Source organism: Nonomuraea sp. NPDC023979 (assembly GCF_040639085.1).
In the GTDB taxonomy this organism is placed as follows: Bacteria; Actinomycetota; Actinomycetes; order Streptosporangiales; family Streptosporangiaceae; genus Nonomuraea; species Nonomuraea ceibae.
The window spans coordinates 115,343-155,825 of sequence record NZ_JBEZZG010000025.1 but is presented as its reverse complement, the minus strand read 5'-3'; the positions used below and the strand labels follow the sequence as shown (position 1 = coordinate 155,825).

The 40,483-nt window shown below is 72.0% G+C and carries 38 protein-coding genes (1 of these 38 only partly in view); 24 read left to right on the top strand and 14 right to left on the bottom strand.

Annotated features, from left to right (window positions below; all coding sequences use genetic code 11):
* Positions 1 to 865: 865 nt before the first annotated feature.
* From tgmC to AB0G11_RS34180, 5 genes are all read right to left on the bottom strand, one after another.
* The gene (gene tgmC / locus AB0G11_RS34200; RefSeq protein WP_357590851.1) at positions 866 to 1,996 is read right to left on the bottom strand and encodes an ATP-grasp peptide maturase system methyltransferase; all 1,131 of its coding nucleotides are present in this window, start codon (positions 1,994 to 1,996) and stop codon (positions 866 to 868) included.
* A gap of 11 nt (positions 1,997 to 2,007) precedes the next feature.
* The gene (gene tgmB / locus AB0G11_RS34195) at positions 2,008 to 2,970 is read right to left on the bottom strand and encodes an ATP-grasp ribosomal peptide maturase (RefSeq protein ID WP_357590849.1); all 963 of its coding nucleotides are present in this window, start codon (positions 2,968 to 2,970) and stop codon (positions 2,008 to 2,010) included.
* 30 nt (positions 2,971 to 3,000) lie between these two features.
* Positions 3,001 to 3,249, bottom strand: coding sequence for a putative ATP-grasp-modified RiPP (tgmA, locus tag AB0G11_RS34190; protein ID WP_357590847.1), 249 nt, complete (start codon positions 3,247 to 3,249; stop codon positions 3,001 to 3,003).
* 332 nt (positions 3,250 to 3,581) lie between these two features.
* On the bottom strand, positions 3,582 to 3,797 hold the full coding sequence (locus tag AB0G11_RS34185; RefSeq protein ID WP_357590845.1) for a hypothetical protein: 216 nt from the start codon (positions 3,795 to 3,797) through the stop codon (positions 3,582 to 3,584).
* Positions 3,798 to 3,870: 73 nt separating this feature from the next.
* On the bottom strand, positions 3,871 to 4,296 hold the full coding sequence (locus tag AB0G11_RS34180) for an ATP-binding protein (RefSeq protein WP_357590857.1): 426 nt from the start codon (positions 4,294 to 4,296) through the stop codon (positions 3,871 to 3,873).
* A gap of 530 nt (positions 4,297 to 4,826) precedes the next feature.
* On the opposite strand from AB0G11_RS34180, the gene AB0G11_RS34175 reads away from it, so the two are divergent.
* Both AB0G11_RS34175 and AB0G11_RS34170 read left to right on the top strand, forming a co-directional pair.
* Complete coding sequence (locus AB0G11_RS34175; protein ID WP_357590843.1) at positions 4,827 to 5,645, top strand: helix-turn-helix transcriptional regulator; 819 nt, start codon at positions 4,827 to 4,829, stop codon at positions 5,643 to 5,645.
* On the top strand, positions 5,642 to 5,848 hold the full coding sequence (locus AB0G11_RS34170; protein WP_357590841.1) for a DUF397 domain-containing protein: 207 nt from the start codon (positions 5,642 to 5,644) through the stop codon (positions 5,846 to 5,848). Before AB0G11_RS34175 ends, AB0G11_RS34170 begins: the two co-directional genes overlap by 4 nt.
* 411 nt (positions 5,849 to 6,259) lie before the next feature.
* On the opposite strand, the gene AB0G11_RS34165 is transcribed toward AB0G11_RS34170, so the two are convergent.
* Positions 6,260 to 6,406, bottom strand: a complete 147-nt coding sequence (locus tag AB0G11_RS34165; RefSeq protein ID WP_357590858.1) for a hypothetical protein — start codon at positions 6,404 to 6,406, stop codon at positions 6,260 to 6,262.
* A gap of 348 nt (positions 6,407 to 6,754) precedes the next feature.
* On the opposite strand from AB0G11_RS34165, the gene AB0G11_RS34160 reads away from it, so the two are divergent.
* Complete coding sequence (locus AB0G11_RS34160) at positions 6,755 to 8,362, top strand: FAD-binding protein (RefSeq protein ID WP_219511331.1); 1,608 nt, start codon at positions 6,755 to 6,757, stop codon at positions 8,360 to 8,362.
* Here AB0G11_RS34160 and AB0G11_RS34155 read toward each other — a convergent pair.
* Positions 8,352 to 9,341 (bottom strand): LLM class flavin-dependent oxidoreductase, encoded by a 990-nt coding sequence (locus tag AB0G11_RS34155; protein WP_357590839.1) that lies wholly within the window; start codon positions 9,339 to 9,341, stop codon positions 8,352 to 8,354. The two genes, AB0G11_RS34160 and AB0G11_RS34155, sit on opposite strands and share 11 nt — an antisense overlap.
* A gap of 121 nt (positions 9,342 to 9,462) precedes the next feature.
* Here AB0G11_RS34155 and AB0G11_RS34150 point away from each other — a divergent pair, with 121 nt between their 5' ends.
* From AB0G11_RS34150 to AB0G11_RS34140, 3 genes are all read left to right on the top strand, one after another.
* Complete coding sequence (locus tag AB0G11_RS34150) at positions 9,463 to 10,356, top strand: sulfotransferase (RefSeq protein WP_357590838.1); 894 nt, start codon at positions 9,463 to 9,465, stop codon at positions 10,354 to 10,356.
* 94 nt (positions 10,357 to 10,450) lie between these two features.
* A complete protein-coding gene (locus AB0G11_RS34145; protein ID WP_219511325.1) occupies positions 10,451 to 12,061 on the top strand; it encodes an arylsulfatase in 1,611 nt (536 codons plus the stop codon).
* 25 nt (positions 12,062 to 12,086) lie between these two features.
* Positions 12,087 to 12,572, top strand: a complete 486-nt coding sequence (locus AB0G11_RS34140; RefSeq protein ID WP_219511322.1) for a MarR family transcriptional regulator — start codon at positions 12,087 to 12,089, stop codon at positions 12,570 to 12,572.
* A 3-nt stretch (positions 12,573 to 12,575) separates the two neighbouring features.
* On the opposite strand, the gene AB0G11_RS34135 is transcribed toward AB0G11_RS34140, so the two are convergent.
* Positions 12,576 to 12,941 carry an STAS domain-containing protein gene (locus AB0G11_RS34135; protein WP_219511320.1) on the bottom strand — a complete coding sequence of 122 codons (366 nt, stop codon included), beginning with the start codon at positions 12,939 to 12,941 and terminating at the stop codon, positions 12,576 to 12,578.
* Between the two features lie 147 nt (positions 12,942 to 13,088).
* Between AB0G11_RS34135 and AB0G11_RS34130 the strand changes: the two genes are divergently transcribed.
* A complete protein-coding gene (locus tag AB0G11_RS34130; RefSeq protein WP_357590836.1) occupies positions 13,089 to 14,561 on the top strand; it encodes a fatty acid--CoA ligase family protein in 1,473 nt (490 codons plus the stop codon).
* Here the strand turns inward: AB0G11_RS34130 and AB0G11_RS34125 are convergent.
* A complete protein-coding gene (locus AB0G11_RS34125) occupies positions 14,548 to 15,765 on the bottom strand; it encodes a hypothetical protein (protein ID WP_357590834.1) in 1,218 nt (405 codons plus the stop codon). The genes AB0G11_RS34130 and AB0G11_RS34125 overlap by 14 nt on opposite strands.
* A 112-nt stretch (positions 15,766 to 15,877) precedes the next feature.
* On the opposite strand from AB0G11_RS34125, the gene AB0G11_RS34120 reads away from it, so the two are divergent.
* Entirely contained in the window at positions 15,878 to 16,909 is a 1,032-nt protein-coding gene (locus AB0G11_RS34120; RefSeq protein WP_219511314.1) for an alpha-hydroxy acid oxidase, read from the top strand.
* Positions 16,906 to 17,562, top strand: a complete 657-nt coding sequence (locus AB0G11_RS34115; protein WP_357590832.1) for a sulfotransferase family protein — start codon at positions 16,906 to 16,908, stop codon at positions 17,560 to 17,562. The genes AB0G11_RS34120 and AB0G11_RS34115 overlap by 4 nt, the downstream gene beginning before the upstream one ends.
* A 17-nt stretch (positions 17,563 to 17,579) precedes the next feature.
* Here the strand turns inward: AB0G11_RS34115 and AB0G11_RS34110 are convergent, their stop codons facing one another.
* Both AB0G11_RS34110 and AB0G11_RS34105 read right to left on the bottom strand, forming a co-directional pair.
* Positions 17,580 to 18,125: a sigma-70 family RNA polymerase sigma factor gene (locus AB0G11_RS34110; protein ID WP_357590830.1), complete on the bottom strand. Its 546-nt coding sequence runs from the start codon at positions 18,123 to 18,125 to the stop codon at positions 17,580 to 17,582.
* Positions 18,126 to 18,311: 186 nt separating this feature from the next.
* Entirely contained in the window at positions 18,312 to 18,857 is a 546-nt protein-coding gene (locus AB0G11_RS34105; protein WP_357590828.1) for a cupin domain-containing protein, read from the bottom strand.
* Positions 18,858 to 18,973: 116 nt separating this feature from the next.
* Here AB0G11_RS34105 and AB0G11_RS34100 point away from each other — a divergent pair, with 116 nt between their 5' ends.
* The 7 genes from AB0G11_RS34100 to AB0G11_RS34070 all read left to right on the top strand — a co-directional run bounded on the left by AB0G11_RS34100 (position 18,974) and on the right by AB0G11_RS34070 (position 29,309).
* A complete protein-coding gene (locus AB0G11_RS34100) occupies positions 18,974 to 20,386 on the top strand; it encodes an SWIM zinc finger family protein (protein WP_357590826.1) in 1,413 nt (470 codons plus the stop codon).
* Complete coding sequence (locus AB0G11_RS34095; protein WP_357590825.1) at positions 20,383 to 21,936, top strand: DUF5691 domain-containing protein; 1,554 nt, start codon at positions 20,383 to 20,385, stop codon at positions 21,934 to 21,936. Before AB0G11_RS34100 ends, AB0G11_RS34095 begins: the two co-directional genes overlap by 4 nt.
* Positions 21,933 to 22,997, top strand: coding sequence for an AAA family ATPase (locus AB0G11_RS34090; protein WP_219517345.1), 1,065 nt, complete (start codon positions 21,933 to 21,935; stop codon positions 22,995 to 22,997). The genes AB0G11_RS34095 and AB0G11_RS34090 overlap by 4 nt, the downstream gene beginning before the upstream one ends.
* A 397-nt stretch (positions 22,998 to 23,394) precedes the next feature.
* Complete coding sequence (locus AB0G11_RS34085) at positions 23,395 to 25,638, top strand: DUF5682 family protein (protein WP_357590823.1); 2,244 nt, start codon at positions 23,395 to 23,397, stop codon at positions 25,636 to 25,638.
* Positions 25,631 to 26,791, top strand: a complete 1,161-nt coding sequence (locus AB0G11_RS34080) for a VWA domain-containing protein (RefSeq protein ID WP_357590821.1) — start codon at positions 25,631 to 25,633, stop codon at positions 26,789 to 26,791. Before AB0G11_RS34085 ends, AB0G11_RS34080 begins: the two co-directional genes overlap by 8 nt.
* Positions 26,792 to 26,935: 144 nt before the next feature.
* Positions 26,936 to 28,294 carry an MFS transporter gene (locus tag AB0G11_RS34075; protein ID WP_308126169.1) on the top strand — a complete coding sequence of 453 codons (1,359 nt, stop codon included), beginning with the start codon at positions 26,936 to 26,938 and terminating at the stop codon, positions 28,292 to 28,294.
* Positions 28,295 to 28,304: 10 nt separating this feature from the next.
* Positions 28,305 to 29,309, top strand: coding sequence for an enolase C-terminal domain-like protein (locus AB0G11_RS34070; RefSeq protein ID WP_219517349.1), 1,005 nt, complete (start codon positions 28,305 to 28,307; stop codon positions 29,307 to 29,309).
* Between the two features lie 11 nt (positions 29,310 to 29,320).
* Here the strand turns inward: AB0G11_RS34070 and AB0G11_RS34065 are convergent, their stop codons facing one another.
* On the bottom strand, positions 29,321 to 30,460 hold the full coding sequence (locus AB0G11_RS34065; protein ID WP_357590819.1) for an ROK family transcriptional regulator: 1,140 nt from the start codon (positions 30,458 to 30,460) through the stop codon (positions 29,321 to 29,323).
* A 116-nt stretch (positions 30,461 to 30,576) separates the two neighbouring features.
* Between AB0G11_RS34065 and AB0G11_RS34060 the strand changes: the two genes are divergently transcribed.
* Genes AB0G11_RS34060 through AB0G11_RS34045 form a run of 4 tightly spaced genes read left to right on the top strand, consistent with a single transcriptional unit; the run spans position 30,577 to position 33,893 of the window.
* Positions 30,577 to 31,479, top strand: a complete 903-nt coding sequence (locus AB0G11_RS34060) for a glutamate ABC transporter substrate-binding protein (protein ID WP_357590818.1) — start codon at positions 30,577 to 30,579, stop codon at positions 31,477 to 31,479.
* Positions 31,479 to 32,123, top strand: a complete 645-nt coding sequence (locus AB0G11_RS34055; protein WP_219517356.1) for an amino acid ABC transporter permease — start codon at positions 31,479 to 31,481, stop codon at positions 32,121 to 32,123. Before AB0G11_RS34060 ends, AB0G11_RS34055 begins: the two co-directional genes overlap by 1 nt.
* Complete coding sequence (locus AB0G11_RS34050) at positions 32,120 to 32,944, top strand: amino acid ABC transporter permease (RefSeq protein WP_219517358.1); 825 nt, start codon at positions 32,120 to 32,122, stop codon at positions 32,942 to 32,944. The genes AB0G11_RS34055 and AB0G11_RS34050 overlap by 4 nt, the downstream gene beginning before the upstream one ends.
* Positions 32,937 to 33,893, top strand: coding sequence for an asparaginase (locus AB0G11_RS34045; protein ID WP_357590816.1), 957 nt, complete (start codon positions 32,937 to 32,939; stop codon positions 33,891 to 33,893). Before AB0G11_RS34050 ends, AB0G11_RS34045 begins: the two co-directional genes overlap by 8 nt.
* On the opposite strand, the gene AB0G11_RS34040 is transcribed toward AB0G11_RS34045, so the two are convergent.
* On the bottom strand, positions 33,868 to 35,292 hold the full coding sequence (locus AB0G11_RS34040) for an LCP family protein (protein WP_308126170.1): 1,425 nt from the start codon (positions 35,290 to 35,292) through the stop codon (positions 33,868 to 33,870). The genes AB0G11_RS34045 and AB0G11_RS34040 overlap by 26 nt on opposite strands.
* Before the next feature lie 141 nt (positions 35,293 to 35,433).
* Here AB0G11_RS34040 and AB0G11_RS34035 point away from each other — a divergent pair, with 141 nt between their 5' ends.
* A complete protein-coding gene (locus AB0G11_RS34035) occupies positions 35,434 to 36,288 on the top strand; it encodes a crotonase/enoyl-CoA hydratase family protein (protein ID WP_357590814.1) in 855 nt (284 codons plus the stop codon).
* A 10-nt stretch (positions 36,289 to 36,298) separates the two neighbouring features.
* Entirely contained in the window at positions 36,299 to 37,240 is a 942-nt protein-coding gene (locus AB0G11_RS34030; protein WP_357590812.1) for an alpha/beta hydrolase, read from the top strand.
* Here AB0G11_RS34030 and AB0G11_RS34025 read toward each other — a convergent pair.
* Positions 37,213 to 38,655: a prolyl oligopeptidase family serine peptidase gene (locus AB0G11_RS34025; RefSeq protein WP_308126171.1), complete on the bottom strand. Its 1,443-nt coding sequence runs from the start codon at positions 38,653 to 38,655 to the stop codon at positions 37,213 to 37,215. The two genes, AB0G11_RS34030 and AB0G11_RS34025, sit on opposite strands and share 28 nt — an antisense overlap.
* A gap of 145 nt (positions 38,656 to 38,800) precedes the next feature.
* Between AB0G11_RS34025 and AB0G11_RS34020 the strand changes: the two genes are divergently transcribed.
* Entirely contained in the window at positions 38,801 to 39,922 is a 1,122-nt protein-coding gene (locus AB0G11_RS34020; protein WP_357590810.1) for an exonuclease SbcCD subunit D, read from the top strand.
* On the top strand, positions 39,923 to 40,483 hold the 5' end (the start) of the coding sequence (locus AB0G11_RS34015; RefSeq protein ID WP_357590808.1) for an SMC family ATPase. It continues 3,198 nt past the right edge of the window; only the first 561 of its 3,759 coding nucleotides appear in the window; it begins with the start codon at positions 39,923 to 39,925; its stop codon lies beyond the right edge, outside the window. It abuts the gene before it with no gap.

Genomic DNA, 40,483 nt, shown 5'->3' with positions numbered 1-40,483 from the left:
CATGCGGCCTGGAGGCCGGTCCCGGCCCGCGCCGACCGGCGCGGCGGGCGCAACCCGCCGCCCGCCGACCCGGCGAGCCGCCGGACTCATGGAACCCGCCGACCGCCAGCCGCGCCGCCGCCCTACGCGCGGATCTTCCGTGCCTACTTGACGTATCGTCACAACTACTTAAAGTAGTCACTCCGGTTTTCCAAAGAGACGGAGGAGTGCATGACCTCACGAGCAAGCATCACGCTCGCAGCTCTGGCCGCAGGTACGGCCATCTGTGCCGGAACGCCTGCAACAGCCCAGACGGCAGCCGGAGAGGTGGCCAGCGGATCAGCTCTCACCCGCAGCAGCGCATCCGCCACACCGCAGCAGCCTGCGGGCGCTGCCGCGTCCACTTCGGTTTGGGCTTGCCAGAAGATCAAGGTCACCGGTAGTCGCGTTGCCGTTCGCGAGTACCCGTTCACGAACGCGGACATCTTGCACACCGTCCCGCGCGGGACCATTCTCACAAGCTGTGCAGTCGAGCACCCGAGCGGATCCGGCTACACCAAGTGCGGCAAAGGCTCGTATGACTGGCACAAGGTCACCTCTCGCGGGCGAACCGGGTACGTGCCTGCCACCTGCGTGAAGGTGGTCTGATTTACAGGTGAAATGATCGAAATTGTTCGTGGTGCCCAATAGGCGCCAGTGCGAGACGCCGGTATGCCCCTCGGCACGGCTATTGCCGAGGGGCATACCGGGCTTCATGAGACCGCCCTAGCGTGACGCCGCTGTGGCGTGCCTTATCACGCGAGGTGCGTGGTCGCGCCGGCCGAACTCGCTCACGCTCGCCCTACGGGTGGCTTTCAGCCATTCCGCCGGCCCCACCACTTCCGCCCTAAGCGGGCAGTTGCCACCCCGGTCCGCTTGGTTCTCCCAGCCAGACCCGCTGACTGTCGTCACTGATCGTGAGTCCGAATCCGGACTGATGGGGGCTGCCCGCGCCCTGCCAAGTCAAGATGGCCTCTTCCACCGCATCCCACAGCTTCACGGGACCGTGTTGGTGCACCGTCCAACCGCCCCCGGCATCCGGCTTGGTGTCAGCACGTGATCCCGTACTGACATCGATCAGAATCGTCTTGCCTTCTCCCCAGGAACACTGTGCCTGTGGTGCGGCGAGCTGGGCCACCCACAACGCGGTGTCATTGCTCAGGATCGACGGGTCGATCCGGGAGGGGCGGGCTTGCCCGATCCCGGTGATGATCGGCGGGCGTGGTGGTGCCAGGTGGGCGCGGGCCGTCATGAAGCACAGGTCGTCTTTCAGAAAGCGGCCACTGGCGGTACCGTCCTCGGCCACGGTGAGATGAGCGAAGGCGACCCCGCCCATCCATCCCCACATCGGGGTGGTGATGGTCCCGCCGCTCCGTGCCTGCCACAGCCAGGGCAGCGGTATCACTCGGACGGAACAGGTCGAGATCACCTTGTCGTAAGCGGCGTTCTCGGCGTAGCCGTTCAGCCCGTCTCCGATGACGAGCGTGGGGGCGAAGCCAGCATCGGAGATCGCCGCCGCAGCCCTGGCCGCTACGTCAGGGTCATACTCGATCGAGGTCACCGCCTTTTCGCCGAGCCGTGCGCACATCAGGGACGTTGAATAGCCGGTGCCGGTACCAATCTCCAGCACCTTGTCCCCCTCGCTGATCTGGGCCGCCTCAAGCATCGACACGACCAGGCTCGGAAGCGTGGACGACGAACTTGGTGCCCCGGCCACGACATCATGCGCCTCCTCCGCGAGTACGCCGTTGACTTGAGTGACCCATGTCTGATCGGTGTACGCCAGCGCCAGCCAGTCATCCTCGCTCGTCTGCGAGCGCCGGATGGGAACCCATCGATCGATTCGAGGCCCGTCAGTCCGGTACACGGCGTCACCGAGGAAGAGTTCGCGGGGCACTCGCTCTACTGCCGACCTCCATCCCTCAGACCCCAGACGATCGGCCAGGGCGAGCCTTAGTTTGGTGGCTTGGTCGCTCATTGCCGCCATTCTCATCCTTCCATCAGTACGTAGGCGAAAGCGTTGGCTATCGCATCGGAGTTGGGCAACCAGCCCCATTGACCGTTTGGGTTGCACTCGATGAACGTCCATCTCTCGGCGGCACCGCCTGTGCCGACAGCCTCTAGCGCGAAGTCGAAGCACCCGAAGGCCAGCCCGAAGCCGTCGAGATAGGCGAGCAGCGCTCGTTCTATCTCATAAGGAACAGCGATAGGGGCGTGAACCAGTTCGCTCCAGTCTCCGCGCCGCCAGTCGAGTGATCCATCAGGCGTCGTGATCCTGCTTGCAAATACTGACCTCCCGACGACGGTCACTCTGGCGTCTGCCGATTTGTTTACCTCCTGCTGGAACATGTGGGCGGTGACTGAGACAGACTCGTCGAGATCCTTCTCGTTGATCCGCTGTGTCCATATGGCAGCCGTATTTCCATCAGTGGGATGTGGAGCGCCACGGAACGACTTGTATATAACGGATCCATGCTCCTTGGCGAACTCCCGCGCCTTTCCCGTGTCGTTCGTGATTAGAGTCGGTGGGATGGAGAAACCGCACGCTGCGGCCATTTGAAGCTGTGCAGGCTTGAAGTCTGCTCGGGTGACGGCGAGGGGGTGATTGACGTATTTAGCGCTATGAAGATTGCTCAGAATCCCGCCCAGCCCGAAACGGGCCTCGGTGGCGGCGAAGTCGCGCGCCTGAGGGGGAAGGTGGGAAAAGCGTGCGGTGTATGGGGTGGGGCGGCGGTGATACACCGCCCCTATCTCGTCCAGCGCGATATCACGGGTAGGCGTTTGGAGGCGGCCCGTCCATGTGGGCAGGCCATCACCGATGCACGCTCCGAACACCAGGTCATGGCCGATGTCGGCCGGGTCCACCCGTGCAATGTTTGCGCCTCGATCATTCAATGCACTGATGACCAGGTTTGCGGTGACATCCTCCGGCGCTGTGACCACCAAGATCACGCTGGGCGAGTTCCCCATGTTTTCGTCCGATCAGTTGTCGTTCTGGCTGTCGTCGGCGACCTCGGCAGAGCTACCCGAGCCGTCTCCGCCGCCACCCTTGGACACCGTGACAGTCGCCCCCATCTGGATCGGGAGGACTGCGCCACCCGCGTCGTAGAAGTGGGTGATCTGCGTCGAGGGATCGATACACACCCTCTCGTACGCGGGCCTTACTGCCGGACCGCCGACAGTTATGCGCCCCAGCCCCCAGGGCTTGACGAGATCTTCGCACCTGCTCATGCAGCTACCTCCTTGAATGACTCCGTCTGTACTTTGCTGTCGGTGCTTCCTTCTGTCGCACCTTCGCCGACTTCTCGGGTGCGCCAACGAACAATAGCGCTCTAACGATGGCGTCGCTATATGTTCGACACTTTCCACGAAGTGACATGTTCCTGTTAGTCATCTGCCATTGCACAGCAATATTCGCTGCGGGAGAGCGACACTTTTCGCCTACGCCGCAGAGCTATGTATTACCTATTTGTCGATGTCCTCAATTGCAGGCGGAGCTACATCGACATTGTCGTTTTTGGTGATCTCCTCCCTTTGCGTAGAAGGGCATTGAAGTAGGCGCTCTATCTCGCCTCTTCCTCATTTCCGAAACGGGCTTCGAGATAATGCTGAACGCACCTGCGGCCGTCCGGACTTGCCATCACCTGTTCCCAGGTGTCCCAGCGGTCGAGCAAGACTTGGCAGATATAGCCGATCTCTGGCCAGCGTTGAATCCACGCCGTCCGCTCTGGCCATGGCACGTGCGGCATGCCCGTGTCGGCCTGCGCTTGCTCTGGCATCGCCACCACCCTGCCTAGGGGATCCCACGCCGCAAGGCCGTTCGAGGCAGCCGGAACGGCAAGGGTTGAACGATCACAAGTCCAGTGTGTAAGCCGATGCTGACAACGCCCCGGCTTCTGTCGCTTCTTCGGCTGTGGAGACCTCGGCCCACACGATGTTTCCGCCCAAGACGTCACGGCTGACTCCCCAGCGCGCGGACATCTTTTCGACTAGAAGCAGTCCTCGCCCGTGACAGTCGGTCGCGTCCGGATCACGAGGGCGAGGGATGGTCAGCGCCCCTTCGTCGGTCACCTCTATGCGAACTGTCTTGTTGTTGATCTCCCATGCCGCCACGATGACCAGTCCGCCTGGCCGTGCGGAACGGGAGTGAACGACCGCGTTATTGACCAGTTCGGTCAACACCAGGGAACTCCCATAGAGACTCTGGTGATCCGCTAGCGTCAAGGTGGCCTCGATGCAGTGGCGGGCGAGTGGTACCGAGCGCGCTAGCCCAGGCATCACGATCTCGACCAGAAGGCGTGGCGTCACCACGACACCTCCCGGAGGATCTGCGCCACCGCTTCATCGCTCTGTGCATCGACTCGGCACCAGGGCCAGAGCCCCCAGGCGAACACCCATCTCCCTTTGTGGATCTTCACTCTGACGCGGAGCGATGCTGACGGTGTGCTGACTCTTAGGGGAGGTACTGCGCCTCTCGGTGCGGGCTCCAACGTCCGCGACACGCTCAGCCGCTGAAGCTCCAGCATTAGCCGCGCAAGATGGATGAACCCTTCAGACGCCGGTTCACAGGCCACCGATCACTCCTCCGCTTGCGCTTGAACACGGCTAATGCATCGAGATGACGCTCTCGATCGGAGCAGATGAGTCGAGCCCTGTGCCTATCCCCTGCTCACAAGTCATCATGCGGCCACTCTGAGTAGCATGTCAATGCACTGTGCAAGTTAGGGTTGAGCAGAGTAATGATTGGCAGCGATGCGCACTGTTCTGACACACTTGAAGCCATGTCTTCGTCGAACCACAGTCCGACTGTGAGGCTGCGGCGGTTGGCTCGTGAGCTGCGCAAGCTCCGAGAGGACTCCGGCCTTACCCCTGAGGCTGCCGCCGCCCAGTTGGGCTGGAGTCGCAGCAAGGTAAGCCGTATCGAGACCGGACGGACGATGGCGAGCCGCGCCGACGTGGCCGCCGTCTGTGATCTCTACGGGGTCAAGTCATCGGATCGCGCAGGTCTGATCCAGCTCGCAAGTGAGGTTCGTCAGCGTGGGTGGTGGACCTCCTACGCCGATGTATTCACCGGCTCGTACGTTGGCCTTGAAGATGATGCGGCCTTCATCCGGCAGTGGGAGGTGCAGCTTGTGCCCGGGTTGCTCCAGACCGAGGACTACGCCAGAACGGTGATCTCGCAGCATCGACCTTCGGAGGAGGTGCAGCGGCGCGTGATGGCGCGCATGGCGCGTCGAACGTTGCTGAGCCGACCTCAAGCCCCGCAGTTCAGCGCCATCCTGGACGAGGCTGCAATCCGCCGGCCGATCGGTGGAAAACAGATCATGCATGAGCAGCTCGAAGCGCTTCTGATTGCCGCCAGGAGAGCGAACGTTGATGTTAGGGTCCTCCCGTTTGGTGCTGGCGAGCATGCTGGGCTGGAAGGAGCCTTCACGATCCTCAGCTTCGCTGAGGAGATCGATCCTGATGTCGCATACGTAGAGGGTACGGCGGGCGACATTTACGTCGAGAGCTCGGAGCAGGTCGATCGCTGTAAGCTCATATATGAGCGCATTTCGGATGCCGCACTGTCCCCAGAGGATTCTTTGGGGCTGATCTCGAAGGTCAAGGACGAGCTAGCCACATGAACGATCTCTCCAACGCCGAGTTTCGGAAGAGCAGCTATAGCGGTAGCGGGAACAACTGCGTTGAGGTAGCAACAAACCTGCCTGGCGTGGTCGCAGTGCGCGACAGCAAGGATCCGCAGGGTGGAGTCCTGGTGCTCTCGCCTGCTGCCTTCCGTGATCTCACGGCGCGCATCAAGAACGGCGACTTTGACAACCTGCTCTAGTCGCTCCGTCGTCTAGTCCAGCGAGCACCCTGTACATGACTTTGGCAGGGTGCTCACGTGTTTCCAGGGCTAGGTGTGCCAGCCTCCGGCGGGGGGCTCCGCTCCGGAATGATCGCCGCGCGGAAGCGAGCGCCGTACGTGGCTGGGGGCCGTGATCGTTCCGCCTGTTCACCCCGCCCGAGATGACCATGCCGAAACCTCCGACTCAAGCCCGTCTGTAACCCTTGGCATCCAATGATCGTGGAATAGCGGCGCGTCAACGTACACGCGAAGACGGGCTTGACTCTCCGGTTGCGGCATGGGGCTCGGGAGCGGGGCGACGCAGACGGAACGATCAGGGCGCGGCGATGAGCGGGCTCCGCCGCTGCTGGACAGCTCGCTATGGCTTGGCGCTGATGGCTATCAGAAGTGTCACAATCCAGTTTCCGGCTTGCCGGAGCCGTTGACGCCCATGAGCCCGGTGCGCCCGGCGCCGAAGGCGACGTCGAGGCCGTCGAGGACGGGGGTGCCGTCGGCGTGCTCGTAGGAGAGGCCGTCACAGACGATGGAGAATGACATAAGGGGTGGCTCCTCACCGTGTCAGGAAATTTCGGGACACGTGGAGACACCGCGGAAAGGCCGCCCGGAAACGCGGAACAGAGGCGTCGAAGGATCACCTGAGGTCGGGCGGGCGCACACCACGGACGTGGGCGCGGCGTCTCGGCCTCAGAGCTTCAACAGATCACCTCGGATGTCGGCGGCAGGACCCGCACACTGTACGCGACCGAAAAGGTGGGGGCAAGGGGATGCCGGCGGTGCATCTTCCTCCACCCCGGCTGTGCAGCTGGCCTCCTGTCCGCCTCCCGCCCCCGCCCGTAGCGTCGGAGCCGCAGAGCAACGCGCAGGCCATCCGACGAGAGGACGATCATGAGCGAGGTCACGCGCAGGGGCTTCATCGGCGGCACGGCGGCGCTCGGCGGCGGGCTCGCCGCGGGCGGCGGATTACCCGGCGAGCCCGCCGGGCCCGGCGCCCCGCCGCTCGGGCCGGTCGTGGTGCGCCCGTCCGACCCCCGCTACGAGGACCTGGCGGTCCGGCGCACCAACCAGCGCTTCCGCGCCGAGCCCGACTACTTCTACCTGGCCGGGACGACCGAGCAGGTGGTCCAGGCCGTCGGCCGGGCGGTGCGCGAGAACCGGCGGCTGACCGTGCGCAGCGGCGGCCACTGCTACGAGAACTTCGTCGGCGAAGGCGCCGAGGTGGTGCTCGACCTGTGCGAGATGTCGGAGGTCTACTTCGACGAGGAGCGCCGCGCGTTCGCGATCGAGGCGGGGGCCACGCTCATGCAGGCCTACCGGCGGCTCTACCTCGGCTGGGGCGTCACGATCCCCGGCGGCCAGTGCGGGGGCGTGGCCGCCGGAGGGCACATCGCGGGCGGCGGCTACGGGCCGCTGTCACGGCGCGACGGCCTGACCGTCGACCACCTGCACGCCGTCGAGGTCGTGGTCGTCGACCGGCACGGCCGCGCCCGCGCCGTCGTGGCCACCCGCGACCCGCGCGATCCCAACCACGACCTGTGGTGGGCCCACACCGGAGGCGGCGGCGGCAACTTCGGCGTCGTCACCCGCTACTGGATGCGCGATCCGCGGGCGCGCGGCGACGACCCCGGCACCCTGCTGCCCAGGCCGCCCGCCTCCGTCGTGTCGGGCATCGCGATCTGGTCGTGGAAGGACATGACGCGCGAGTCGTTCCAGCGGCTGCTGCGCAACCACGGCGAGTGGCACGAGCGCAACAGCGAGCCCGGCACCCCGTACGCCTCGCTGTGGGGGTCGCTGCTGATCCCCGGCCGCCAGGGCGACGACGCGCCGGGCGACATGATCCTGCCGGCGCAGATCGACGCGGGCGTGCCCGGCGCCGAGAAGCTGCTGGCCGGCTTCCTCGCCGCCGTCGGCGAGGGCGTCACGCCGCCGGCGACGGTGCCGCCGTTCCTGCGCCAGCCGTGGTTCCAGGCCGTGCGGTCGCTCTCGCTCGGCGAGGCGACCGAGGCGGGCCACTACAAGGGCAAGTCCGCCTACCTGCGCAGCCGCTTCACCGACGAGCAGGCGGGCATCGCCTACGACAGCCTGACCGCGGGCGGCCCCGCGCGGACCGGCGTGCTGTGGCTGCTGTCGTACGGGGGCCGCGTCAACACGGTCGCGCCGGAGGCGACCGCCACCGTCGAGCGCCGGTCGATCCTCAAGGTGCTCCACCTGGCCACCTGGGACCCGGCCGGCGACGGCGCGGCCGAGCTGGCCTGGGTGCGCGACCTGCACCGCAGGACGTTCGCGGCGACCGGGGGCGTGCCGGTGCCGGGCGGCAACCTCGGCGGCGCCTACATCAACTACCCCGACACCGACCACGCCGACCCGGCCTGGAACACCTCCGGGGTGCCCTGGCCGGCGCTCTACTACGGGGACAACTACGCGCGCCTGCAGCGGGTCAAGGCGCGCTGGGACCCGCGCGGCGTCTTCGGCCACGCCCTGTCGATCAGGCCGTGACCAGGCCGCTCACCTGGGCCAGCAGCTCCAGCGAGCGCAGCCAGGCCGCCCGCTCCGGCGCCGCAGACACCACGATCAGCTCGTCGGCGTGGGCGTGCCCGGCGAACCTGTCGAGCTCGGCGGCGACGTCTCCCGGCGTGCCGACGGCCGAGTAGCGCGTCATCTGCAGGATCTGCTGCCCGGCGGGGGATTCGAGGACCGCGTCGGCCTCCTCCGGCGTGAACGCGCGGCCCCGGCCGAGCAGCAGGCTCACCCGCTTGCGCTTGGCCGACAGGAACTGCGCCTGCGCCTCCTCGGCCGTGTCGGCGGCGATCACGTTCACGCCCGCGATCACGTACGGCTCCGCGAGCTGGGCCGACGGCCGGAAGTCACGCCGGTAGAGCTCGACCGCCTCCTCCAGCGCGGCTGGCGCGAAGTGGGAGGCGAACGCGTACGGCAGCCCGAGCATGGCGGCGAGCTGAGCGCCGAACAGGGACGAGCCGAGGATGTACAGCGGCACGTCGGTGCCCTTGCCCGGCGTCGCCTCCACGCCGGGGATGCGCGACTCGCCGGTCAGATAGCCCTGCAGCTCCAGCACGTCCTGCGGGAACTCGTCGGCGGCGGCCGGGTTGCGGCGCATCGCCCGCATCGTCTGCTGGTCGCTGCCCGGCGCCCGGCCCAGCCCCAGGTCGATGCGGCCCGGGTGGAGCGTGGCCAGCGTGCCGTACTGCTCGGCAATCGTCAGCGGGGCGTGGTTGGGCAGCATGACGCCGCCCGCGCCGAGGCGGATCGTGCGGGTGTGCGCGGCCACGTGGGCGATCAGCACGCTCGTGGCGGACGAGGCGATCGTGGGCATGTTGTGGTGCTCGGCGTACCAGATACGCCGGTAACCCCACTCCTCGGCGCGCTGGGCCATCGTGACGCTGGCGGCCAGGCTGTCGGCGGCCGTCTCCCCTTCGCCGATGTGCGCCAGATCGAGTATGGAGAGCGGGAGAGCCATGGAGAACATGCCTTTCGCTGTGAAAGATCCGGGAGCACGTGGTGTAACCACCGGGACCGCCGGGTTATTTCACAGGGCCGGTTAACCGTGGGTTCACCGGTGGTGTCTACGTTGACGGGCCATGAGCTGGAAGTACACGGTCAACGCGACGCTCGAAGGACTCACCGGCTACACGCTGACCCGGGCCCGCGCGGCCAGGCCGGCGCCCGCGCCGAAGCCCGTCCCCAAGCCGCCGCTCGAACTGCAGCGGCTGCCCGGCGACGAGGTGCGCCCGCCGGCCGACCCGGCGCACGACCGGCTGCTGCGGGCCCCGGTCTTCCTGCTCTCCTCGGTGCGCTCCGGCTCGACGCTCATGCGCGTCATGCTCAACAGCCACTCCCAGGTGCACTCGCCCATCGAGACGCACTTCCGGCGGATCACCGTCGGGCTGACGACCGAGCCGGTCCGGCAGGCGATGGAGCTGCTCGGCCACACCCACAGCGACATCGAGCACATCGTGTGGGACCGGATGCTCCACCGCGAGCTGGCCCGCAGCGGCAAGCCGGTCCTGGTGGAGAAGACGCCCTCCAACGTGTTCGCCTGGCGGCGGATCGCGGCGTGCTGGCCGGACGCGCGGTTCCTGTTCCTGCTGCGGCACCCGATGTCGATCGTGCAGTCCTGGCACGAGGCCGACCCGGTCAAGCGGCCCATGGAGGAGGCGGTGCCGCGCACGCTCAGCTACATGACCTACCTCCAGGAGGCCCGCACCCACCTGGAGGGGCTGACCGTCCGCTACGAGGACGTGGTCGCCGATCCGGAGGCCGAGCTGCGGCGGGTGTGCGCCTTCCTCGGGGTGGAGTGGGAGCCGTCGATGCTGAACTACGGCGAGCGCGACCACGGCGGTTTCGTGAAAGGCGTCGGCGACTGGCGCGACAAGATCCGTAGCGGTACGGTCGTCGCTGGCCGCCCGTTGCCGACAGACGACGAGCTGCCGCCCGAGCTCAGGGAGATCTGCGGGCTGTGGGACTACTGCTGAGCTCGGCGCTTGCGAACCAAGGCTCCGGCAGAGTTCGCCTGCCGTTCTCCGGTGGTTCTCCTGCCGATCTTTCGTTGCCTTGAAGGTGTCCTGCATGATCGCCGCGCCGTCGCGCCGCACCCTGCTCACGGGTGCCCTGGCCAGCTTGACCGTCTCCGCCTCGGCGTCCCCGGCGCGGGCCGCGTTCCCCCGGCGGCCCAACTTCGTCGTCATCCTGGCCGACGACCTGGGCTGGGGGGAGATCGGCAGCCAGGGGCAGCGGCTGATCGCGACACCGCACCTGGACCGGATGGCGCGTGAGGGGGTGCGGTTCGAGACCGCCTACTCGGGGGCGCCGCTGTGCGCCCCGTCGAGGTGCTCGCTGCTGACCGGCATGCACGCGGGGCACGGCACCGTACGGGAGAACCCGGAGGGCGGGCCGCAGCGGTCGCTGAGCGAGGCCGACCTGACCTTCGGCGAGTTACTCCAGCTTGCGGGCTATCGCACGGCGTGCATCGGCAAGTGGGGGTTCGGCCCCGAGCAGGCCGGTCAGCCGTCGCACCCGAACGAGCGCGGGTTCGGCGAGTTCTTCGGCTACATCGGCCACCGCCACGCCCACCAGTACTACCCGGAGTATCTGTGGCACAACGGCGGCCGGGTGGCGCTCGGCCGCAAGGCGTACGCGCCCGACCTGCTCCTGCGGCGGGCCGTCGACTTCGTCCGGCAGCCGTCGGACGACCCGTTCCTGCTGTACTTCGCCACGAACCTGCCGCACGCCCCCAGCGTCGTCCCGGGCGACGCCGGCCGCTACGAGGACAAGCCCTGGACCAGGGCGAACCGGCGGCACGCCGCGCAGGTCGGGCGGCTGGACGCGCACGTGGCCACGCTGCTGCGCGCGCTGCGCGAGGCGGGTGTGGCCGACGACACGGTGGTGCTGTTCACCAGCGACAACGGGCCGCACCGGGAGAAGGGCGTGACGCCCTGGCTGTTCGACTCCAACGGCCCCTACCGGGCCGACAAGCGCGACCTGTACGAGGGCGGCATCCGCGTGCCGCTGATCGCCTGGTCGCCGAAGATGCGCGGCCGGGTGGTGCGCGAGCCGGTCACGCTCTACGACGTGCTGCCGACGCTGGCCGACCTGGCCGAGGTGCCCGCGCCGGCCGCGCTCGACGGCAAGTCGTTCAGGAAGCTGCTCAACGGCGGCCGCCGCGAGGGCCACAGCCACCTGGTCTGGAACCGGCCGCGCAAGGCGCAGGCGATCCGCCGGGGCCGCTGGAAGGCCATCAGGTTCGAGCCCGGCATCGCGGGCGCGGGCCCCGAAGGGCGCGTCGAACTGTACGACCTGGCCACGGACCTCGGGGAGACCCGCGACCTGGCGTCACGCAGGCCGGAGCTGGCGGCCGAGCTGATGGAGCTGCTCGACCAGTCGATCGGCCCCGACCCGCGCACCCCGTACGGGCTGCGCGTGCGGAGCGCGGGCGAGCAGGTCACGGTGGCGCTGGTGAACGGCTCGAAGGTGCCGTGGCGGCGGGTCACGCTGGCGCTGACGACGGCCGGGGGCAGGCGGATGGCCGGGCGGCGGGAGGTGACGCTGCTGCCGGGCGAGGAGGTCTCCGAGGTGTTCACGGTCGGGGGGCGGGGTCCGGTCACCGCCTCGGCGGGCTTCGGCGCGGGCGGCAGGCGGCACACCTTCCGGCGCGCGCACCGGCTCCGTACACTGACGTGAGGCTTTCTCGGAAACCGGGTCGTGTATGTCAGAGTGCCACGACGATCTCTCGGCGGCCGTCTCGGCCGTGCTGACCGGGACGCGGCTGCTCGCCGGCATCGCGGCCCGCTCCCTGGGCTCGGTCAAGGACCGGGTGACGCTGCCGCAGTTCCGGATGCTCGTGGCGCTGGCCGGGCACGGCGAGACCAAGCTCGTCACGCTGGCCGTGATGCTCGGCGTCAACTCCTCCACCGCGCTGCGGATGGCCGACCGGCTGGCGGCGGCGGAGCTGATCGTGCGCGAGGTCAACCCGCACAACCGCAGGGAGAGCCTGATCCGCCTGACCGGCGAGGGACGCCGGATCGTCGAGGAGGTCTCCGCGCGCCGCCGCGCGGAGATCGGCGCGATCGTCGAGCGGCTGTCGCCGGCGCAGCGTCACGCGCTGGTCGAGGCGATGACCGCCTTCACCGAGGCGGGCGGCGAGCCGCCGCCGGAGCACGCCGCGCACCCGCTCGGCTGGCCGGGGGCCTGACCGTCAGGAGGCCACCGTGCGGGGCAGCGCCGCCACCGCCTCGGTCACCGTGTCGTAGGTCTGGAAGCGCCGGTGCAGCCCGGTGACGTTGAGCACCCGCTTGAGCCGCTGGTGCAGCTCGCACAGCACGAGTACGCCGCCCGCGGCCTCGGCCTCGCTCAGCCCGGACAGCAGGACGCTCAGCCCCGAGGAGTCGCAGAAGTTCACGCCCTTGAGGTCGACCACCACCCGGGGCGGCTCCGCGCTCGCGATCGCCTCCGCCATGCACTGCCGCAGCTCGGCCGCCACAGCGATGTCGAGCTCGCCGGACAGGCTGAGGACCGCTGCGCCGTTGTGCGGGGTGATGATCCAGGAGAAGCCCGCCTGCACGTTTCCGCCCTCCAGCGGTGAAAGTGTGCCATTTCACCTATGACCATCATTGCATAGTGCAATGAACTGGTGCAGTACCCAGCAATCAGCTGATACATGCGCCGAGTTCCGCGAATCTCTCCACCGCGCGGCACCCGTACTACTGTCGTGAACCTGTTCCCCCGGCCGGTGCTCGACGCCCTGGCCGCCGACCCCGGCCGGACCGCCTTCCAGCACGGCACGCGGGCCGTCAGCGCGGACGAGCTGCTCGGCCTCACCGGCCGCGTCGAGCGGCGCCTGCGCGAGGCCGGGCTCGGCCCCGGCAGCGGCGTGGCCGTCGCCGCAGCCACCTCGCCCGAGACGTACGCCGCCCACCTCGCCGCGCACGCGCTCGGCTGCCGGGTGGCGGCGCTGCGGCCCGGCTGGAGCGCCGCCCAGCTCGCGCACGTGCTGCGCGAGCCCGTGGACGCGCTGATCGCCGACGCCGCGACGATGACGCCCGAGCTCGCCGGGGCGGGCGCCCGGCTGCTGTCGCTCGGGCCGCTGCCCGGCGCGGCCGACCTGCTGCGCCCCGGCCCCGCCGCGCCGCCCGAGGTGCTGGCCCGGCCGGACGACGTCGCCAGGCTCACCTTCACCAGCGGCAGCACCGGCCTGCCGAAGGCGTGCGCGCAGACCTACCGCGCCCACAGCCTCGCCTACCAGGACTGGCCGCCGGTCCTGGCCGAGCTGATGACCCGCTTCGAACGCTGCCTCGTGCACGGGACCCTGGCCAGCCCGGTGATGATGACGTACGCGGGCCGCTGCCTGGTGGCGGGCGGCACCGTCGTCGTGCCGGGGCCCGGCGAGGACCTGGCCGCCGCGCTCGGCCGCCACGCCGTCACCGCGGCCATGATGCCGCCGCCCCGGCTGGGCGCCCTGCTCCTCGCCCTCGGCGTCGGCGGGCCGCCCGGGCTGCGGGCGCTCGTCCTCGGCGGCGCCCCGGCGGGCCCGAGCCTGCTCGCCGCCGCCGCGGAACGCCTCGGCCCGGTGATCTGGCAGGGGTACGGCCAGGCCGAGGCGGGCGTGATCACCATGCTCACGCCCGCCGACGTGGCCGCCGGGCGGCTGACGTCCGTCGGCAGGCCGCTGCCGGGCGTCCGGCTCAGCCTGCGCGACCGCGACGAGCGCCCCGTGGGCCCCGGCGAGGTCGGCGAGGTGTGGGTACGCAGCCCGCACCGGATGGCCGGCTACTGGCGCGACCCCGAAGGGACCCGCGAGGTGCTGCGCGACGACGGCTGGCTGCGCACCCGCGACCTGGGCCGGCTGGACGGCGACGGGATGCTGCACCTGACCGGCCGCACCCGGGACGTGATCATCGTCAACGCCGAGGTCTGCTACGCCGGGGCCGTGGAGGCCGTGCTCGCCGGGCATCCGGCCGTCGAGCAGGCGTTCGTCGTCGGCGCGCCCGACCCGGTGACCGGCGAGGCCGTGCACGCCTACGTCGTCCCCGCCGGGCGCGCCCGGGTCTCCCGCGACGACCTGGCCGCGCTCGTACGTGACGCGCTGGGCGAGGCGGCCGTCCCCAGGACGGTCACCACGCTGGCCGAGGCGCCGGTCAACGAGGCCGGCAAACCGGACAAGTCCCGGCTCAAGCCCGGTTGAAGTGGTTCTCGCACAGGCGCAGGCGGCGGGCCTGCCACACCATGTAGGTGCCGAGCACGAGCTGCACCAGGCTGCGCCACACGTCCTCCCACAGGTCGCGCACCCGCAGGAACGCCAGCACCGCCCCCGGCAGGCGCGGCTCGCGCCCGCGCGGCGTCATCAGGCAGGGGCCCCGGTTCGGCAGCGCCCGCTCGTGCCCGGCAGAGGTGCGGAACGTGTAGCCCGCGTCCAGCTCCCCGACCACGGCCCGGATGGTGACCGGGGCCAGCCGCCAGGCCGGGCACGGCCGGTTCGCGGCCACCCCGAACGGGATCCGCCCCCCGGACCGGTGGAATTCCGGATAGCTGAAGCAGAGCACCGATCCCGCCGGGATCGTCGCCCCGCTCCGCAGCTCGATCTCGCCGGAGGTGATCCGGTGCGCGATCCCGAACAGCGGATAGCGGCGCAACGTCTCCGCGATCACCTCGTCCAGCGGCCCCCGCGCGCCCTCGGCGAGCGCCATGAGCACGTGCGCCGTCGCCTCCGAGCTCTGCACGATCGCCGTGTTGAAGAACGCCCCCTGAAGATAGAGCGCCCGCTCCCGCGGCCCCAGCGACTCCGGCAGCGGATGCGCCACCCGGTCCTGCACGCTCTCCAGGTACGCGGTCAGCCGCAGCCGCCGGTCCAGGTGCCGCAGCCCGCAGCACTTCAGCGCCGTCACCACGTCGTCGGCGCTGGCCACGATCAGCTCCCGCACCCCCGGCGGGCACGGCGTCCCGAACACCAGCCGGTGGTAGAACTCCGCCCATACCGGCATCGCCAGATCGCGCAGCCGCACCAGCCCCCGCCCGGCCGGCAGCGCGTCGCGCAGGCTCTCCACCGCCAGCAGCTCCGCCTCCCGCGTGCTGGTCGTCAGGATGCGCCGGGTGCACCGGGCCACCTCCGTGTGGAGCGGCCCCGGCTCCAGATGCTCCTGGTGCAGCTCCGGGCCGGGGGACAGCCAGTACCAGAACAGGTCCGACAGCGCCGCGCCCCGGCTGCGCCCGTCGGCCGCCGGATGCCCGTACACCTCCAGGAACTCGGGGACGCCGACCAGCTCGCCCGGCACCGCGACGCCCTCCGCGCCGTTGATCCGCGCGAACAGCCACATCCGCAGCCCCGTCACCGCCCGGGGCAGCCAGAACGGCAGCGAGAGCACGAACAGCACCAGCAACAGGACAGTCATGACGGTTGTACGAAATTGAACACACCTCTGGATTCACCGGAATCCATGAGAGAGATTCGGTTCGTACGACCTCGTGATCGTTGCCCGCCCGCCGACAGCCCGGGGAGACGTCGTGAACCTCTTCAACGTGCGTGACTTCGAGGACGTGGCCAGGGAGAAGCTCGACCCGGTCTACTACGACTACTTCGCCGGCGGCGCCCAGGACGAGGTCACCGTCCGCGCCAACGAGGCGGCCTTCCGGCGGCTCTGCCTGGTGCCCCGGGTGCTGCGGGGCGTCGAACGGCCCACGCTCGAGGTGAACCTGCTCGGCCAGCCCGCCTCCATGCCCGTGCTGCTCGCCCCCACCGCCTTCCACCGGCTGGCGCACCCCGCCGGGGAGGCCGAGACCGGGCGGGCCGCCGCCCAGGCCGGCGTGATCATGATGGCGGCCATGCTGTCCACCGTGCCCGTCGAGGAGGTCGCCGCCACCGGGGCCACGCTCTGGTTCCAGCTCTACATCCAGCCCGACCTGGGGTTCACCGCCTCGCTCGTGCGCCGGGCCGAGGCGGCCGGGTGCAAGGCCATCGTCGTCACCGTCGACTCGCCCGCGCTGGGCAGGGGCGAGCGCGGCGACCGCAACAACTTCCACGACCTGCCGCCCGGCCTGCACTGCGCGAACCTGCGCGGCGACGGCAACGTCCGCCAGGTCGTGCTGTCCCCCGAGATCTCCTGGAAGCACGTCGACTGGTTACGGTCGATCACCTCGCTGCCGATCGTCCTCAAGGGCATCCTGCACCCCGCCGACGCCGTGCTCGCCGTCGAGCACGGCGCCGCCGCGATCATCGTGTCCAACCACGGCGGCCGCCAGCTCGACACCAGCCCGGCCAGCATCGACCGCCTCCCGCTGATCGCCGACGCCGTCGACGGCAGGGTGCCGCTGCTGCTCGACGGCGGTGTACGGCGCGGCACCGACGTGATCAAGGCCCTGGCGCTCGGCGCGCGGGCGGTGGCGATCGGCCGGCCCGTCATGTGGGGCCTGTCCGTGGCCGGGGCCGAAGGCGTCGCCAAGGTGCTGACGCTGCTGCGCACCGAGCTGCTCAACGCGCTCACCCTGTGCGGCGTCGCCGGGCCCGGCGAGCTGACCAGGGAACTGGTGGTCGCGTGAAGGTCATCGGAGCGGGCGTCGGCCGCACCGGCACGCTGTCGCTCAAGGCCGCGCTCGAACGGCTCGGCTACGGGCCGTGCTTCCACGGCCGCCACGTGCTCGACCACCCCGACCGGCTGCCGCTGTGGCGCGACGCCGCCGCCGGGCGGCCCGTCCCCTGGGAGACCGTCTTCGACGGCTACGCCGCCAGCGTCGACTGGCCCGGCGCGGCCTTCTGGCGCGACCTGCTCACCGCCTTCCCGTCCGCCCGGGTGATCCTCACCGTCCGCGACCCCGATTCCTGGTACGAGAGCGTGCGCGCCACCGTCTACCGCATGTTCGGCGACGGGCCCGCCGAGCCCCGGGTGGCCGAGGCGCGGCGCATCGTGCCAGGGCTGGACGTGTTCACCGCCTTCCACCGGCAGATGATCTGGGACGGCTTCTTCGGCGGGCGCTTCGCCGACCGCGACCACGCCATCGCCGTCTACCGGGAGCACAACGACGCCGTCCGCCGCGAGGTCCCGGCCGACAGGCTCCTCGTCGTCGAGCCGGGCGCCGGATGGGGGCCGCTCTGCACCTTCCTGGGGGTGCCGGAGCCGGAGGAGCCGTACCCGCACCTGAACGACCCGGCCAGGTTCTGGGCGCGGGTGGCGGCCCGGGTGGCGGAGTCCTGATCGTGGGCTGACCTCGGCTATGGGACGGCGGCGGCCTGCCGCAGCCGGGCCAGGCCGCGCCGGATCCGCGTCTTGACCGTGCCCAGCGGCAGGCCCTCCCGGCTGGCGATCTCCGCGGCCGTCAGCCCGTAGCAGACCGACAGCAGGATCGGCCGGCTCAGCTCGGCGGGCAGCACCCGCAGCTCGTCGCGGACCCGCTCCACCTCGCCCAGCGCCTCCCGGCCGTCGTCCCCGCCGTCGCCCCGGCCGTCGCGCGGGCTCGGCAGCCAGGCGGGGTCCACCGGCTGGTCACGGCGCAGCCGCAGCGCGTCCACGGCCAGGTTGCGGGTGATCGTCAGCAGCCAGCTCGAGACCCTGCCGCGCCCGGGATCGTAGCGGGCGGCGTGGCGCCAGGCCCGGACGAAGGCGTCCTGCGCCACCTCCTCGGCCAGCCCCGGGTCACCCACCACGCTGAGCGCCAGGCCGTACACCCTCGCCTGGTAGCGCCGTACGAACGCGACCGTCGCCTCGGCCTCGCCGGCGGCGATGGCGGCTATGAGCGACTCGTCCGAGAGAGACCACACCGTCCATCACACGCGCAACCCGGCCCCCACTTCAACAAACCGCGCATTTCGGTCATTTGCGACGGGCATCCGGGCCGGGCCGCTTCCCTCTACGGCGGGCCCACTTCTTTCTACGGCGGGTCCGCTTCCGTGTGCGGCGGGCCGCTCCCGTTCACGGTGGGCCCGCTCCCGGCGGGGCGGCTCCGATCAGGCGGTGAAGTCGGCGAAGTCGAACCCCGGCGAGACGACGCAACTCACCAGCACCTCCCGATCCCCGGCAGGACGCGCCGACTGCCACACCCCGCCCGGCACGACCGCCTGGGGCACCTGCCCCTCCTCCACCAGCGGGCCCAGCACCACGGTCGCGTCGCCGATCGTCAGCTCCAGCGGGCCGCCCCGATGCCACAGCCACACCTCGTCCGAGCGCACCCGGTGCGGCACCGACTCCTCGCCCGGCTGCAGCAGGAAGTAGATGCCGGTCGCGCTGGCCCGCGTCCCGCCGTAGCCCTCCGGCCGGAACTCCACCCCCGACCGCCACGTCTCACGGAACCAGCCGCCCTCGGGATGCGGCAGCAGGTCGAGCGCCCGGGCGATCGGCGGGCGCGCCACGAACCCCACGGGCGCGCCGGTGACGTCACGCCGCAGGAACCGCTCACCGTCGAGCACCAGCTGCCCGTCCAGGTCGCTCGCCAGCGCCTCGGCCTCGTCGGCGACCTCGACGACCGGGCCATCGGGATAGATCTTCAATTCCACCCGCCCGATCTTACGTACCCCGCTCTGCCGGCCGCCCGGGACCACCCTCACCACCGGAGTGGATCACGTCCCCGACCGGGGCGGAAATGTCGGTGCGAGTGGCTAGTGTGCTTCAGGTGATCGAACGGTGGAGCCGTGATCAGGTGCTCGCCCTCGCCCCCGACGCGCCCTCCCGCAAGGCCGCCCAAGAGGTCGCCGCACCCGGCTCGTGGACGTCCCGCGGCGTGGCGGGCGACGTGCTGTTCGGAGCCTGCGAGGGCAGCGGCCCCACACCCTACGAGACGCGCGTCGACCTCGCCGAGCCCGCCTACCGCTGCACCTGCCCCAGCCGCAAGCTCCCCTGCAAGCACGTGCTCGGGCTCCTCCTCCTCTGGTCCGCCGGCCACGTCCCCACGACCCCCGCCCTCCCCTCCTGGGCAGCCGACCGGCTGGCCCACCACCCCACACCCCCCACCACCCCACCACAACCCCCGACGACCGCCCCCGAGGCCACGTCAGTGGCGGTGTCTGGAGCTGACTCCGCGCCCGCGCCCGCGCCCGGGGCCGGGACCGCGTCCAGAGCTGGGTCTGGGGCTGCGACTGCGTCCGGGGTCGTGCGGCAGGGGCGGGTGGCGGCCGGGATGGCGGAGCTGGAGCGGTGGCTCGCCGACCAGGTGCGGCAAGGCCTCGCGGGGGCCGGGGAGCACGACTGGGAGGGCGTGGCCAAGCGGCTCGTCGACGCCCAGGCCCCCGGAGCCGCCGGGGCCGTCTCCCGGCTGGCGCGCGTCAGGGCCATGGACGACTGGCCGGGGCGTCTCCTGGAGGAGTACGCCCTGCTCCACCTGCTGGCCGTCGCCTACCGCCGCCGCGCCGAGCTGCCGCCCGACCTGGCCGAGACGGTGATGATGCGCACCGGCTTCCCCGTCACCCGCGAGACGGTCCTGACCAGGCCGCCCGTCCGCGACCTGTGGGACGTGCTCGGCCTGCGTGACGAGACGCAGGACCGGCTCACCGCCCGCCGCGTCTGGCTGCGCGGCCGCGAGACGGGCCGGGCCGCCCTCGTGCTGTCGTTCGCGCCGCCGGGCCGCCCGCTGGACGCCTCCCTGGTCACCGGTTCCACGATCGACGCCGACCTGGCCTTCTACCCGGGCGCCGCCCCCTTGCGCGCCCTGGTCGCCACCCACCACCCGGACGTCGCGGCCCCGGCCGAGCGGGTGCCGCCCGGGCTGACGCCGGACGAGGCGATGGGCGAGGTGGCCGCCGCCCTGGCCGCCGACCCGTGGACCGACTCCTGGCCCCTGGTCCTGGCCGGCGTGGTGCCGTACGCGCCCTCGGCAGGCACGTCGTCAGCAGGCACGTCCTCTGTAGGCGCGTCCGCTGCGGGCGCGGCCTCGGTGGGCGGCTTCCCACTGCGGCGGGTCACGCGTGCCTGGTGGCGGCTGCTCGCCGTCTCCGGTGGCCGGCCGGTGACCGTGGCCGCCGAATGGACCCCGTACGGGCTCAACCTGCTCACCACCTGGGACGACGACGGAATGGCGGTGATCCTGTGACCTCGCCCGCAGATCGGGTGCACTGGGACGCCCTGACCTCCACCGCCCTCGTGGGCACCGACCGCAGGCCGTACCAGGGCGACCTGCTGGCCGACGCGGCCGTCGAGACAGCCCGCCGCCGCGCCGGCCGCCGCCCCGCCCCCGAACCTCACACCCCAGAAACCCCCACCCTCGTACGGCCCGCCCCCGAAGCCCCCACCTCCGGAAGCCTCACCCCCGGACGGTCCGTTCCCGAAGCCCCCGCTGCCGGACGGCCCGCCCCCGCCCACGCCCCTGTACGGCCTGCCACCGAGGAGGAGGGACAGTCTCTCATCGGACGGGCAGCGGACGAGGGCGAGGCGGCCGGCGGGCAGCCCGTCCCTGAGGAGCAGGCTGTCATCGGGCGGGCGGCGGCGGGGCGGTTGGTGCGGATCATGGGAGGTGAGCAGCGCAGGCTGCTGGGCGAATGGCTGGAGGCGGCGGCCGCCACCGGCCGCAGGGTGCCGCCTGCGGTGCTGCCCGAGCTGCTGGAGCACGGACTGTCCGACCGGTCGATCCGCGCGCACATCGGCAGGCTCGCCGGTCGGCGCGGCAGGTGGCTGGCGGAGCGGGCCGAGCGGTGGGCGTACCTGCTGGAGGAGCCCACCGGTGAGACGTGGGAGCTCGGCAGCGCCGCCGACCGGCTCGCCTACCTGCGGCGGCTGCGGGCAGCCGAGCCCGGCGAGGCGCGGCGGCTGCTGGAGAGCACGTGGGAGCGCGAGACGCCGGACGACCGGGCGGCGTTCATGGCGGTGATGGCCGCCGGGCTGTCGATGGACGACGAGCCGTTCCTGGAGGCGGCGCTCGACGACCGCAGGCGCGAGGTGCGCCAGGAGGCGGCCAACCTGCTCACCCGGCTGCCCGGCTCGCGGCTGGCCGGGCGGATGGCCGAACGGGCCCGCCGCTGCCTGACCGTCGGCCCCGCCGTCATCCACGTCGAGGCGCCCGAGGCGTGCGACAAGGCGATGGAACGCGACGGCGTACGCGCCAAGCCGCCGCGCGGCATCGGCGAGCGGGCGTGGTGGCTGCAACAGGTGATCGCCCGGGCGCCGCTGTCGACGTGGGAGCTGCCGCCGCACCGGATGCTGCGCAAGCGCATGCCCGAATGGCACGACGAGGTGCGGGCCGCCTGGGTGCGCGCCGCGGTGCTGCAGCGGGACCCGGAGTGGGCGCGGGCGATGTTCGCCTGGGATCCGATCGCCGACCTGCTCGAGGCGCTGCCGCCGGACGAGCAGCAGGAGCTGGCGGCCGGGTTCGTCAACGACCATGACCCCGACGGCCAGCTGATCATGGTGCTGGGCGGCGTCGCGCCGTGCTGGCGGGAGCGGCTCGCCACCGCCGTCCTCCGCAAGATCGTCAGGGTGGCCGCCACCCAGCCGTGGAACCTCGGCGAGCTGGTCAGGCTCGCCGGCGAACGCATCGACCCCGCGCTCGCCGCCCTGGCCGAAGGGTTCTCGCCGGTGCCGCCCGTCCAGGAGGTCACCGCCCTCCTGCGTTTCCGAGCCGACATGCTGAGGGAGCTCTCCCCATGACCGTCCTGCGCCCGCACGCCGAGGACCAGTACGCCGACGAGCTGGCCCTGCTCGCCAAGGAGGACGACCGGCCCCGGCCGCCCGGCTGGAAGCTGTCGCCGTGGGCCGTCACCGCGTACATCCTCGGCGACGGCGACCGCGTCACGCCCAAGTACGTGGGCGCCCGGCGCATCGTCGAGGTCGCCGTCGCCACCCTCGCCACCGACCGGGCGCTGCTGCTGCTCGGCGTGCCCGGCACCGCCAAGACCTGGCTGTCGGAGCACCTGGCCGCCGCCATCAGCGGCGACTCCACCCTGCTCGTCCAGGGCACCGCCGGCACCGCCGAGGAGGCCATCCGCTACGGCTGGAACTACGCCCGGCTGCTGGCCGAAGGCCCGTCCCTCGACGCCCTCACCCCGTCGCCCGTGATGCGCGCCATGGCCGAGGGGCGGCTCGCCCGCGTCGAGGAGCTCACCCGCATGCCGTCCGACGTGCAGGACGCGCTGATCACCGTGCTGTCGGAGAAGACGCTGCCGATCCCCGAGCTCAACCGCGAGGTCCAGGCCGAACGTGGCTTCAACGTGATCGCCACCGCCAACGACCGCGACCGCGGCGTCAACGAGCTGTCCAGCGCGCTGCGCCGCCGCTTCAACACCGTCGTGCTGCCGGTCCCCGCCACCGCCGAGGAGGAGGTCGACATCGTCACCCGCCGCGTCGCCCAGCTCGGGCGGTCGCTGGAGCTGCCCGAGACCGGTGCCGGGCCCGCCGAGATCCGCCGCGTCGTCACCGTCTTCCGCGAGCTGCGCGCCGGGGTCACCGAGGACGGGCGCACCAAGCTCAAGTCGCCCAGCGGCACGCTCTCCACCGCAGAGGCCATCTCCGTCCTGACCAGCGGCATCGCCCTGGCGGCCCACTTCGGCGACGGCGTCCTGCGTCCCGCCGACGTGGCCGCCGGGCTCGTCGGCGCCGTGGTGCAGGAGCCGGTGTCGGACCGGGTGGTGTGGCGCGAATACCTGGAGACGGTGGTCCGCGAACGCTCCGACTGGCGTGACTTCTACCGCGCCTGCCGCGAGGTGTCATGACCCCGACTCCACACCTTTCCCGAGACCTGTTGCCCGCCCCACGGGCGGTCCGAAGGTTGCCCGACCTGAGACCGGCGCGGCTCCACGAGACGGCGCGCTTTCCTAGGGGGACGCGACCCCGAGGGCCGGGGAGCCCGCCGAGGGGTCCGCAACCTCTGGGTGCGACACGCCTGCCCAGACCGGCGTGCCTTCCGAGGGATCCACGCCCTCCTGGGGCGGCGGGCCTTCCGGAGGTCGCGTGCCTTGCGGGGGTGGGGCGCTCGCTGGCGGTGGCTGGCCTTGCGGGGGTGGCGTGTCCGCTGAGGGGGTTGTGGGTTTCGGGGGTGGGGCGGTGTGACGAGGAGGTGCCGGGGGGTTGGTTTCCGGGGGCGGTTCTGGGTGGGGAGGTGGGGGAGCGGTGGGGGTGACGGTTCTCGGGGTGCGGCATCACGGGCCGGGGTCGGCGCGGGCGGTGCGGGCCGAGCTGGAGCGGCTGCGGCCCGGCGTGGTGCTGATCGAGGGGCCGCCGGAGGCCGACGGGCTCGTCGGGCTGGCGCCCGAGCTGGAGCCGCCGGTCGCGCTGCTGGCGCACGTGCCGGGCAGGCCCGACGCGGCGGCGTTCTGGCCGTTCGCGGCGTTCTCGCCGGAGTGGCAGGCCATGCTGTACGCCACCGAGGCGGGCGTCCCCGTACGCTTCTGCGACCTTCCGGCGGCCTGCAGCCTGGCGGCGGACGAGGACGAGCGGCCCCGGGAGACCGATCCCATCGGCGCGCTCGCGGAGGCCGCCGGGTACGACGATCCGGAGCGGTGGTGGGAGGACGTCGTCGAGCACCGGGGCGACACGCCGTTCGAGGTGATCGCCGAGGCGATGGCGGCCGTCCGGGAGGGGTACGTGCCGGCCGGCCGGGAGGCCAGACGCGAGGCGTACATGCGCAGGACGCTGCGCGTGGCCGTCAAGGAGGGGCACGAGCGGATCGCCGTCGTGTGCGGCGCCTGGCACGTGCCCGCGCTGACCGGGCCGCTGCCGCCGGTCAAGGACGACGACGCGGTCCTGCGCGGGATGCCGCGGGTGAAGGCCGCGCTGACGTGGGTGCCGTGGACGTACGGGCGGCTGGCCTGGTGGAGCGGCTACGGGGCGGGGGTCAGCTCGCCCGGCTGGTACGACCATCTGTTCACGGTGCCGGACCGGCCGGTGGAGCGGTGGCTGGCGGGCGCGGCGGCGGTGCTGCGCGAGGAGGGGCTGGCGGTGTCGCCCGCGCACGTGATCGAGGCCGTACGGCTCGCGGAGGGGCTGGCGGCGTTGCGCGGCAGGCCGCTCGCCGGGCTCGGCGAGGTCACCGAGGCGGTCAGGGCGGTGCTGTGCGAGGGTGACGAGCTGGCGGTGGAGCTGGTGCAGCGGCGGATGGTCGTCGGCGACCGGCTGGGCCGGGTCACCGACGGGACGCCGATGGTGCCGCTCCAGCGTGACCTGCGCGACCAGCAGCGGGTGACGCGGCTGCGGCCGGAGGCGGCGGACCGGCGGCTCGACCTCGACCTGCGCAAGGCGCTCGACCTGGCGCGCAGCCGCCTGCTGCATCGGTTGCGGCTGCTCGGCGTGGGCTGGGGGGAGCCGGTGGAGGCGCGGGGGAAGGGGACGTTCCGGGAGTCGTGGGCGTTGCGGTGGCGGCCGGAGTTCGACCTGGCGCTCATCGAGCGGGCGGCCCTGGGCACGACCGTGGCGGCCGCCGCCTCCCGCCACGCCCGCGACCAGGCCACCACCCCCGTCCCCGCCCCAGCCACGGGCCCCACCCCCGGGCGCGGGGGCCGGGGAAGGGCTGGGGGCGTTGGGGGTGGGTTGTCGTTGGCGGGGTTGACCGGGTTGGTCGAGCAGTGCCTGCTGGCCGATCTGCCGGAGGCGTTGCCCGAGGTGCTGGGGGCGTTGTCGGCCAGGGCCGCGGTCGACACCGACGTGACGCACCTGATGGCGGCGCTGCCCGCGATGGCGCGTGCCCACCGTTACGGGGACGTGCGGGGGACGCCGGCGGAGGGGCTGGCGGTGATCGTGCGTTCGATGCTGGACCGGATCTGCGTCGGCCTGCCCGTATCGGTGGCCGCGCTGGACGACGGGGCCGCGGCTGCCCTGCTGGAGCATGTCGATGCCGTCCATGCCGCCGTGGCCCTGCTGGAGGAGGACGGCGACGGACGGGGGGAGGGGCCGCGGGGGCGGTGGCTGGCGACGTTGCGCGGCATCTGTGACCGGCCGGAGCTGCACGGCCTGGTGGAGGGCCGTTTGACCAGGATTCTGCTGGACGCGGGGGAGCTCGGCGACGCCGGTGACCGGATGTCGCGGGCCATGTCGCGGGGCGGGACGCCGGCGCGGGCGGCGGCGTGGATCGAGGGGTTCCTGGCGGGTGGCGGGCTGCTGCTGGTGCACGATCCGCGCCTGCTGGGGCTGGTCGACGCGTGGCTGTCGGGGCTCGGCGACCAGCAGTTCGTGGAGGTGCTGCCGCTGCTCAGGCGGACGTTCGGCGGCTTCGCCGTACCGGAGAGGCGGGCGATCGGGGAGCGGGTGCGGTCGGCGGGGGCGCCGGGCGGGCCGGAGGGGGAGCGGGAGCTGGACGCGGAGCGGGCGGCGGCGGCCGCCACGACGGTGCTGGCGATTCTCGGGAGGCGGCATGGATGACGAGCGGCTGCGCAGGTGGCGGCTGGTGCTGGGCGGCGGGGAGGCCGACGGGACCGGTCACCGGCTCGGGGGCGCCGACCTGGGCATGGACGGCGCGCTGGCGGCCGTCTACGAAGGGCGGGAGGGGCGCGGCGGCGGGCTGGGGGCGTCGGCGCCGAGGGTGGCTCGGTGGCTGGGCGACATCAGGACGTACTTCCCGGCGCCGGTCGTCCAGGTGATGCAGCGTGACGCGATCGAGCGGCTCGACCTGACGCGGCTGCTGCTGGAGCCGGAGATGCTCGAGGCGGTCGAGCCGGACGTGCATCTGGTGGGCACGCTGATCGCGCTCAACCGGGTGATGCCCGACCGGGCGCGGGAGTCGGCGCGGGCGGTGGTGCGGTCGGTGGTGGCGGAGCTCGAACGCCGGCTCGCGCAGAAGACCAGGGCGGCCGTGACGGGCGCGCTCGACCGGGCGGCCCGGACGCGCAGGCCGAAGCGGGTGGCCGACATCAACTGGAACCGGACGATCCACTCCAATCTCGGCAACTATCTGCCGGAGAAGGGCACGCTGGTGCCGGAGCGGCTCGTCGGGCACGCGCGCCGGCAGCGGGCGGTCGGGCGGGAGGTGGTGCTCTGCGTCGACCAGAGCGGGTCGATGGCCTCGTCGGTGGTGTACGCGAGCGTGTTCGGGGCGGTGCTGGCCTCGATGCGTTCGCTGAAGACGTCGCTGGTGGTGTTCGACACGGCGGTGGCGGATCTGACCGACCGGCTGCACGATCCGGTGGAGCTGCTGTTCGGGACCCAGCTGGGCGGCGGCACCGACGTCAACCGGGCGGTCGCCTACTGCCAGGGGCTGCTGACCCGGCCGGCGGAGTCGCTGTTCATCCTCATCAGCGACCTGTACGAGGGCGGGGTCAGGGAGGAGATGCTGCGCCGCGTCAACGCGATGACGCGGGCGGGCGTCCAGGTGGTGGTGCTGCTGGCGCTGTCGGACGAGGGCGCGCCCTCCTACGACCGGGAGAACGCGGCGGCGCTCGCGGCGATGGGGGTGCCCGCGTTCGCCTGCACCCCGGACGCCTTCCCCGGCCTGATGGCGGCCGCGATCGAGCGGCGTGATCTCGGCCGGTGGGCCGAGGTCAACCTGAGCGCCCCCGGGGGTGGGGCCGGGCCCTGAGGGGCAGCCTGGGGCGTCGGCGCGCCGGTCGACGATGACGGCAGGGCCGCCCTAGGGCGAACGGCCTACGCCCTGCGCCCGATGTGCTGAGCAGGGGGTTCGCTATAGCTTCCGATCATGACTACTACCGTTGAATCGCCTCCCGTGAGCGTGGTCTCAGCCCGCTACCGGGCCGTCAGCGTCGGACTGGTCGCGCTGGTGATGCTGGTGGCGTTCGAGGCGATGGCGGTGGCCACGGCCATGCCCGTGGTCGCCCGCGAGCTGGGCGGCATGCACCTGTACAACCTGGCCTTCAGCGCCACCCTGGCCGCCAGCGTGATCGCCACCGTGCTCGGCGGCCGGTGGAGCGACGTGCGGGGGCCGATGCAGCCCATCGCGACCGGCGTCGTCGGCTTCGTGGCCGGGCTGCTCGTCGCCGGTTTCGCGCCGACCATGGAGGTGCTGGTCGCCGGCCGGTTCGTGCAGGGGCTGGGCGCCGGGCTGATCCAGGTCGCGTTGTACGTGCTGGTGGCCCGGGTCTATCCCGGGGAGATGCATCCCAAGGTGTTCGCCCTGTTCTCGGCCGCGTGGGTGGTGCCGTCGATGGTCGGCCCCGCGATCGCCGGGCTCGTGGTGGAGAACACCGACTGGCGGTGGATCTTCTGGGGCGTCACGCTCATCGTGATCCCCGCGGCGCTGCTGCTGTGGCGCGGCGCGGGCGGCCAGGCGGGCGGTCAGGCGGGCGGTGACGGCGCCGCCGGGCCCGCCCCCGGCCTGGGCGGCAAGCTCGTCTGGGCGACGGTGACGGCCGCGGCCGCCGCCCTCATCCAGTACGGCAGCGCGCTCCAGCTCAGCGGCGTCCCGCTGCTCGCCGCCGGTGTGGTCCTGCTGGCCGTCGCCCTGCCCCGGCTGCTCCCGGCCGGGGCGCTGCGGGCCGCCCGCGGGCTGCCGACCGCGCCCGTGCTGCGCGGCCTGGCCTACGGCGCGCTCATGGCGGCCGAGGTGCTGATCCCGCTCATGCTCATCAACGAGCGCGGCCTGACGCCCACCGGCGCCGGAATCGTCCTCACGATCGGCGCGCTCGGCTGGTCCACCGGCTCGTGGATCAAGGGCCGCGGCACCATCAGCAACCTGACCGCGCTGCGCGGCGGCGCGCTCATGGTGGCCGCCGGCATCACGCTCGTGTCGTTCGTGCTCGTGGACGCGGTCCCCATCGCCCTGGCGTACGTGGCCATGGCCGTCGCCGGGCTCGGCATCGGCGCCCTGCACCCGACGGTGTCCGTGATGGTGCTGGAGATGTCCAGGACCGGCGAGGAAGGCCAGAACAGCGCGGCGCTCGGCGTCGGCGAGTCGGTGTTCACCGTCGTCGCCGTCGCGGTCACCGGCGCCCTGTTCACCGCGGCCGGAGAGGCGTACCTTGTCGGACTGGGCTTCACCGTCGCGCTCGCCCTCCTGGCCGCGATCCTGGCCCCGCGTTTTGCCCAGCCTGCCGGGGCGGGCACACTGGAGGGGACCGCGTCATAAAGGGGGGTACATGCCGCGAGTGCGCGAGCTTGAGGTGTTCCGTGTGGTCCTGCCGTTCGGCAGGCGCACGGAGAGCCTCCTGGTGAAGCTCACGGATCACGGCGGCATGATCGGCTGGGGTGAGGCCGTGAGTCCCGCCCCGAAAGCCTGGTCCCGCCTGGAGGAGACGCTCGGCGCCGAGCTCGTGGGCGTCGACTGGGAGCATCCCGACAGCGTCCCCGGCGACGATCCGGCCGTGGACCTGGCCTGCTGGGACCTGTGGACCCGGATGCGGGGCGTGCCGCTGGCGGACGCCATCGGCGGCACCCGCACCTCGCTGATGGCCACGGTCCGGCTCACGCCCGACGCCTCCCTGGAGAGCCTGGTCACCCGGGTCAACCAGCAGGTGTGCGCTGGCTACGGGCACGTCACGCTCGACGTGCGGCCCGGCTGGGACGTCGAGCCCGTCCGCGCCGTGCGCGCCGCCTATCCCGCGCTCACGCTGGCCGTCGACTGCGCCGGCTCCTACACCGACGACGCCCAGCTCGTGGCGCTCGACTCGTACGGGATCGAGGTCATCGAGCGGCCGTTCGCGGCCACCGACGTCTTCGCCCACGCCGCGCTCCAGGACCAGGTGACCGCCTCGGTGGCGGTCGAGCTGCGCACCACCGCCGACCTGGACGACTACCTGACGGTCCGGGCCGCCAAGGTGCTGCTGCTGCGGCCCTCGGCGTTCCCGTCGCTGAGCGAGGCGCGCCGCGCCCACGACCGCGCGTCGGCGGCGGGCTGGGACATCCAGTGCACCGGAGGCGAGGGCGCCGGTCCGTCGCGCGCCGCCACGGTCGCCGTCGCCGCTCTGCCCGGCTGCACGCTGCCGTGCGACGTGACGCAGCCGCCGCGCAACAACCAGATCGTCGAGCCGATCGTCGGCGCCAACGCCGGCGTGATCGCGGTCCCGTTCACCCAGCCGGGCCTCGGCCACGCGGTCGACGAGACCCGGGTGCGACGCCTGGCCAAGGACTACTTCCACGCCTGACCGCTGCCGGTTCAGCCTGACAGGGCGGCGTCCAGCAGGAGGGCGCCCGCGCCGAGCAGGGCGGCGTCGCGGCCGGCGCGGGCGGGGGCGATCTCCAGGTCGCGGGTGGCCAGCGGCAGGCACCGCTCGTAGACCGTGGCCCGGATCGAGGTGACCAGCGGCTCGGCGGCCGAGAGGCTGCCGCCGACGGCGACCACGTCCGGATTGAAGAAGTTCACCAGCGCGGTCAGCACCTCGCCGATGCGCCGCCCGGCGCCGCGCACCAGGCTGGTGGCCTCCGGGACGGCGTCGTTGACCAGCGCCACGATGTCGGCGGTGCGCTCGACCTCGATCCCGGCGGCGGCCAGCGCCCCGGCCAGGGCGGCGCCGCTGGCGTGCACCTCCAGGCAGTCGGCGTGCCCGCAGGCGCACACGACGGTGGCGGCCGAGCGGACGGGGACGTGGCTGATGTCGCCGGCCGCGCCCCGGCCCCGGTGCAGGCGGCCGTTGACGATCATGCCGCAGCCGATGCCGGTCCCGGCCTTGAGCACCATCAGGTTCTCGCTGCCCGGCCAGGAGCGGGCCTCGCCGACGGCCATGAGGTTGGCGTCGTTCTCCACCAGGATCGGCAGGTCGTAGCGGGCGGCCAGGCTCTCGGCGACGGGGTAGTCGTTCCAGCCGGGCATGCGGGATGGGTTGACGACGCGGCTGGTGGCGGGGTCGACGGGGCCGGGGATGCCGGTGCCGACGCCGCGCAGCGGCACGGTGGCGGGCACGTGCGCGGCGAGCAGGTCGTCGAAGGCGTCGGCCAGCCAGCCGAGCGTGTGCTCGGGGCCTTTGGCGATCTCGCAGGGCCGTTCCTCGACGACGAACGGCACGCCGCTCAGGTCGAGCAGGCCGAGCCGGGCGTGGTGGGCGCCGAGGTCGGCGACGGCGAGCACGCCCGCGCCGGGGGACAGGCGCAGCCGCCGGGGCCGCCGCCCGCCGCGTGAGGGGCCGGAGCCCTCCTCGGCGAGCAGGCCCGCCTCGATCAGCTCCTCCACCCGCAGCGACACGCTGGAGGCGGCCAGCCCTGATAACCGGGCCAGGTCGGCGCGCGACTCGGCCTCGCCGAAGGCGACGAGCCTCAGCAGGTCGCCCTGCGCCCCGTGTACGGGCAGCCGCTGATCCATGAGCAGATGAATATCACGTGCCGCCTAAGTTCGACAATCGCTTGACTTGCTCCGAAAAAGACCACTAGCGTCCGCGTTGTCTTCGATATCGAACGAAGATAGGAAGTGAGTTGGACATGAAGAGGATGGTCGCCGCGCTCGCCGTGGCCGTGTTAGGACTCGCCGCCTGCGGAGAGGCGAGCAGCCCCGCGGTGCCGGGGGCGTCGAAGAAGGCCGACGTGCTGGCCGGCGCGCCCGTGGCCGCCGCGGCCGACATCCTGCCCGGCTCCACGATGGAGAAGATCAAGAAGCGCGGCGAGCTCATCGTCGGCGGATCGCTGGACGCGCCGCTGCTCTCGCAGCAGAACCCGGTCACCGGCGAGATCGAGGGCTTCGACGCGGACCTGGGCAAGGCGCTGGCCACGTACATCATCGGCGAGCCCAAGGTGAAGATCGTCAACTCGGCGTCGGAGACCCGGGAGGCGCTGCTCGCCAACGGCACCGTGGACGTCGTGTTCCAGACGTACACGATCACGCCGGAGCGGGCCGAGCAGGTCTCCTTCGCCGGGCCGTACTACACCTCGGGCCTGACCATCGCGGTGAAGAAGGGCACCACCGGCATCACCAAGCCGGAGGACCTGAACGGCAAGAAGGTGCTGGCGGGCGCCAACACCCCGGCCATCCCCGCGATCAAGAAGCTGGCCCCGCAGGCCGAGATCATCACGTTCGGCAGCGACCCCGAGTGCATGCAGGCGCTCAAGCAGGACCGCGGCGTCGCCTACGTGCAGGACGAGACCCTGCTGGTGGCCAACGCGCAGAAGGACCCGTCGATCGAGATCGTCACCAAGCCGTTCACCGCGGACCCGTACGGGATCGGGCTCAAGCACGGGGACGAGGGCTTCAAGAAGTTCCTCAACACGTGGCTGAAGAAGAGCCAGGACGCCGGGGTCTGGCAGCGGATCTGGAAGAACTCCATCGGCACCGTCGTCACCGGCGACGCGCCCGCGCCGCCCCAGATCGGCTCCGTGCCGGGGTCCTGATGTCCGTCCTGTTCGATCACCTGCCCGAGCTGTGGCGGGGCCTGATCGTGACGTTGCAGCTCACCGCCGCGTCCTTCGCGGGCGCGGCGGTGCTCGCCGTGCTCGTCACCGCGCTGCGGGTGAGCCCGGTACGCGTGCTGCGCGCAATCGGCACCGCGTACGTGGAGGCGTTCCAGAACCTGCCGCTGCTTGTGCTGCTCGTGCTGGCGGTGTTCGGCCTGCCCGAGATCGGCATCCAGGCCGGCCTGCTGACCACGGCCATCGTCGTCATCGCCGTGTACGAGGCCGCCTACCTCGCCGAGGCGCTGCGCTCCGGCGTGAACGCCGTGTCCAAGGGGCAGGGCGAGGCGGCGCGGGCGATCGGGCTGACGTTCTCCCAGTCGCTGCGGCACGTCATCCTGCCGCAAGCGCTCCGCACGGTCGTGCAGCCGATCGGCAACATCTTCATCGCCACCGCGATGAACACCTCGCTGGCCGCCGCCGTGGGCGTGGTCGACCTGACCGCCGCGGCCAACCGGGTCAACCTGACCGAGGCCCAGCCCATCCCGATCTTCGTCGGCGCGGGGCTCGCCTACGCGCTGATCGCCGCCTGCGCCGGATTCGTCACCGGGCGGCTCGAACGCAGGCTGGTGATCCTCCGATGAGCAGCACCGCGCTCTTCGACGAGCCCGGTCCCCGGGCCCGCCGCCGCATCCGCGTCGCCACCGTCCTCGGCGCCCTCGCCGCGATCGCGCTCGCCGCCCTGGCCGTGCGCCAGTTCGCCGCCAACGGGCAGCTCGAGGCCGCCCGCTGGCAGCCGTACGCGACCTGGCCCATGTGGCGCTACCTGCTCGACGGGCTGTGGTCCACGGCGCTGGCCGCCGTCGTCACCGCCGCGCTCGCCATGGCGGCCGGGATCATGCTCGCGCTCGGCCGGCTGTCGCACCGGCGCTGGGTGCGGCTGCCCGCCGCCGCCTACGTCGAGGTGGTCAGGACGATCCCGGCGCTGCTGCTGGTGTACGTGGTGCTGTTCGCGCTGCCCCGGTACGGGCTGGACCTGCCGCTGTTCTGGAAGCTGGTGGTGCCGCTGGCGGTGTCGAACGCGGCGGCCTTCGCCGAGATCTTCCGCGCCGGCATCCTGTCGGTCGAACGCGGCCAGACCGAGGCGGGCCTGGCCGTCGGCCTCACCCGCTTCCAGACGATGCGCCTGGTCGTGCTGCCGCAGGCCGCCCGGCGCGTGCTGCCGTCCATCGTGAGCCAGTCGGTCGGCCTGCTCAAGGACACCTCCCTGGGCTTCGTCGTCAGCTACGCCGAGCTGCTCTACAGCGGCAAGGTGCTGGCCGCGTACAACGGGCTGCTGATCCAGACGTACCTGGTCGTCGCCCTCATCTACCTGCTGGTCAACCTGTCGCTGTCCAAGCTGGCCCGCACGCTGGAGGCCCGCCAGCGGCTCGCCGTACCGAAGAGGAGACTCGCCCGTGCCTGAACTCGCCGTCCTCGCCGAGGTCGTACGCTCCGGCTTCACCGAGAGCGTCCACTACGGCGGCGCCGTCGGGCTGGACCCGTCGGGCCGCGCCGAGGTGGCGCTCGGCCCGGTGGAGGCGCCGGTGCTGCCGCGCTCGTCCGCCAAGCCGTTCCAGGCGCTGGCCTGCCTGACCGCCGGGGCGGCGCTGGCCGGGCCGAGCCTGGCGATCGCGGCCGGCAGCCACACCGGCGAGGACTTCCACGTCCGGCTCGTCGGCGAGCTGCTCGCCGCGTACGGGCTCGGCTTCGGCGCGCTGGCCTGCCCGGCGTCCTGGCCCGAGGACGAGGCCACGCTGCACGCGCTCGTCCGGGCGGGCGCCACTCCGTCACGCGAGCGGATGAACTGCTCCGGCAAGCACGCCGCCATGCTGGCCGCCTGCGTCGCCAACGACTGGGACACCGCCTCCTATCTGGCGCCCGGCCACCCGCTCCAGCAGGCGGTCCGCGCGGTCACCGAGGAGCTGGCCGGGGAGAAGGCCGCGCACGTCGCCGTGGACGGCTGCGGCGCGCCGCTGTTCGGGCTGTCGCTGACCGGGCTCGCCCGCGCCGTGCAGGCGCTGGTGCGCGCCGCGCCCGGCAGCGCCCCGCGCCAGGTCGCCGACGCGATGCGCGAGCACCCCGAGTACGTCGGCGGCACCGGCCACCAGAACACCGAGCTCATGCGCGCCCTGCCCGGCGCGCTGGTCAAGGGCGGGGCGGAGGGCGTGCTGGTCGTGGCGCTCGGCTCCGGTCACGCGGCGGCGGTCAAGGTCATCGACGGCAGCCCGCGCGCCACCACCGTCATCGCCCTGGACGTGCTGCGCCGGATGGGCTGCGACGTGACGGGCGCCGCCGCGTTCGAGAGCGTGGACGTGCTCGGCGGCGGCGTGCCCGTGGGGCGGATCGTCACACCTTCCCGCACCCGTCCGTGAGTGCCCTGGCCGGGTCCTCGTCCTGCTGAGCCCGGGCCGGGTCGCGCTTCTTCGTCCTGGTGGGGGAGGGCGTCGCCGAGGCCACGACCGGGGCGGCGCCGCTGGACTCGCGGATCTCCTTGCGCGTCAGGGCGCGGATCTTGTCCCAGTCGGGGTTGCCGGTGTGGATCAGCGGCGGCACGAACTGGATGCTCGTCACCTCGGCCTGCTGCACCTTCATCGCCAGCGGCACCAGGTGCGTGAGCATGTCACGCGGGATGTCGGTCTGGATCAGCTCCTTGGTCGCCGCCGCGACCTGGTTGAACCGGCTCAGCACGGTCGCCGGGTCGGCCTGGTCGAGCAGCGCCCCCAGCACGCAGCGCTGGCGGCGCATCCGCGTGTAGTCGTCGCTGTTGGTGCGCGAGCGGGCGTACCACATCGCGTCGGCGCCCTTCAGCCTGCGCGTGCCCGCCTTGACCAGGCCCTCGTTGTAGCGGCCGAACACCACGTCCTGCTCGACGGTGAGCGTGACGCCGCCGATCGCGTCGATCAGCCGGGCGAACCCCCACATGTTGACCAGCGCGTACCAGTCGACCTCCAGCCCGAGCGTGTAGCCGATGGTCTCCATCAGCACCCGGGCGCCCTGGTGCTTCCTGCCGCCGAAGATCTCCGGGTGCGCGTCGGAGTACTCCCACACGCTGTTGAGCAGGTCGCTGCGGCCGCCGCCGGGATCGGCGGGCAGCCGGAAGCCGTCGGGGAAGCGCTCGGCCATCGGCGTGCCCGGCTTGAACCGCACGTCCTCCAGGTTGCGCGGCAGGCTGATCAGCACCGTGTTGCCGGTGGCCACGTCGACGCTGGCCAGGTTCATGCTGTCGGTGCGCACGCCCGGCCGGTGGTCGTCGGCGTCGCCGCCCAGCAGCAGGATGTTGACCCGCTCCCGGCCCGCCCACGGGTCCTCAGGGCGCACCGGCTCGCCCTGCGCCCGGGGGTCGGAGGTGGGGTTCTTGAAGATGCTGTTGATCAGGTCGCGGGAGGTCCAGGCGTACTGCGCGGTCGCGCCGAACGGCACGATCACCGCCACGGCCAGCAGGCCGGCGACGGTGCCGGTGACGATCTGCTCGCTCTGGCGCAGCGTGCCCGGCCGCAGCACCACGAACGAGTGCACCATCATCGCGAACCACGCGACGCCCAGCACCGCCGAGCCGGCCGCGGCCACGGTGATCGAGGCGTCGTCGACGAGCGTGCCCGCCAGCCCGGCCAGGCCGCCGGAGGTCAGCACCACCCACAGCAGGGCCAGCAGCAGCGCCGCGTAGCAGCTGAGCAGCACCAGGCCCGTCCTGCGCCACCCCGCGCGCAGGTGCGCGGCGCCCGGGGCCAGCGCGGCCAGCGCCAGCCACCCGAGAACCTTGACGGCACCCACCCGAATCCTTCCCTGGACCACACCATCCCCGCTTCCCCGACGGCCTCGCCGTAGGCCGAATCGAGGCGGCAGCCTACGGACAAAATACGAAATCTACGTTTATGAATGAGTGAACTTCTACGACCGAATAAGATTCGGTCCATGGCGTTCTCTGAGATCGAGTACGAGGTGGCGGACCGGATCGCGACAGTCACATTGAATCGCCCCGAACGGCTCAACGCGTTCACCTTGACCATGCGCGGTGAGTTGATCGAGGCGTTCGACCGCGCCGACGCCGACGACGAGGTGCGCGCCGTCGTCGTCACCGGCGCCGGCCGCGCCTTCTGCGCCGGGGCCGACCTCGGCTCGGGCGGCGGCACGTTCGGCCACGTCAAGGACGCGCCGGAGCTCGTCGACGGCCACCCGCGCGACGGCGGCGGCACCGTCGCGCTGCGGATCGCGAGCTCGCTCAAGCCCGTCATCGCCGCGATCAACGGCCCCGCCGTCGGCGTCGGCGTCACGATGACCCTCCCCATGGACGTGCGCCTCGCCTCCACGTCCGCGCGGTTCGGCTTCGTCTTCGCCCGCCGCGGCATCGTGCCCGAGGCCGCCTCCAGCTGGTTCCTGCCCAGGATCGCCGGCATCGCCCAGGCCATGGAGTGGGCCGCCACCGGCCGCGTCTTCGACGCCGACGAGGCGCTGCGCGGCCGGCTCGTCTCCCGCGTCCTCGCCCCCGGCGACCTGCTGCCCGCCGCCCACGCCCTCGCCCGCGAGATCGCCGACCACACCTCCGCCGTCTCCGTCGCCGCCGTCCGCCGCCTGATGTGGTCCGGCCTCTCGGCCGCCTCCCCGTGGGAGGCGCACGCCGCCGACTCCCGCCTGATGGCCGAGCTCGGCCCGTCGGCCGACGCCGTCGAGGGCGTCACCGCGTTCCTGGAGAAACGGCCCGCCGACTTCCCCATGAAGGTCAGCCGCGACCTGCCCCCGGGCCTGCCCTCCTGGCCCGGCGATCTCTAGGCTGTCTGCCATGTACGAGACCACCGTCCTGCAGCTCCCGCCCGACTACGAGGGCGAGGTCGTCGCGACGCTGCTGTGCCGGCGCGCCGAGTCCTCCCGCAGGGCGGTCCTCTACGTGCACGGCTTCACCGACTACTTCTTCCAGGACCACCTGGCCGACCACTACGTCACCCGCGGCGTCGACTTCTACGCCCTCGACCTGCGCAAGTACGGCAGGTCGCTGCTGCCGCACCAGACCAGGGGGCTCATCAGGAGCGTCACCGAATACTTCCCCGAGCTCGACGAGGCCGTCCGGATCATCCGGCAGGACCACGACGAGCTCACGATCAACGCCCACTCCACCGGCGGCCTCATCGTCCCCCTGTGGGCCGATCGCGTCCGAGGCCGCGGCCTCGTGCAGGGCCTCGTGCTCAACAGCCCGTTCTTCGACCTCAACGTCCCGGCCCCCGTCCGGCTGGCCGCCGACCTGCTCAAGACCCCGCTGTCCTACGTCACCCGGCCGCTGCCGCTCGGCTCCAGCAGCGTCTACGGCCACTCCCTGCACCGCGACCACCACGGCGAATGGGACTACGACCTGGACCTCAAACCGCTCGGCGGCTTCCACGTGCACGCCACCTGGCTCGCCGCCATCCGGCGCGCCCAGCGGCGGCTGCACGCCGGCCTGGGCATCGACGTGCCCGTCCTCGTCCTGGCCGCCGCCTCAGGACTGCGCGTACGGGACTTCGTGCCGGAGGCGCAGTCGGCCGACGTGGTCCTCGACCCCCGGCAGATCGCCCGCTGGTCCACCGCGCTCGGCCCGCACGTCACCTGCGTCCGCTTCGACGGCGGCATCCACGACCTGGTGCTGTCGGCCGAGCCCGTACGCAAGCAGGTCTTCGCCGAGATCGACCGCTGGATGACCGCCTACGTCCACCAGGGCGACGCTCACCAGGGGAACGAGAACAGGCCGTAGTAGGCGGCGGCGACCAGCAGCAGGCCGGTGCCGCCCAGCACGCCCGCGATCGCCACGTGCTGCCAGCGGCTCGGCCGCATGCCCTCGCGCAGCCCCGACACCACCGCCGCCACGGCCGTGACCTCCTGGACGAGCATGAGCACGGCCAGCACCCGCACCACCAGCCAGCCGGCCAGCACCGCCGGCCACGCCCCGGCCTGGTTGATCGAGAACAGCACCAGCAGCATGATGAACGCCACCACCGACACCAGCAGCCCGACGCCGGTCCACACCATCTTGGCCAGCCTGCGCCGGATCGGCGGCCACAGCCGGGCGTTCACCTCCGGCGTGTGGTGACGGCCGCGCAGCCGCACCACCATCGCCGCGACCGGCCCGGCCACGTACCCGACGGCCGCCAGGCAGATCGTCAGCCCCAGCATGGTGCCGCCCGCGTACCACGGAGCCGCCGGCACGTCGCTCGCCTCGAACCGCTGCACCGGCGTCGCGCCCGCCACGTGCACCGCCGGGACCGCCGTGCCCGGCAGGCCGAGGATCCAGTTGGCCATCGTCTCCAGGTAGCCGGCGGTGAACTCGCCGCCGTTGATCCGCATGGCGTGGTCGCCCCGGTCCATGAAGCGGATCGTGTACTTCTCGTTGCCCGCCGCCTTCATGGCCCGCATGAGCGCGTTGGTGGACTCCACGAACGGGATCGACGGGTCCGTGGTGCCGTAGAAGGCCAGCACCGGCTGGGTGATGCCGTTGAGCGCGGGCTGGGCGTCGTAGCGCAGGAAGTCGAAGCCGACCACGCCCATCGCCCGGGTCAGCAGGTCGCGTACGCCGATCGGGGCGCGCAGCCGCAGCAGCTGCTCGTTGAGCGCCCAGGCGACCTGCCGGAGGGGGGAGACGTTCGGCGACGACACCAGGATCACGAACCCGACGCTGTCGCTCTTGGCGGCGGCGATCGGCACCACCCAGCCGCCCTCGCTGACGCCCCAGATGCCGATCCGCGCCGGATCGACGTCGGGGCGGGTCTTCAGATACTCCACCATGCGCAGCACGTCGTCGGCCAGCAGCCCGAAGTCGCGGTCACGGAAGTTGTAGCCGACCGAGCGCTTGTCGAACGCCAGCGTCACCACGCCCGCCATCGACAGGAACTCCGCCTGCGGCTCGAACTCCGTCCGCGACCCGTTGCCCGACCCCGACACGAACACCAGCGCCGGATAACGCCCCGGCGTCAGCGGCGCCCGTACGGTGCCCTCCAGCGTCTGCCCCTCCGCCGGGACCGCGATCTGCTCCTCGCCGTAGAGCGAGGACGCGTTCACGTGGCGCAGCTCCCCCTGGGGCTGCGGCGGCAGGGCCTGTAAAGCGGCATCGACCTTGAGCGGCGGCGGGTCGAACGCGGGAGGCAACACGTAACCCACCGACGCGAGAGCCACCAGTAACAGACCGGCGGCAACGCTCAAAGTGCCACGGCCAGTCCGCATCGGCCTCCCCATGTGCGTTGGTTTGCCCGCTGATCTTCCAGCCTACTCCCAGCCGGTGTGGCCACATGTGTCGGTGGGGCCTGTTAGCTTCCTGGGAATGCGGATCCTGCACACCTCCGACTGGCACCTGGGGCGCTCGTTCCACCGCGAGAGCCTGCTGTCCGGGCAGGCGGCGTTCGTCGACCACCTGGTCGAGACGGTGCGCGCCGAGGAGGTCGACGTGGTCGCCGTCGCGGGCGACGTCTACGACCGGGCGCTGCCGCCCGTCGACGCCGTGTCGCTGTGCAACGAGGCGCTCGGCCGGCTGCGCGACGCCGGGGCCAGGACGATCCTCATCAGCGGCAACCACGACTCGGCGCGGCGGCTCGGGTTCGGCGCCTCGCTGTTCGACGCCTCGGGCGTCCACCTGCGCACCGACCCCGACCGGGCCTGGGAGCCGGTCATCGTCGGCGACGTGGCCTTCTACGGCATCCCCTACCTGGAGCCCGAGCTGGTGCGCGGGCCGTGGGAGCTGGCCTCGCGCGGCCACACCGCCGCGATCACCCACGCCATGGACCGGGTGCGCGCCGACGCCGCCCGCCGCCGCCACTCCGTCGTCCTCGCCCACGCCTTCGTCACCGGCGGGCAGGCCAGCGACAGCGAGCGCGACATCAGCGTGGGCGGCGTCGCGCAGGTGCCGCTGACCGCGTTCGACGGCGTCGGCTATGTCGCGCTCGGCCACCTGCACGGCCGCCAGCGCATGTCGGAGACGGTCCGCTACTCCGGCTCCCCTATCGCCTACTCCTTCTCCGAGGCCGGCCAGGTCAAGGGCATGTGGCTGGTCACGTTCGAGGACGGCGGCTTCACCGGCGCCGACTTCGTGCCCGCCCCCGTGCCCCGGCCCGTCTCCGTGCTGCGCGGGCGCCTCGACGACCTGCTCACCTCCCCGCGTCACGCCGACCGCGAGGACCACTGGCTGCAGGTCGTCCTCACCGACCCCGTACGTCCCCGCTCCGCCATGGACCGGCTGCGCGCCCGCTTCCCCCACACGCTCGCCCTGTCCTTCGACCCCGAAGGCGACCGCGCCGCCCCCGCCCCCGTGCGCCTCAGCGGCCGGCCCGAGGCGGAGGTCGCGCTCGACTTCGTCAGGGAAGTACGCGGCGAGCCTGCCGCACCCGACGAGGAACAGCTGCTAAGACAGGCGATCGAGGCATCCCGGGCAAAGGAGACGATGGCGTAGATGCGGCCGCACCGGCTCTCGCTGACGGCGTTCGGCTCCTTCCCCGGGTCCGAGACCGTCGACTTCGACTCCCTCGCGGAGTCCGGCCTCTTCCTCATCCACGGGCCCACGGGCGCGGGCAAGACCACCGTCCTCGACGCGCTCTGCTTCGCCCTCTACGGGCAGGTCCCCGGCCAGCGCAACAGCGCCCGCAGCCTCCGCTGCGACCACGCCCCCGCCGGCACCGGGCCCTCGGTCACCCTGGAGGTCACGCTCCGCGGCCGGCTCCTGCGCATCCGGCGCTCGCCCTCCTGGCAGCGCCCCAAGCTGCGCGGCACCGGCCACACCGAGGAGAAGGCCAAGGTCATCGTCGAGGAACGCACCGGCGCCGCCTGGCACGGCCTCACCACCCGCGCCGACGAGGCCGGCGACCTCGTCGGCGGGCTGCTCGGCATGAACGCCGACCAGTTCTGCCAGGTGGCCATGCTGCCGCAGGGCGACTTCGCCCGCTTCCTGCGCGCCTCCGGCGACGACCGCCACAAGCTCCTCGGCCGCCTCTTCACCGTCAAGACCTTCACCCAG

What these genes read in the sequence shown, in the direction of transcription:
- tgmC (WP_357590851.1), bottom strand. Translation starts at nt 1,996, where the DNA reads ATGAGCGACCAAGCCACCAAACTAAGGCTCGCCCTGGCCGATCGTCTG.
- tgmA (WP_357590847.1), bottom strand. Translation starts at nt 3,249, where the DNA reads ATGAGCAGGTGCGAAGATCTCGTCAAGCCCTGGGGGCTGGGGCGCATA.
- AB0G11_RS34185 (WP_357590845.1), bottom strand. Translation starts at nt 3,797, where the DNA reads ATGCCAGAGCAAGCGCAGGCCGACACGGGCATGCCGCACGTGCCATGG.
- AB0G11_RS34180 (WP_357590857.1), bottom strand. Translation starts at nt 4,296, where the DNA reads ATGCCTGGGCTAGCGCGCTCGGTACCACTCGCCCGCCACTGCATCGAG.
- AB0G11_RS34170 (WP_357590841.1), top strand. Translation starts at nt 5,642, where the DNA reads ATGAACGATCTCTCCAACGCCGAGTTTCGGAAGAGCAGCTATAGCGGT.
- AB0G11_RS34165 (WP_357590858.1), bottom strand. Translation starts at nt 6,406, where the DNA reads ATGTCATTCTCCATCGTCTGTGACGGCCTCTCCTACGAGCACGCCGAC.
- AB0G11_RS34160 (WP_219511331.1), top strand. Translation starts at nt 6,755, where the DNA reads ATGAGCGAGGTCACGCGCAGGGGCTTCATCGGCGGCACGGCGGCGCTC.
- AB0G11_RS34155 (WP_357590839.1), bottom strand. Translation starts at nt 9,341, where the DNA reads ATGGCTCTCCCGCTCTCCATACTCGATCTGGCGCACATCGGCGAAGGG.
- AB0G11_RS34150 (WP_357590838.1), top strand. Translation starts at nt 9,463, where the DNA reads ATGAGCTGGAAGTACACGGTCAACGCGACGCTCGAAGGACTCACCGGC.
- AB0G11_RS34145 (WP_219511325.1), top strand. Translation starts at nt 10,451, where the DNA reads ATGATCGCCGCGCCGTCGCGCCGCACCCTGCTCACGGGTGCCCTGGCC.
- AB0G11_RS34140 (WP_219511322.1), top strand. Translation starts at nt 12,087, where the DNA reads ATGTCAGAGTGCCACGACGATCTCTCGGCGGCCGTCTCGGCCGTGCTG.
- AB0G11_RS34125 (WP_357590834.1), bottom strand. Translation starts at nt 15,765, where the DNA reads ATGACTGTCCTGTTGCTGGTGCTGTTCGTGCTCTCGCTGCCGTTCTGG.
- AB0G11_RS34090 (WP_219517345.1), top strand. Translation starts at nt 21,933, where the DNA reads ATGACCGTCCTGCGCCCGCACGCCGAGGACCAGTACGCCGACGAGCTG.
- AB0G11_RS34080 (WP_357590821.1), top strand. Translation starts at nt 25,631, where the DNA reads ATGGATGACGAGCGGCTGCGCAGGTGGCGGCTGGTGCTGGGCGGCGGG.
- AB0G11_RS34070 (WP_219517349.1), top strand. Translation starts at nt 28,305, where the DNA reads ATGCCGCGAGTGCGCGAGCTTGAGGTGTTCCGTGTGGTCCTGCCGTTC.
- AB0G11_RS34065 (WP_357590819.1), bottom strand. Translation starts at nt 30,460, where the DNA reads ATGGATCAGCGGCTGCCCGTACACGGGGCGCAGGGCGACCTGCTGAGG.
- AB0G11_RS34060 (WP_357590818.1), top strand. Translation starts at nt 30,577, where the DNA reads ATGAAGAGGATGGTCGCCGCGCTCGCCGTGGCCGTGTTAGGACTCGCC.
- AB0G11_RS34055 (WP_219517356.1), top strand. Translation starts at nt 31,479, where the DNA reads ATGTCCGTCCTGTTCGATCACCTGCCCGAGCTGTGGCGGGGCCTGATC.
- AB0G11_RS34050 (WP_219517358.1), top strand. Translation starts at nt 32,120, where the DNA reads ATGAGCAGCACCGCGCTCTTCGACGAGCCCGGTCCCCGGGCCCGCCGC.
- AB0G11_RS34035 (WP_357590814.1), top strand. Translation starts at nt 35,434, where the DNA reads ATGGCGTTCTCTGAGATCGAGTACGAGGTGGCGGACCGGATCGCGACA.
- AB0G11_RS34030 (WP_357590812.1), top strand. Translation starts at nt 36,299, where the DNA reads ATGTACGAGACCACCGTCCTGCAGCTCCCGCCCGACTACGAGGGCGAG.
- AB0G11_RS34020 (WP_357590810.1), top strand. Translation starts at nt 38,801, where the DNA reads ATGCGGATCCTGCACACCTCCGACTGGCACCTGGGGCGCTCGTTCCAC.